Origin of the sequence: Aeromonas sp. S19(2024) (assembly GCF_041402625.1) — a bacterium.
GTDB lineage: Bacteria > Pseudomonadota > Gammaproteobacteria > Enterobacterales > Aeromonadaceae > Aeromonas > Aeromonas caviae.
This window is the reverse complement of sequence record NZ_JBGLQU010000004.1, coordinates 1-55,896: the sequence shown is the minus strand read 5'-3', so window position 1 is coordinate 55,896 and position 55,896 is coordinate 1. Positions and strand designations below refer to the sequence as shown.

Below are 55,896 nucleotides of genomic sequence, written 5' to 3'. Positions count from 1 at the left end.
GGCCACGGCGGGCATCATCGGTATCCCGGATGGCGAGCCGGACCAGGGCGCTGTCGATCCGCCGTACACCGCGGCCATAGGCCAGCATCAGGCACTTCTGCGCCAGTATGTTGATGAGGCGGGGAATGCCGCGGGATGCGCGCCACAGCCTGCGCAGGGCGCGGCCATCGAACAGGGCGGCCCCGCGATAGCCGGACACCTGCAGCCGGTACTCCAGATAGGCCCGGGTCTCGTCGAGCCGCAGCGGCCGCAGGCGGTAGGAAAAACCGATGCGCTGGCGCAACTGGCGAAGACGGGGCTGCCCGAGCCTGGCATCCAGCTCGGGCTGGCCGAACAACACGATTTGCAGCAGCTTGCTGGATTCGGTTTCCAGGTTGCCAAACAGCCGGATCGCCTCCAGGGTCTCGTCCGGCAGGGCTTGCGCCTCGTCGATCAGCACCACCACCCGACTCCCCTGCCGATGCAGGGAGATCAGATGGCGGTGAATGCGATCCGTGAGATCCAGTTCGCTCTCCCCCGCCAGCGTCAACCCCAGCTCCAGGGCCAGGGCCGTGCGCAGCTCCCCCGGAGTGAGATGGGGGTTGGGCAGCCAGGCCAGGCGCACCGGGCAGGCCTCGGAGCCGAGCTCGCTCAGCAGTTTGCGACAGAGCAGGGTCTTGCCGGTGCCGACCTCGCCGGTCACCTTGATGAACCCCTCCCCCTGGGAAAGCGCCCAGTTGAGTACCTGCATGGCCTCCTCGTGGGGGGGCAGGCCGTAATAGAAACCGGTGTTCGGGGTCAGGCCGAAGGGGGCCTCCCGCAGTCCGAAGTGGCTCAGATACATGCACCCTCCCGGCCAGAGCCCCGGGTGCGCAGCCGCAGACAGCCCCGGATCAGCGACATGGCGCCTCCGCCGTCGGGCAGGGCAGACTGGCGGCAGCCGGGAGGCGCCGCCACATGGGAGAAGGAGTGCTCAACAGGCGTGTCATCCCGGATCAGCCCTTGGGGGGATACCATTTGTCGAGCAGCTCGGAGGAGCGTTGCAGCTCTTTCTGCCAGGTATCCTTTTCCACCACGGTGGGCTTGAGCAGGATCACCAGCTCCACCTTGCGGTTGCTCTCCCGGCGGTTGGTGAAGGCCTCACCGACCCAGGGGATGTCACCCAGCAGGGGCACCTTGCTGACAATCTCCTGCCTGTCGGTCTTCATCAGACCACCGATGACGATGATGTCCCCATTGTTGGCCTGCACCACGGTATCGGACTCGCGGATGGAGCTCTTGGCCAGCGGCAACACCAGGGGATCGGCGGTGCCGACGCTGATGGTCTTGCTCTGCTCCTCGGTGTCGATGACGGAGGGGTGGATATGCAGCAATACCTTGCCCTGCTCGTCGATCTGGGGCGTCACGTCCAGGGCTATCCCCGAGAAGAAGGGGGTCAGCTCCACGTTCGGGGTGACGATGGGGGCCGAAGTCCCCGAGGTGGTGGTGGTGGTCGAGGCGTTGGTGACGAAGTATTCGTCCGTCCCCACCTTGATCACCGCTTTCTGGTTGTTGGTGGCCGTCACGCGCGGGCTGGAGAGGGTGTTCACGTCCCCCTGGGTCTTGAGCAGGCTGACCGCGACGTTGAAGTTGCCATCGGAGATGGTGAAACCGGCGCCGCCCCCCAGAGCCCGGAAGATCTGGTTGGGAGTCGAAGCGATGGGGCTGTCCATGAGGGAGCCGCCCCCCGTGATGCCCTTGCCGCCGTCCCAGCTTGCGGAGAGGCCGCTCCAGTCCACCCCCTGCTCGTAACCCTCGTTGAGGGACACTTCCAGGATCCGCGCTTCCAGCACCACCTGGCGCTTGAGGTGTTCGCCGGACTGGTCCAGGAACTCGCGCACCGCCTTGAGCTCCTTGGGATAGGCACGCACCGTGACCAGGCCCGCCTGGGGACTGGTGATGACGGCCCGCCCTTCCCCTGTGCCGATCAGGGTCTGCAGGGCATCCCGCAGATCGGTCCAGTAGTCGTTGTTGCTGTCCGTCTCGATGCGGGTGCCGTTGCTGTTGGTGTTGTTGTCACCGCTGGCGGTGTTGCCCTGGCTGTTGTTGTTGCCGCTGTTGTTCAGGCCGTTGTCGAAGTTGTTGTTATTGCCATTGTTGTTGTCGTTGGCCGTCACCCCGCCTGTGCTCACCGAGGTACGGGAGAGACCGCGCCGGGCCATCATCAGGTAGTTGACCGGAATGGTCTCGGTGCGCAGACCGGCGGGATAGACGTGGAACACGTTGCCCTTGCGCTGTACGTCGAAGCCGTACATGTCGCCGACGGTCGCCAGCGCCTCCTGCAGGGTCACGTCCTTGAGCTCTACCGAAATGACGCCCGCCACACCGGGATGGACCGCCACGCTGTAGCGGGAGCCCTTGAACAGGGATCCGAAGAACTCCACCGCGTCCACGTCATGGGCCGCGATGCGCATCCGCTTCTCGGGAATGGTCATCGGCTGCTGGGGACGATTGAGCTGCAACAGCTCGCTCTGCACCGAGGGCGGCAGGGAAGTCAGGGGGGCGGTCGGGCTCTGCTCGCTCATCGCCTGCTTGAGTGCATCTTTGGCCTGTACCGGCTCGGGGTGACGATAGGTAGTGCAACCCGCCACCGCCAGCGCGAGGGGAAGCAGACAAAAAGGGTGTTTTTTCATGTTATTCGTGCACCTGACTCGCTATGAAACTCGACAAACCTGGCCCGCACCATCCCGTGCGACACCCACTTCACATCCGGATCTTGCTGCCAAACAGGGTCAGTGTCTGGCGTTTGCCCGCTTTTTCCAGCACCACGCTGTCGGCGCTGATCCCCACCAGCCGGAATCCGTTGACCTGCTGGCCGACCCGGTAGCTTTGACCGTCGAGCACAGCCAGGGCGGGCCCGCTCCCCAGGATGACGCTCTGCAACCTGGGCAGACCGGCCTCCTTGGCGACACTCGCCGCCGAGCCGGATCCCGCCAGGGGCATGGTGGGATCCTGCAGCACCTCGGCCTGGGCCTGCAGCGCGAGCAGGCTCCCCCACAGGGCCAGCCAGCGCCAGGATGGGAAGGCAAAAATGCGGGATCCCGTCCCGCCGACATGCCGCTTAACCACGGATGAACTCCTTGCTGGTGCTGAGGGTGTAGATCTCCATCGCTACCGCCGCCTTGGGATGCTCGACCACCCGGTAGTCAAAGCCCTTCCAGTAGAAGTGCCGAGGCAGGGCTTCGAGCGCTTTCAGGTACTGGTAGACATCGAAATAGCCGCCCTCCAGCTGAAGCCGGATGCCGTGCCTGAACAGGTTCACCTTCTGCTCCCCGGCCATCAGCGGCTCGGGCTTGAGGGAGGTGAGCGCCAGCATATGCAGGTTGGCGGAGCGGGACAACAGGGCCTCCAGCACTGCGGGCATTTCGTGGGCGGGGATCAGATCCACCGTCTGAGCCAGCAACTCGGCATCCATCTGGCGCAGGGACGTCTCGACACCGGCGAGCTGATCGCGCACCTGGGCATCGGGATCCCGCCCCAGCCTGGCCTGCTTGCCCTGGTTTTCCAGGGTCAGGATCTCCAGATCCCGCTGCGCCGCAGCCAGGGCCTGCCGATCCTGGCCCAGCCGGGTGTCGGCGTCATCCAGCCAGCCATAGATGCCCATGGCCCCGAGCAGCACGACCCCGGTCAACAGAATGAGGATCCGCTCACGCAGGCTGAGGGCTGCGATCTGCTGCCCCCATCCCTGCCATTGTGCCTTCATGTCCATCAGGGAGTCTCCCGCGCTATGCCACTGAGCTGGAAGGCAAGCTGGCCCTCCTTGTCCCGACTCAGGGTGAGCTCGCCAAACTGCTTGCCCGCCAGGGAGGGGGTCTGCTTGAAGCGGTTCACCCAGGCGGGCACGTCCTGACTGCGTTCGGCCACGCCCGCGAGGTTGATGCGCCCGTCGCTTATTTCGATCCGTTGCAGGGAGAGGCGGGGATCCCGCAGGCGGGCCAGGTCCGCCATCACCCCCGCATAGCCCTGGGATTTTTGCAGGGAGAGGTGGCCAAGCTGCTGCATCAGCGCCTGTTTCGCCCCCAGCTCTTCCCGCTTGTCGGCCAGTTGCCGCTGCAAGTCTGCATTCGCCAGATGGCGCGCCAGCTCCGCATCGAGACGCCTGGCCTCGCCGCGCTGCACGTCGAGCTGTGCCCGCACGCCAGCCAATTCACGATCGAGGCCCTGCTGTTGCCAGCCATAGAAGAGGGTGGCCCCCAGCAGCAGCACCAGGACGCCACCCCAGACCAACGCCATCTGGGGCAGGCTGGCCCACAGGCGTCTTGGCCGGAATTCGGCGCCATAGAGGTTGATATGGTGTTTCATCAGTCGCTCCTGCCCAGGGCCGCGCCATAGGCACTGAGGTATTCGACTCCCGCCAGTACCGCCTTGTTTGCCATGGCCGACACCGGGAAACCGAATGTCTGTTCCAGGTGACGCACCAGTACCCCCATGGCGGAGGAGGCGATGGCCAGTTGCAACTGGCCGGGCTCGGGCAACTTGAGATGGCCGGCCAGATAATCGATGGATCGCTGGATCTCCAGCGCCAGCGCGTCGAGCTGGTCGGCATCTGGCTCATGGCTGCCGGTGAGGCTCGCAAATCCGCGCAACTGGCGGGAGAAACAGAGTCCGCCCCGATGGAAGACCAGCAGTTGCAGCTCCTGCCCCCGGGGTTGCCAGAGCAGCATGCGCACCATCTGGTCCGCCTCGTAGAGGGCCGTCATGGCCAGCTCGTCACTGACGATGGCCTCCAGGGTCGCCGCGCCGTTGACCGCATCCGCCACCTGCTGCACCCGGCTCTTGGGCATGCAGACAACGTTGATGCGCGGACGCCCGGCAGGGGGAGTCGGCAGGTCCACATAATCCATGGCGAGCTGCAACACCGGCTCGTTGACGAAATCCTTGATGGCCCAGGGCAGGGCCCCCGCCATCTCGGCATCGGGGACGGCAGGCTTGTCGATCTGGATCTGCTGATAAAGGCTGGCCGCGAGGGCCACCCGCACCTTAGACTTGGCCAGACCGTGCCGGGAAAACAGCTCGGCCAGGGCCTTGGACCAGTCGTGGGGGCCGTTGACAGGCTGGCTGGCAAACACGGGAACGGGGTCCACGCAGGCCAGCAGAATGCGATCGCTGGCCAGCAGGATCCCGACCTGATGGCTGGAGGGAGAACGTCTGAACAGTGACATCATCTGGATCTTCACCTGGCCGCGTAAAACGGACTAAACCTTAACATAAACAGGCTATTAGCCTCCAACTTTATGACAAACGACGCATCGACGGCCACGCTGGCACCCACGGGAGACGATCCCATGGCTCCCCTTCAGCTCCCCTCCCCCCTGCACCGGATCCGGCATCCTCTGCTGGCAGCCCATGACGTCACGCTCTGGTGCAAGCGGGACGATCTGATCCACCCGACCCTCTCCGGCAACAAGTGGCGAAAGCTCAAATACCATCTGCAACAGGCACAGATGCTGGGCAAGGGCCACATCCTCTCCTTTGGCGGCGCCTACTCCAATCACATCCACGCCCTGGCCGCAGCAGGACTCAGACTGGGACTGCGCACCACGGGCATCATACGCGGTGAAGGGGATACCGTCAGCAATCCCACCCTGAAAGCGGCCAAAGGCTGGGGCATGGATCTCGTTTTTGTCGACCGGCAGGACTATCGCCGGCGCCAGGATCCCGAATGGCTTGCCCGGTTCGAGGATGACGACACCCTGCTGGTACCGGAAGGAGGCAGCAGCCCGCTGGCCATCCCCGGGGTGGCCGAGCTGGTCGACGAGGTGCCCTTCTCGCCGGATCTCTGGGTGCTGCCCTGCGCCAGCGGCGGCACCCTGGCGGGGCTCATCGCGGGCAAGCGGGCGCAGGAGCAGATCCTGGCCATCGCGGTGCTCAAGGGGGCCGACTTCATCACCGGCGAGGTATGCCGGTTGCATCCGGCGGCGGCCACCATCCCGGGCTGGCGCATCGCGCTGGATCACCACGACGGCGGCTATGCCAGGTTCAGTCCGGCACTCTGGCAATGGGTGCAGGCATTCAGTGCCGAAACCGGCTTGCCGCTGGAACCCATCTACAGTGGCAAGGCGATGTGGGGGCTGTTTCGCGAACTGGCGGCAGGCCGCATTGCGCGCGGCAGCAAGATCATCTTCATCCACACCGGTGGCTTGCAGGGGCTGGCGGGCCTGCAGGAGCAGGGCCGCCTGTCACCCCGGCCGGGGCGCTAGTCAGGCAGGTTGAGGGGCTCGGGGTCGGCAAACCAGGGACCTTGACCGGCATGCACGCCCAGGTGTCGCAACATCTTCCACTCGTCGCCACTCTCCACCCCCACCGCGATGACCCGGGTCTGGGTATTGGCACAGCCCCCCACCAGACTGCGTACCGCCATCTGGTTGACCTGGCGCAGGTGGATCTCCCGCACCAGGCTGGGGTGCAGCTTGAGGAAGTGGATCTCGAACTCCTTGATGTACTGGGTGCTCACCACGTCCTGGCCCGCATGATCGATGGCCAGCCTGCACCCCAGCATGCGCATCGCCCGAAGCGGCCGCTTGAGGGCTTCGTAGTGGCGGGTCACCTGGGACTCCGACAACTGCAGGATCAACCCCTCGTTGGTACTGCGCGGCAACTGGAACAGCTCGAAGAAGAGCTCACGCTGGAACTCGCGGGTGAGCAGGTTCTGGGCGCACAGAGAGAGGCTGATAGGGCAGCTCGATGCCGGTCGCTGGCGCAGCAGTCGCAAGGCTCGGGCCACCACCAGTCTGTCCAGCGGCAGCAGCAGACCGGCCTTCTCCGCCATGGGCATGAAGACCCCCGCCTGCAGCTCCCGGCCCTGCTCGTCGTGAAGGCGGATGAGCAGCTCCTGCTGCAACACCACCTGCTCCCGCTCCTGTTGCACAGGCTGGACGTAGAAGTCGATGCCCTGCTCCTCGATGCGACGGCTGATCAGGGTGCGCCAGCGCACCGTTCCCTTGCTGCTCGCCTCCTCGTTGAGGGATTTCTCGAACAGGAACCAGCCGCTGTGTCCTTGCAGGCGTGCGCTCTTGAGCGCCAGCTCTGCCTCTTCCTGCACCTTGAGCAGGGAATCCTGTGCCTGGTAGCAGACCGCACCGAGATAGACGGCGGTGTCGGCATTGACCGCTTCGGGCCAGTGCAGCCGCTGCAGACTCTTGAGCAACTGGCTGGCACCGTCCACCATCTCGCTCTCTGACATGTTAGGCAGCAGCACGGCAAAGACCTGACCGGCATAGCGCGCCTGCAGGGCTCCGCTGTGCTTTCGCACGAAGGCGGCGATGGTGGCGCTCGCCTCCATCAGGAGTTCCTGGCTCGGGCGCCCGCTCAGCTCGGGATCCAGCTCCTCCAGACCGGCCAGCTCGATCAGCAGCACACCGCCGCTGATCACGCTTGCTTCCATGATGGCGCTCTCCAGCCGGTTGTCGAAGAAGAGGCGGTTGCCGATGCCCGTTGTCTTGTCAACGAAGGCGTTGCTGCGGATGAAGTTGTCGAAGCGGCTGCGCTCCTTGCGGGCGTCGGCCAGCTCGGTCAGCAGATGGGTGAGGGCCTGACTGGCCGAAACAGGCCACTCTTCGGCAGGGTCATGGGCCAGCTTGGTCAGCTTGCCATCCAGGATCAGCTGGGCACGCTCCGCCAGCAGCTCGGCACCGCGCAACTGCAGACGCAGCCAGCGGATGGAGTACCAGAGCCCGAACACCACGATGAAGATACCCAGAGAGATGCCGAACATCGCCTTCATGGAGTACTCGAACTCCTTGAACGGCCTGTCCAGCTTGAAGTCGGCCCGCATCCCGGCCTGATTGGGGATCGCCTCGCTGTAGGCGATCAGCAGGCTCTCGTCCGTCTGCTGCTGCACATCGCGAAACCAGTAGACCCGCTGCTTGTCCTGACGGATCTCCAGCTCCACCACATGGGAGGCCCGCAACAGGGAGGGCAGCCACCGGGCAAGGGCTTGCTGGTCATCGGTCACCCCCAGTTGCTTGTCGATGATCTCCACCAGGGAGTCGACCCGGTTCTGCTGCAGCTCCATTCCCATCTGGCGGAAACTGAAGACCCCGCCGAGCATCACCATGGCCATGGCCGAGATCACGCACAGCGTAATAAAAGAGACGAGTTGAGTGGTCAGTTTCATGTGCCTTTCCGTAGCCGACAGCATCCATAGGGCATCATGGTATCAGCCCAGACCAAACGCCGCCTATGGATGAAGATCCCGCTTCTGCAAATAAGCGGGCGGATGCGTCATGCGGCGCCGTTGTGCGGGCCGCAAAAGAGGCATCAAGGGAGAGAACGAGGGGACACAGGCTGAGGAGCGGACAGAAAAATGGTCCCACAACGGGGACCAAAAGAAACACTCATATCAAAACTAACACTCTGTGCTACTGACAAAAATAGATACAGGAGTATTGAACACACGGTGAGTCAAACCGCACCGCTACTTTAGCCACTTCAGATAAGCTGGACAATTGTCATTTATGACAGGTCAGCGATTGAATCTTGTTCAGGTGTGTAGTCATATCCTTTATTTATCAATTAATTATCGTTTTTGTTCCAAGTGTGACCAACTTGGCTCAAATCGATGCAGCTAATGCTATGATGCTTGAGTCTCAATCGGGTTGTTTCATTTCAGGGAAGAAGGGGGCCCACCATGTCTGCACGATCTCCGTTATGGATTCCTCTGGGCCTCTTCTGTTTGCCCCCGCTGCTGATGCTGTTGCTCACCCCCCTGTTGAGCGACAAGCTGGCTCACCACCTGTTGCAGACAAAGGAAAGGGCTCTGCTCGACTACCAGCAGGAGCGCAACCAGCTCCTGGATCAAGATGTCCCCGCTCAACTCGCCCACTTTGCCTTCGATTGCGGCCCCAAAGACATGGCGCTGCTGCGCTCACCTCAGTATTACAACCGCCATATTCGCCTGGCCGGCCTGCAGCTTGCCAACGGGAGCGGCTGCTCCACCCTGGGCCCCGCCCTGCCCCAGCTTGCCGACGCCGGCATACCGGTCTCCCCCGACTTTCATATTTCCAGCACGGCCCCCATGTTCGATACCGAACGCGAAACCCTGGTCTATGCGAGACGCAACGGCAATCTGGCCTATTGGGTGCTCGACAGCAGCTGGAGCCATGAGCTGCTGCGCACCCCCTGCAACGACTGTTTCTACCTGGAGTTCAACCACAAGCACCCGACCCAGTCCGGGCTCTTTTTCCCCCGTGGCAACAAGCACATTCGAGAAGAGGCAAACCCGATGCGGCTGCTCAGTTTCGACCCCCAGCATCAGGTGGAACAGACCCTCTGGGCTGGCGAGGCACTGAAACGCTACGCCCGCTCACAGATACACCGTGATGGCCTCTGGTCGGCCGGGGCGCTGGGGGCGCTGCTGGCGGCCCTCTACTGGAGCCTTAGAAACTACCGGCGCTCCCTCAAAGGATTGTTGCAAAGAGGGCTGGCTCGGCGGGAGTTCATCCCCTTCTATCAGCCCATAGTGGACAGCAGAAACCGAAGGGTGGTGGGATTCGAGGCATTGCTGCGCTGGCAGCGAGGACGGGATTTGGTGTCGCCAGGCACCTTCATCGCCTATGCGGAGGAGCAGGGGCTGATCCTGCCGATGACGGATCAACTGCTGGAGCGCATCCTGGCGGATCTCCCCGTCCTGGCCCCGCACCAGTGGGTCAGCGTCAATCTGGTGGCGGGCCATATCGAGCAACCTCGTCTGCGCACCCAGTTGCAGCGCCATGGCTGGCCCTCGCCGGCCCGCCTCACCTTCGAACTCACCGAGCGGGATCCCATCAAGCACATCCAGGGGGCCATGGCGGAGATCGCAGCTCTGCAGGAGAGGGGCTATCACTTCAAGCTGGATGACTTCGGCACCGGCTATGGCGGCTTTGCCTACCTGCAACGGCTCGGCATTCGCCAGATCAAGATCGACAAGATGTTCGTGGATACCATAGGCACGGACGACCTCAAGCGCAGCGTGCTGGATGCCACCATCGCTTTCGGCCTCAAATCGGGCATGGAGATGATCGCCGAAGGGGTCGAAACCCAGGAGCAGGTGGATTATCTGCATCGCCACGGAGTCCACCTGATCCAGGGCTACGTCTATGCCAAGCCCATGCCCCTGAGCAAACTGAAGATCTGGCTGATGGCATGGCAAGAGGGCGAGACAACCAGCCCCTCCGACCCGCACTGAGGCGGTATCTACCCCGCCTCTCACCCTCTGCAACAAAATGATGCTCCGCATGAGGAGCATCTCCCCTTATCATGGGTCTGTGCACCTTGGGTGCACCAAGTCGCTCCATACCCCGTCGGCCGAGGCCGCCCCGAGATGAGAACCACTGCCTATGAAGTCTTTTATCCGACAAGAGATTGCTCTGCCTGCCGGTCTGCTGACCCTGCTCTTCTTCAAAACCCTGGGGAGCGACCTGCTGGCAGAGACAACCCCCCTTGCAGTCTACCTGCCGGTGTCGCTGGCCCTGCTTGCCATCGTGACCTGGGCCATCTTCTCCGTCGTGCGTCACTCTGACGCCCTCGCCATCAAGCTCGGGGAACCCTTCGGTACCCTGATCCTGACCCTCTCGGTCATCTCCCTGGAAGTGGTGATGATCTCCTCCGTCATGCTGACCGGCGATCCCAATCCCACCATGGCCCGTGACACCATGTTCGCGGTGGTGATGCTGGTCACCAACGGTCTGGTGGGCTTCACCCTGCTGTTTGGCGGCTGGCGCTATCACACCCAGAACTTCAATCTGGACGGGGTCAAATCCTATCTGGTGGCCATCATTCCCCTGGCTCTGCTCTGTCTGGTCCTGCCGAACTTCACCCAGGGCGGCACTCTGGGCAGCCTCTCCAAGGCCATGTCATGGATGCTGATCATCATCTCCATCCTGCTCTATGGTGTCTTCCTGCTGATCCAGACCCGCAGCCACAGCCACTTTTTCGTCGACAGCGATCACGAGGATCTCGAGGATCACCACGGCCCGCTGCAGAGCAACGTCTATCACACCCTCTTGCTGCTCGCCTACCTGGTGGTGGTGATCCTGCTGGCCAAGACCCTGGCCATCCCCATCAACTACGGGGTGCACGTGATGGAAGCCCCGATGGCGCTGGGTGGTTTCATCGTCGCCTGTATCGTACTGGCCCCCGAAGCGGTCGGCGCCATCAAGGCGGCCTTCAACAACCAGTTGCAGCGGGCCATGAATCTCTACTTCGGCTCCGTGCTGGCCACCATCGCCCTCACGGTACCCTCCGTACTTTTCATCGGCTCCCTGATGGGGCAGGAAGTGCGCCTGGGCCTCTCCCCTGCCGACATGGTGCTGCTCATCACCACCCTCATGGTCTGTAAAGTGACCTTCAGCAGCGGCCGTACCCACGCCCTGCACGGCGCCACCCATCTTGTGCTGTTTGTCGTTTACCTGTTCCTGATGTTTGAACACGGATAAGGCTGCCAGCACTCACCCCAGTGTTGTTCGTGGTTTATCTGTTCCGGATGTTTGAACACGGATAAGGCCGCCACCACCTGCCTGCTGCCACTCTGCGCAGCGCGCTTCCGATGGCCCCGACGCGAGGCGCGGGAGACGGAAATGAAAAGACCGCCCCATGGGCGGTCTTATTTATGGTTACTCAGGCTCCAATTCAGAGGCTGGGCAGAGTCCCGGCCGGGATCAGGTCGTTGTAGCTGGCACGGCCCAGCAGGGCGGCCGCCGCCTCGATGTCCGGTGCAAAGTACCTGTCCTTGTCATAGAAGCTGACCTCTTCCCGCAGACGGCCCTTGGCCAGCTCGATGAGCTCGGTGGAGCGCAGGGGAGCGCGGAAGTCGAGCCCCTGGGCCGCTGCCAGCAGTTCCACCGCCAGGATGCCACGGGTGTTCTCGGCCATGTCCGCCAGCCGGCGACCGGCGAAGGTGGCCATGGAGACGTGGTCCTCCTGGTTGGCCGAGGTGGGCAGGCTGTCCACCGAGGCCGGGTGGGCCAGGGTCTTGTTCTCGGAGGCCAGGGCCGCCGAAGTGACCTGGGCGATCATGAAACCGGAGTTCACCCCGCCGTTGTTCACCAGGAAGGCCGGCAGGCCGGACATGCGCGAGTCGATGAGCAGCGCCATGCGCCGCTCGGACAGCGACCCGATCTCGGCGATGGCCAGGGCCAGGTTGTCGGCGGCAAAGGCCACGGGTTCTGCGTGGAAGTTGCCGCCGGAGATGATCTCCTCATCCTCGGCAAACACCAGCGGATTGTCGGAGACCGCGTTGGCCTCGCACACCAGCACCTCGGCGGCCTGACGGATCTGGGTCAGGCAGGCACCCATCACCTGGGGCTGACAGCGCAGGGAGTAAGGATCCTGCACCTTCTCGCAGTTGTGGTGGGACATGCCGATCTCGCTGCCATCCACCAGCAGGTGGCGGTAGCAGGCGGCCGCGTCAATCTGGCCACGCTGACCGCGCACTGCATGGATGCGGGCATCGAACGGCCGGCGGCTGCCAAGGGCGGCCTCCACGCTCATGGCGCCGATGGTGATGGCGCCGGCGTAGAGATCCTCGGCATGGAACAGCCCTTCCAGCGCGAAGGCGGTGCTCGCCTGGGTGCCGTTGAGCAGGGCCAGCCCCTCTTTCGGCGCCAGCGCGATGGGCTCCAGCCCGGCAATCTTGAGGGCAGTGGCGGCGTCGATCAGCTCGCCCTTGTGACGGGCCTTGCCTTCACCGATCAGCAGGCAACTCATGTGGGCCAGCGGCGCCAGATCGCCGGAGGCGCCGACGGAGCCCTTCTTCGGCACCACCGGATAGACTTCGGCGTTGATGAGCCGCATCAGAGCCTCCAGCACCACCAGCCGGATGCCGGAGAAGCCGCGCGCCAGCGAGTTGAGCTTGAGCACCATCATCAGCCGCACGGTGGCATCATCCATGTACTCGCCAATCCCCGCCGCATGAGAGAGCACGATGGAGCGCTGCAGCTCGTCCAGCTGCTCCACCGGAATGCGGGTGTTGGCCAGCAGGCCAAAGCCGGTGTTGATGCCGTACACCACCCGGTTTTGCTCGATCACCTTGGTGACCACGGCGGCGGAGGCGTGGATCCCCGCCAGGGCAGCCGGATCCAGGCTAACGTGTACCGGCTCACGGCTGACACGGCGCAGGGTGGCGAGGCAGAGTTTGCCCGGTTGCAGATTGAGTTCGAACATCTTATTTCACCCCTTTGCCGGTGGCGTCGATCATCGGCAGATCCAGTTTCGCCTCATGGGCACAGTTGATGGCAATCTCGTAGCCGGCGTCGGCGTGACGCATCACCCCGGTGGCCGGGTCGTTGCGCAGCACGCGGCCGACCCGCTTGGCGGCATCGTCGGTGCCGTCACAGACGATCACCACGCCGGAGTGCTGGGAGAAGCCCATGCCGACCCCGCCACCGTGGTGCAGAGAGACCCAGGTCGCGCCGCCGGCGGTGTTGAGCAGGGCGTTGAGCAGCGGCCAGTCGGAAACGGCGTCGGAGCCATCTATCATGGATTCGGTCTCGCGGTTCGGGCTCGCCACCGAGCCGGAGTCCAGGTGGTCACGGCCGATGACGACCGGTGCCTTCAGCTCGCCGTTCTTCACCATCTCGTTGAAGGCCAGGCCCAGGCGCACCCGATCCTTGACGCCAACCCAGCAGATCCGCGCCGGCAGGCCCTGGAAGGCGATGCGCTCGCGGGCCATGTCGAGCCAGTTGTGCAGGTGGGGATCGTCCGGGATCAGCTCTTTTACCTTCTGGTCGGTCTTGTAGATGTCTTCCGGGTCGCCGGAGAGCGCCACCCAGCGGAACGGGCCAATGCCCTCGCAGAACAGCGGGCGGATGTAGGCCGGCACGAAGCCCGGGAAGTCGAAGGCATTCTTGACCCCCTCTTCCAGCGCCATCTGGCGGATGTTGTTGCCGTAATCGAGCGTGGCGGCGCCGCGGGATTGCAGGGTCAGCATGGCTTCGACCTGACGGGCCATGGAGCGGCGAGCCGCCACGTTGACCTCGTCCGGTGCGCTCTTTTGCAGATCGCGCCATTGGGCCACGCTCCAGCCCTGGGGCAGGTAGCCGTGTACCGGGTCATGGGCGGAGGTCTGGTCGGTCACCACGTCCGGCGTGATGCCGCGAGCCACCAGCTCGGCGAAGACGTCGGCGGCGTTGCCGAGCAGGCCGACGGAGACGGCGGTACCGCTGCGTTTGGCCTCCTCGACCATGGCCAGCGCCTCATCCAGGCTGTGGGCCTTCTTGTCGACGTAGCGGGTACGCAGACGGAAATCGATACGGGTCTCGTCGCACTCCACGGCGATCATGGAGAAACCGGCCATGGTGGCGGCAAGGGGCTGGGCACCGCCCATGCCACCCAGGCCCCCGGTCAGGATCCAGCGGCCTTTTGGTTCACCGTTGAAGTGCTGGTTGGCCACCGCGAAGAAGGTCTCGTAGGTGCCCTGCACGATGCCCTGGGTGCCGATGTAGATCCAGGAGCCGGCGGTCATCTGGCCGTACATCATCAGACCCTTCTTGTCGAGCTCGTTGAAGTGCTCCCAGTTGGCCCAGTGGGGCACCAGGTTGGAGTTGGCGATGAGCACCCGCGGCGCATCCTTGTGGGTCTGGAACACCCCGACCGGCTTGCCGGATTGCACCAGCAGGGTCTGATCGTCCTCGAGCCGGGTCAGCACCTCGACGATCTTGTCATAGCAGGCCCAGTTGCGGGCGGCGCGGCCGATGCCGCCGTACACCACCAGGGACTGGGGATGCTCGGCAACATCCGGATCCAGGTTGTTCATCAGCATCCGCAGTGGCGCTTCGGTGAGCCAGCTCTTGGCGGTCAGCTGGGTGCCGTGGGGAGCACGGATCACGCGGCTCGGATCGTGGCGGGGATCCTGGTGTTGTACAGACATAGACACTCCTTGTTTAGCGATGTAGTCAGGCGACGCGGTGCGCCACTACTTGGTCAACTGGTGAACCAGGCGCGCGGCCACGCGGGCACTGCGGTTGTCCTGATCCAGGTTCGGGTTGTACTCGGCCAGATCGGCTAGCCTGAGCTTGCCGCTGGCCCGGATATGGGCGATGAGCGGTTCGATGACCGCCAGCTCCACGCCGCGAGCGGCGGGAGCGCTGACTCCCGGCATCACCGCCGCCGGCAGCACGTCGAGATCGATGGTGAGATAGAGGTGGTCGCAACGGGCGATGAAGGCATCCAGCCCGCTGAGCAAGGCTGGCAGCTCGGTCTGCGTCATCGCCTCGTCCAGCACGTGCCAGACTCCCAGCGCCTCGGCGCGGGCAAAGAGCGCCGCGGTATTGGCGGTTTCGGCCACCCCGAGACAGGCATAGTGAAAGGGGGTGCCCTGGGCAGCGCACTGCTCGGCAATCTGGAAGAAGGGGGTGCCCGAGCTCGCCTGCTCCTGTTTCATGCGCAGATCGAAGTGGGCGTCGAAATTGATGATCCCGACCCGTCCTTCGCCGCCAAGATGACGGTTCAGGCCGCTCCAGCTGCCAAACGCCACCTCGTGGCCTCCTCCCAGCACCAGGGGGAAGTGCCCCTGATCCAGCGCACTCGCGACCCGCTCGGCCAAGCGCCCGTGGGCGGCATCGAGATCGCCGTCCTCACAGGCCAGATCCCCGCCGTCATAGACGGGGGCGCCCAGATGCCAGGCCGTGTTGGCCAGCAGCTTGCGCACCGCCAGCGGTGCACCGGCCGCGCCTACTCGTCCCTTGTTGCGGCGAACCCCTTCGTCACAGGCAAAGCCGAGCAGCACCACGCCGGGTTCGCGATTCTCCTGCCAGGGTTGCACCCTATCGTGCCAGCGCAGAGCCAGCTCGCCGTCTTCGGGATCCTGACGCCCATGCCAGACCGACATGTCGATCCCGTTGAACTTATCCATGAAGGGTCTCCTCCCCGTTGACCACACGGCTCACCAGCTGATCGACGCCGATGAGGTAGCTGAGCTCGGCCGGATGGCCGCAGTTCCAGACAAGGAAATCCGCCAGCATGCCGACCTTGAGCTGCCCCAGCCGTTCCTGCTCGCCAAGCGCCCTGGCGGCGTGGCGGGTCACCCCGGCCATGGCCTCCACCGGGGTCAGGCCAAACAGGGTGCAAGCCATGTTCATAGCCATGCGCAGGGAGACGATGGGGGCCGTGCCCGGGTTGATGTCGGAAGAGACAGCCATGGGTACCCCCGCCTTGCGCAAGGCGGCGACCGGGGGCAGCTTGGTCTCCTTGAGGAAATAGAAAGCGGTGGGCAGCAGGGTGGCGACCACGCCACGGTGGGCCAGCGCCTGGATCCCGTCCTGATCCAGGTACTCCAGGTGATCCACAGAGAGGGCGCCGAAGTGGGCGGCGAGCGTGCTGCCCCCCAAGTTGGAGAGCTGATCCATGTGCCCTTTCATCGCGAGGTTGTACTGATCCGCCGCCAGATAGACCTGCTCGGTCTGGGCAAGGGAGAAGCCGATGTGCTCGCAGAAGACATCCACCGCATCCGCGAGACCTGCCTCGGCCGCCGCCGGGATGATCTCCTGGCAGATGGTCTCGACCCAGGAGTCGGGATCGTCGCGATACTCCGGCGGCACCGCATGGGCCGCCAGCAGCGTGGTCTTGACCCGGATGGGTTGCGTCTCTCCCAGACGACGGGCCACCCGCAACATCTTGAGCTCGTCTTCCAGGGTGAGGCCGTAGCCGGACTTGATTTCGACTGTGGTGACCCCTTCCCGGATCAGGGACTTGATCCGCGGCAACGCCAGCTCATAGAGCCGCTCCTCGCTGGCTGCCCGGGTGGCGCGCACCGTGCTGATGATACCGCCCCCCTTGCGGGCGATCTCCGCATAGGGGACTCCCTTCTGGCGCAGCTCGAACTCTTCGGCGCGGCTGCCGGCGAAGATGAGGTGGGTGTGGCAATCGATGAGACCGGGGGTGACCAGCTTCCCCTTCATGTCCTGCCAGGAGGCGGCATAGGGGCCCTTGAGATCCTGCATGGGGACCAGAGCGTGGATCTTGCCATCCCGCACGCCAAGGGCATGGGGCTCCAGCAGGCCGTAGTCCGCCAGATCGGGGCGTAGGGTGGCGGGTGTCACGTTGAGCCAGACCCGCTCGCAGTTCAACAGTTCCTTGTTCATACCGACCTCTAAATGTATATACAATAATTTATAGCCGATCTCTGCAAAGAAAGGAAGGATCAAGTTCACATCTTGATAACAGCGGCTTTATTAGAGTGTAGGCACAAAAAAGCCCACCGAGAGGTGGGCTTTTAAATGCTTAATTTGTATATACAATTATGCGAGACGCGTCTTGGAGCTCAGCTTGTAGCGGGAACCCGGCGACAACAATCTGGCATAGGAGACCAGACAGCCGTCTGACCAGGTGCGCCGGTGCAGCAGCAGGCAGGGGGTGTCGACCCTCACTTGCAGCAGTCCGGCTTCACCAGCACTCGGCAACACGGCTTCTACCACGTGCTCCATCTCGGAGAGGGGGCAGATCTCCATCAGATAGCTGTTTGGCGTCTGCTGGGTGAAATCCTGCTCGCCATAGCCGGGCAGTCGCTCGGCATCGACGAAGCGCTCCTCCAGTTGCAGCGGCTCCCCATCGGCCTGATGGACGATGAGGCTGTGAAAGGTGGGCGCCCCGACCCGCAGGCCCAGACGCACCGCTACTTTCTCGTCGGCGGCCTGACGTTGCAGCCGGATCACCCGCGCGCTGTACTCGCTGCCCCGCTCGGCGATCTCGTCTGCAATATTGCGAATCGCCAGGAGCGGCGACTCGGTACGCCTATCGGCCACGAAACTGCCGGATCCGGCGGTGCGCACCAGCCAGCCTTCGGCCACCAGCTCACGCAGCGCCTTGTTCACCGTCATGCGGCTCACGGCAAACTGCTCGCACAGGGCGGCCTCGGTCGGGATCCGGTCGCCCGCCTGATAGTGGCGTTCGCGGATCCCGTCCAGGATGTGCTGCTTTATCTGAAGGTAGAGCGCAGGAGCCACCGGATGGTCCTCAGCGGCGACGGTGGGGCGGACGCATGTCCGGCCAGGCGCGATAGACGTCCGGGATCTGGTCAGGGCCGCTGATGCAGAGATCGAGATCGTGCAGCAGGCCATCCTTGATGCCGTAGATCCAGCCGTGCACCGCCAGCTCCTGCCCCTTGCGCCAAGCATTCTGGATGATGGTGGTGTGGCAGACGTTGGCGACCTGCTCGGCCACGTTCAGCTCGCACAGGTAGTCGAAGCGCTCGTGCTCATCCTCGATGGCTTCGAGCTGTTCGCCGTATTTGAAGTAGACGTCCTTGATGTTGCGCAGCCAGTTGTCGATGAGACCCAGCTCCTGGTTCTGCATCGCAGCCTTGACGCCACCGCAGCCATAGTGGCCGCAGACGATGATGTGCTTCACCTTGAGCACCTCCACCGCGTATTGCAGCACCGAGAGGCAGTTGAAGTCGGTGTGCACCACCAGGTTGGCGACGTTGCGGTGGACAAAGACGTCCCCCGGCAAGAGCCCCATCAGCTGGTTGGCGGGAACCCGGCTGTCGGAACAGCCGATCCAGAGGTACTCGGGTGCCTGCTGGGCGGACAGGGTAGCGAAGAAATTGGGATCCTCGGCCTTGATCCGTTCCGCCCACTCGCGGTTGTTGGTAAACAAGTCGTTCAACAGTTTCACTTCTGCTCTCCCTACTGTGGCAGTGGCGGCAACATACCATACACAAGGGTAACCAAGGCAAGGCCGACCAGATCCCCGCAAAACAAAAACAGGGCCATCAGGCCCTGCTTCTTACCGGAGGAGGCCGTCAGGCATCCATGGCATCTTTCAGCTTCTTCAGCGCGTTTTTCTCAAGCTGGCGCACCCGCTCGGCCGAGACACCGTAAGTATCGGCCAGCTCCTGCAGGGTGGTCTTGCTCTCGTCATCGAGCCAGCGGGCACGAATGATGTGCTGGCTGCGCTCGTCCAGGGTCGCCATGGCCGCACTCAGACGACGGGTGGCATGGCTGTCCCAGTTGTCGTTCTCGATGTTCGCGGCGAGATCGGAAGATTTGTCTTCCAGATAGTGCACCGGCGCGAAGCCACCCTCGTCTTCATCGTCACCGACCAGGTCGAAGGCCTGATCGTAATTGCTCATGCGCGCTTCCATCTCGGTGACGTCGGCAGCGGATACCCCGAGGTCGGCAGCCACGGCCTGTACCTCTTCGTGGTTCAGCCAGCCCAGACGCTTCTTGGACTTGCGCAGGTTGAAGAACAGCTTGCGCTGGGCCTTGGTGGTCGCCACCTTGACCATGCGCCAGTTGCGCAACACATATTCGTGGATTTCGGCCTTGATCCAGTGTACGGCGAAGGAGACCAGACGCACGCCCACGCTCGGGTCGAAGCGTTTGACGGCTTTCATCAGGCCGATGTTGCCTTCCTGCACCAGATCGGCCTGAGGCAGGCCATAGCCGGAGTAGCTCTTGGCCACGTGAACGACAAAACGCAGGTGCGACATAACGAGCTGGCGTGCAGCTTCGAGATCGCCATCCTGCTGCAGACGCATCGCCAGTTCGCGCTCTTCCTCTGCGCTCAGCACAGGGATCGAGTTGACGGCCTGGATATAGCCTTCCAGACTACCTTGCGGAATCAGAGCCATAGTGCGTTGCAATGAAGTTCCCATGTTCTACCTCTTACTTTTCAATCGAATCAGTCTAACACCCTGAGAAGACGTGTCTACCGACCAGGTATCATTCTGCGTGCTGCATCATACATCACCCCAGCATGAACCCGGCCTATCTTAGGCTGACGGCATGAATCATAAATGAACAGTCAAAAAAAAGGGGTCACAGTAAAGGACCCCTGAAAAGTAGCATGCTAAGTCCATTGTTGCGGAGCTCGCAACCTTCACATGCTTGCCAAGTCAGACGAGCAAGGCATAGGGGCCATACCCGTATTCATTCTGTTGCAGTCAATAGACCATTGATAAATCAAAAGGTTCAGAGGATCCACATATGATCCTCGGCGCAGACACCATTCAGATTACTCTGAGAAAGTGGCCCGTGCCAGAAACGGGCCACTCTTTTACTTGATCCAGTTCGCAAAATCCAGCGCTTTAAAATGCTGACAAATTAATCAGGACGGTTCTATGTCGCGAATGTGCCTGTGCACCGAGAACCAGGAGGCGATCAGCCCCAGCAGGGCGCCCAGCAGTATAAGATTGAAGCCGTCGAACGCCCCCATCCCCACCAGACGGAAGTTGCTGTTGTAGAGCCCCGCCAGCTCCTTCACCACCCCCTCGCTCCAGATCACCATCACCTCGGTCAGCCACCAGGCCAGCATGCCGCCGATGACCCCGAACCAGATGCCCGTATAGAGGAAGGGACGGTGGATGAAGGCATCGGTCGCTCCCACCAGCTTGAGCACTTCAATCTCGGAGCGCTGGTTCAGGATATTCAGGCGCAGGGTGTTGCCCACGATCAGCAACACGGCGGAGAGCAGCAACACCGCGATACCTGTAATGGTGTGGCGCAGCAGGTTCATGATCCCCTGCAACCGGGTCAACCACTGCAGATCCAGCTTGCCCTGCTCGATACCGGGCTCGTTCTCCAGCTTGACGAGCAGCTCGGCGGCCCCTTCCGGATTCTGCCACCGAGGATCCGGGATCACGCTCAGCACCGGCGGCAGCGGGTTGCTGTCCAGATAATCCAGGGCATCACCGAAACCGGAGATCTCCCGAAATTCCCTGAGCGCCTCGTCACGGTTCATATAAGTGACGGACTCCACCTCCGGATAGAGCAGGATCCGCTGCTTCATGTCGAGGATGCTCTGCTCCGGCAGATCCTTGCGCAGATAGAGAGAGATCTGGGAGCTGGTCTGCCAGCTCCCCTCTACCACTTCGGCATTCTTCAGCAATACGTGGAAACAGGAAGGCAGCGCCAGACTCACGCCAAGCACCGCCAGGGTCATCAGGGAGGCGAGCGGGTTGCGCCACAGCTCACCCAGGCTGGCAAAGGCCTGACGCACATGATCCACACCATACATCATCAAACGACGCAACGGCGGCTGTTTATGACGAACAATAGCCATCAGCGATCCTCCCCGGACGAATACATGCGACCCGCCTTGAGGGTCAGGGTGCGGTAGCGCATCCGGGCGATCAGCCCCAGATCGTGCGTGGCAATCAGCACGGAGACGCCGAAGCGGTTGAACTCCTCGAACAGACGCATGATGTCCATGGAAAGCTGGGGATCCAGGTTGCCGGTCGGCTCGTCCGCCAGCAGCAGGGGTGGTTTGTTGACGATGGCGCGGGCGATGCCGACCCGTTGCTGCTCACCACCGGAGAGCATGCGAGGCTGGTAACGCTCCTTGCCGAGCAGCCCGACCTTGTCCAGCGCCGCCGCCACCCGCTTGTTGATGTCCCCATGGCTGTAGCCATCGATCACCAGGGGCAGGGCGACGTTGTCGAACACGGTACGATCCATCAACAGGCGGTGATCCTGGAAGATCATGCCGATCTGGCGGCGCACGTAGGGGATCTGACTGCGCTGGATGTGGCTGACGTCATCGCCGTGGAAGAAGACGCGGCCGTCGGTCGGTCGTTCCATCACGCTGATGAGCTTGAGGAGGGTACTCTTGCCCGCCCCCGAATGGCCGGTCAGGAAGGCCATTTCCCCCTTGCGCAGGTGAAAACTGACCTTTTGCAGCGCTTGATGACCGCCACTGTAGACCTTGCTGACCTTGTCAAAACGAATCATAACGGTTCCCTGAGATTGACAAACCCCGACCGGGATAAAGCATGGGGCGCTCACTCCCCCGTACCGGCACAACACCTGGAGACAACACCGGTCGCAACCATGCCACATGTCATCCTTGTCCGGATGAGCCATGTCTGCGCCCTCATAGTGACATACCCCGACCGGAGTCGGGGTATGGAACACATGCTTGTCACGGCCGGGCCGGCTCATGTCAGCCGGATTTATTCTTCGCGGCTGAAGAGCGCCTCGATAAAGTCGTTGGCGACGAACGGGCGCAGATCGTCGATCCCCTCGCCCACCCCGATGTAGCGGATCGGGATCTGGAACTTGTCGGCCACCGCGAAGATGACGCCACCCTTGGCGGTACCGTCCAGCTTGGTGAGGGTGATGCCGGTCAGGCCCACCGCCTCGCTGAACAGCTTGGCCTGGCTCAATGCGTTCTGGCCGGTGCCTGCGTCCAGGGTAAGCATGATCTCGTGGGGCGCCGCATCGTCCAGCTTCTTCATCACCCGCACCACCTTCTTGAGCTCCTCCATCAGGTTGCTCTTGTTCTGCAGGCGGCCGGCGGTATCGGCGATCAGCACGTCAGCCCCGCGGGAGCGGGCAGCCTCGATGGCGTCATAGATAACGGAAGCGGAGTCAGCACCGGTGTGCTGGGCAATCACCGGAATGTTGTTGCGCTGACCCCACACCTGCAGCTGCTCGACGGCGGCAGCACGGAAGGTATCGCCAGCGGCCAGCATCACGCTCTTGCCCTCGGCCTGGAACTGTTTGGCCAGCTTGCCGATGGTGGTGGTCTTGCCGACGCCGTTCACACCGACCATCAGGATGACGTAAGGCTTCTTGCTGGTGTCGATCACCAGGGGCTGCTCGACCTTGGCCAGCATCTCGCCCATATCCTGTTTGAGCAGACCGTAGAGCGCTTCGGCGTCCTTGAGCTGCTTGCGGTCCGCGTGCTGTACCAGCCCCTCGATGATGCGGGTGGTGGTGTCGACGCCAAGATCGGCGGTCAGCAGCTGGGTCTCCAGCTCTTCGAACAGATCGTCATCGATCTTCTTGCCGCTGAACAGGCCGAAGAAACCGGAACCGATATTCTCCCTGGTACGCACCAGGCTGCGCTTGAGGCGGGCAAAGAAGCCCTCCCGCTGCGGCTTCTCCTGAGTGTCGTCGTCCACCTTGGCGGCCAGTGGCAGAGCGGCCAGAGCGGCGGCCTCAGCCTCCATCGCGGCGACCAGACGCAAATCTTCCGCTCGCTGGGCCTCTTTGGCGACACGGGCTTCCTCGGCAGCCTGAGCTTCGGCGGCAACACGAGCTTCTTGCGCGGCACGGGCTTCGGCAGCGATGCGAGCCTCTTCCGCGGCGCGAGCCTCGGCAGCAATACGGGCTTCTTCCGCGGCACGGGCTTCGGCAGCGATGCGAGCCTCTTCCGCAGCGCGTGCCTCGGCAGCAATACGAGCTTCTTCCGCGACGCGAGCCTCGGCGGCAATACGAGCTTCTTCCGCGACGCGAGCCTCGGCGGCAACACGGGCCTCTTCTGCGGCGCGGGCCTCGGCAGCGATGCGGGCCTCTTCTGCAGCGCGTGCCTCGGCAGCAATACGAGCTTCTTCCGCGACGCGAGCCTCGGCGGCAACACGGGCCTCTTCCGCAGCGCGGGCCTCGGCGGCAATACGGGTCTCTTCTGCAGCGCGAGCTTCGGCGGCAACACGAGCCTCTTCCGCAGCGCGGGCCTCGGCGGCAACACGGGTCTCTTCTGCGGCGCGTGCCTCGGCGGCAATACGGGCTTCTTCCGCGGTGCGAGCTTCAGCGGCAATGCGAGTCTCTTCCGCAGCGCGGGCTTCGGCGGCAACAATGGCTTCGTCTGCTACCTGAGCTTCGGTTGAGATCAAGGCCTCATTGACGATGACGGGCTCAAGCTCGCCCTCCGGCTCTTCCACAACCAGGGGGCCTTCGTCAGGGCCGCTCAGCGGCGCTTCGGGCTTGGCGGCGCGGGCATCAGCCGGGGCAACATCGGCGACAGGCGCGGGAACAGCGGCGGCCTCCGACTCGACTACCGCCGGGGTAGCGTCGGGCGCCTGCGATGGAACGGCCTCAGCCTCTTCTTTCTTGCGGCCGAAACCCAGCCAGGAAAACAAACCTTTTGCCATCTAAAAATACTCACATCAAAGGCTGACTGCTAAGATAGCCGTCCCTCGGCGGGTCGGCATAAAAATGAACCGCCTTATACTATCACTTTATTTTCTGACGACGAAACGCGATGCCCAGAGTGAAATCCAGCCGTAACAGCCCGAGCAAGAACCCGGCCCCCCAGGGGCGAGCGGGCGTGGTACGAATCATCAGCGGTCAATGGAAGGGGCGCAAACTCCCCGTCAGGGATGTGGAAGGGCTCAGACCCACCACGGATCGCGTCAAGGAGACCATCTTCAACTGGCTGGCTCCCCACGTGCGCGGTACCCGCTGCCTGGATCTGTTCGCCGGCAGCGGCGGGCTGGGGCTGGAAGCCTTGTCCCGCTATGCCCAACAGGTCACCCTGATCGAGATGGACAGAGGCGCCGCCGACCAGCTCAAGAAGAACCTGACGACCCTGGGCAGCAGCCAGGGGCAGGTGATCCAGGCTGATGCCGTGAGCTGGCTGCAAGGCACGGCCACCCCCTTCGATCTGGTCTTTCTGGACCCACCGTTTCGTCGCGAGCTGCTGCCCCAAGTGTGCGAGCTGCTCGAGCAGCGCGGCTGGCTGGCATCCGATGCCCTCATCTATCTGGAGCGGGAAAAAGAGATGGCCGATCTGGCTCTGCCCGCCAACTGGAAACTACTCAAGGACAAGCAAGCTGGTCAGGTCTGCTATCAGCTCTATCTGCGGGACACCAAGCATGACGCTGCTGTTTAAAGGGGAGATGGGTACAGTCCCCTTCTCCGTCAATTTGGACAACGGCTCAAGGACAAGCAGGTCGATCACATCAGGTCTGCTATCAACTCTATGTACGGGAGGTAAACGATGAAGCGGGTGTTTAATCTGTTGGCGATGGGGGTGCTGCTGTTCTTCTGGTTCGGTGTGGCACTCGCCCTGCTGGGCACCCTGCCGGGCAAACTGAACGGCTTTCTGCCTGTGTGCGGCGTCATCGTGATATTGATGCACTGGGTACAGGCCAGCATGATCAAGGCGGCTTGCAAACCCTACTTCGCGGTCACTCGTCTCGAATTCACCCAGGTGCTGATCTTCGGGGTGTTCGGCATGATGGATATCCGCACCAAGCTGCAGGCCATCATAGACGCTAGGAAGAAGGGAGAGACCCCCCCCAGGGCCGACTAGGCCACCCCCGGCCCGACCAGAAGGAGTGATTCGTCACTCCTTCTGCGTTTTTCCGAGGCTGATTCCCAGCTTGATGGAGAGGGCGGCGAGCAGCAGCAGCATGGCAATGAGGGAGAAGAAGTTGCTGCCAAGCTCGGGGTACTGCACCTTGACCAGGGCAGAATGGCCGAACACGCCGATAAAGAAGCAGAGCAGGATGCAGCTGGGTGTGTTGCCCACCATGGGCTCATGGCGATAGTGCTGATAGAGCTGGCTGGCCGCCAGCAACAGGGCGATGAGGGGGTAGAAGGAGAAGGGGACGACCGACTCCATCAAGGCCGACAGGAAGGCATCGCCACAGATACCGATCAGCAGGGCCAGCACCAGGGGCTTCTTCGGAATCGCGTTCGGTTCATGCATGAGGCTGTCCATCCTTGCGTTATGTGAGAGATTCGTGGCGCTTGCGGTTCTGCACCTCGGCGCCCATGGCGATCATCCGCAGCTGGCTGATGGTCCGCTCCGACAGTGCCTTGCACTCTTCCGGGGTCATGTCGAGGGCGTCTGCACCGGCGCTGAAGACGATGGTCACCATGGCCTCCGCCTGGATATAGGCCTCTTCCCGTGGCGCCTGCGTGGTGGCTTCCAGATAATCGGTCAGCTCGGCGATGAAGTGCTGGATCTCCCGAGCCACCGCCTGACGGAATGCAGCCGAGGTGCCGGAGCGCTCGCGCAGCAGTAGCCGGAAGATGTTCGGGTTGTTTTCGACGAATTCCATGAAGGTCTGCACCGAGGTGCTGATGACGCTGCCACCACCGGCAATGCGCTGGCGCGCCTGGCGCATCAGTTGGCGCAGGGTCAGCCCTCCCTCGTCCACCAGCGTCAGCCCCAGCTCTTCCATGTCCCGAAAGTGGCGATAGAAGGAGGTCGGCGCTATGCCCGCCTCTCTGGCCACTTCCCGCAGGCTGAGGTTGGAGAAACTGCGGTTGGCGCAGAGTTGACTGAACGCCGCCTCGATCAGCGTACGCCGGGTTTTTTCTTTTTGTTGCGCGCGAATACCCACGAAAACAGTCACCTTGAGATTAGCGAGGCCAGATGATAACCCGAAGGCGGGGCCGGGATCAGGTTTGTCTCCGACTTTTTTACCATTGACCCGCATTCCGGCTCAATGGAGAATAGTGAACAGCTGTTCGCTGAAAGGAGCCGAGTGAAATGGACCGCCCCCCGATCATCATGACCAACACCCTGCTGTTCGCCCTCTCCGGGCTGACGGCACTGATAGCGGTCCCCTGGTATGGACTGAGCCAGGGCTACGACCTCTGGCAGTGGCTCTGCTTCCTGCTGCTGTTCTGCTATTGCGGCATCTCCATCACCGCCGGCTACCACAGGCTCTGGTCCCACAAGGCCTACAAGGCGCACCCGGCCCTGCAATGGCTCTTCGCCATCGGAGGCGCGCTCGCCCTGCAGAACTCGGCGCTGCACTGGTCCTCGGATCATCGCCGCCACCACCGCCACGTGGATGACAACCAGAAGGATCCCTACAGTGCGGGTCGCGGCTTCTGGTACTCCCACATCGGCTGGATGCTGCGGGAATACCAGCGCGACACCTACCACGACTACAGCAATGTGCGCGACCTGCAAAACAACCCCGTGGTCGCCTTCCAGCACAGGCACTATCTCGCCCTGGCTCTGGTCACCAACATCGGCATTCCGCTGCTGCTCGGCCTCCTGCACGGGGATTTGCTCGGCATGATGCTGCTGGCCGGGGTGCTGCGCATGGTGATGACCCATCACACCACCTTCTTCATCAACTCCCTGGCCCACATCTGGGGCAGCCAGCCGTTCACGGATCGCAACAGCGCCCGGGACAACGGCATCCTGGCCTTCTTCACCTTTGGCGAGGGCTATCACAACTTCCATCACCTGTTCGAGAACGACTACCGCAACGGCATCCAGTGGTGGCAGTTCGATCCCACCAAGTGGCTGATCCGCACCGCCGCCTGGTGCGGGCTCGCCAAAGACCTGAGATCCTGCCCGGAGGAACGCATTGAACAGGCCAGGCTGGAGATGCAACTCAAGCGCGCCCAGGCCAGAGTGCACAAGCAGGATGACAGGGAACGCTGGCAGGCCCTGCTGCAGGAGGAGTACGACAAGCTGAGCCTGCAGATCCAGCACTACTATGCCAGCCGCAAGTCACTGCTGGAGCAGCGCAAGCGCACAGCCCTCGCACGCTACGACAGGCTCAGGCTGCAACTGGAGTACCGCACATTGCGAGACGGTTTCCTCGTTGCCAAGCGCAACTGGAGTCGTCTGCTGGCGGGCCTCGCCTGATCGCCGAGACATCACGCAAAAGACCGCCAGCAGGCGGTCTTTTTGATTGGGCAAACGGACGGCAGGCATAAAAAAATGGGGCAACATTCGCATGTCACCCCCTCGCAAATAGCATGTTCCATATTGGGCTCCCGCAACCACGGGGTCTGTCTGGCATCACGGGTTTCCGCTCCCGATCCGCCTCGCCTGCCGGAGCAATCCGGTTGGCCCATTTCCCCTGTTGCCGTCACCCACACGGCAGACCAGCCGCCGTGTTTGTCCTTGCACTCGAGATACTACGCAGTTAAATAAAATAAAAAACCGTTCTACACGCACCTCTATGCAGTCGAGGCCCCTGGCTTGTTACTGCGTTCTTAATATAAATCGATTAAAAACAATACGATGCAATCCAGTCCCGTCTTTGGATGGCAAACGTTATCCTCGAAGGCGCACAAGGCTTTGCGAGATCTCGCACAAGGCGGATCCCACTCACAACCAACGGTGCAAAGGTAACCAATCGCTCAATTGCGCCAGCAGACGCCGCCATGCAGAGGGGGACGCCGCCACCGGGTGCACGGCCTGCTGCAACCAGCCATCGATGAGTTGCTGCAACTCGTCGCACAGCGTCGGGCTATGGAGGTGCAGCATCAACTCGGTGTTGAGCATCAGGGAGCGGGGATCCAGGTTGAAACTGCCGAGCAGCGCCTCCTCCTTCCCCATCAGGATCAGCTTGGCATGCAGACTGAACGCCTCCGTCGTCAGCTCGAACAGGGTGACCCCCTGACGCTCGAGCCAGGGGCGGTGACGTCGATAGGCGCCATAGACCAGGGGCACGTCCGTGCTGGCTAGGGAGTTGGTCAGGATCTCGATGTCGACCCCCTGCCGTCGCTGCCCCTTGAGCCGGCGACGCAGCCCCCGTGTCAGGATCAGGTAAGGGCTCACCAACCTCAGGGCCCCCTGATTGCTCGCCAGCATGCGTCCCAGCAGGGGCGCCGTGGTCGGCCGGGCGACCAGCCCCTTGCCGGGGCGATCGAACCAGCACTGCCCTCGCCCGGGATGCCAGCAAAGGGGAACGGGGCACTCATCAAACAGAGTGGCCGGCAGATCATAGGCGGCCGCCATGGCGGGGTCGGTCAGGGTCAGCAGGAAATCGTTCAGGGCCCGGGTTTCGGCTGGCAGCAAGGGGCGTCTCAACAGGCGACGGACCGGGTGGCTCCAGCGACTGTGCCAGAACAGCGCGAACCCCTGCTCGGCCTGCTGACAGAGGGGGCCGCGGCAGACCAGATCCAGGTCGATGAAGTGAGGCGGCATCCCCAGCCCGAAGTAACGATCACCAATATTGCGCCCGCCGATCACCGCCTGGCTGCCATCCACCAGCAGCAGCTTGTTGTGCATCCGGTGATTGATGCGGCGAAAGCTCAGCACCCCTTCCAGCAGCAAGGTAAGGGGACGCCAGCCCCGCAGCCAGAAGGGGTTGAACAGGCGCACCTCGATGCCCGGTTCCGCCGCCACCGCCTCCAGAAAGCGGTTCTCCCCGCCGTAGAGATCGTCGATGAGCAGTTGCACTACCACTCCGCGCCTGGCCGCCCGCACCAGCTCCGCCAGCAGCAGCTTGCCGCTGCCGTCCTCTTCCCAGCTGTAATACTGGGCGAGGATCCGGTGGCGAGCCTGGCGGATCAACTGGCATCGGGCCTTCAGGGCGGCGCCGGGATCGGCGAGCAAGGCAAAGTCGGCGGGGATCAAGGGTCATCTCCCTGTCATCTGGTGGTGGCATAACCCAGACAACCGCCCCGATAGCCCAGTGTCAAGGAGCCGATGATGGAACTGCGCGACCACCCTTCCCTCAGTCAGAGACCTCATGCCAGCCAACCGGATCCCACCCCGGCCAGGCTGTTGATGCCTTGGTACCAGCAGCACCGGGATCTGGGCTGGGAGCCCTTTGCGCAGCATCACGAGGATCCCCTCCCCGGCCAGCATTGACAGGCTCAGGGCTGCACCGCCTCGATGGCCTCTGACTTGCCCTCCAGCTGGGGCAGGCTGAAACGGTAGGCCACGTAGTATTTGTAGATGGTGCCAACGTAGTTGATGGGCCCCTGGCCCACATCGTTGGCCACCAGCTGCTCCACATTGCCGAACCAGACGTTCGGATCCAGCCCCTTGTCGGCCGCCTTGGCCTGCAATGCCTGGACACGGTTCGGACCCGCATTGTAGGCGGCCAGGGCGAACAGATGGCGATTGAGCCTGTCCATCCCGGGATCATTGAAGTAGGTGTCCAGGATGAGCCGCATGTAGCGACAGGCAGCTTCCACATTGCCCTCCAGACTGGTGAGTCTGGCGCCTCGGATCCCCACCTCCTTGCCGGTGCTCGGCAGCAGTTGCATGATGCCGACGGCCCCCCGGTGAGAGCCGACATTGGGATTGAGCCCCGACTCCTTGTAAGCCAGCGCGGCCAGCATCAGCCAGTCCAGCTGATACTTGTCCGCCTGGGCCTCCAGTACCTTGCGAATGGTCGACAGTCGCCCCAGCGGGTCCGGCGCCAGTATGTTGCTCATGCGGTCGCTCTGCGCCAGCAGGCGGCGCAATGTCATGTCACTGTAGAGGGTCCGCTTGCTCGACTCCGAGATGTAGGCGTTCACCGCCTTGAGCAGCTCCGGGCTGTTGTTGCGCAGGGCCCAGGCGCTGCGCCCCTTGTCCCGCAGCGGAATCAGCCTGTGGGCCTTGAGGCCGCCAATCATGTCGAGCCAGATCCGCCCCTTGAAGCTGTCGGTGACCGTCAGCGGAATGATCCCGGCTGACACCATCTCCAGCAGGTCCCCGTCCTGCAGGTATTCGGGAACCGTCTCGATGTAGACCGGGGGCAACCCCAGCTCCCGAAACAGCCAGTTGAGCTGGTGCAGGCTCTCGAAATAACTGGAGCTGGCTCGCACCCAGATCCGCCGGCCGGACAGCTGGGTGATGCGATTGAAGGCAGGGAGCTCCCGCTGGCTCACCACCCACTCCTCGATGGGGGCGATCAGCGGCTGGGAGAAGGTCACCTGCTCGCGCCGGGTGGGGGTGACCGTCAGGTTGGCGGCCACCAGATCCCCGCGCCCCTCGGCCAGATAGTCCAGCAGCTTGTCCTGGCGCACCGGGATATAAATGATCTTGAGCTTGAGCTTCTCCTTGGCCAGGTAGGTCTGGTTCAACCAGCGCTCGAATCCCTGAAGCTGATTGACCAGGATGCCGTACTGGGCTCCCTTGTCGAAAAAGAAAAACCCCCGCTCATAGACCACCAGGGCCCTGAGCTCTTTTTTTTGCAGGATGTGTTCGAGATCACCGGCCTGGGGCAGCAACTGCGGCTTGGGATCCGCCGCCAGCAGAGGGAGAGAGCAGAGAGCCAGCAGGGCCCAGATCCATCGCCGCATCATGATTTAACCACCTCGCTGTGGGCCGGTGCGCACCGTCGGGTCTGTCAGAGAAGGCGCCTGCGCCAAGTCATGGGGCGTCGCGGGATCTTCTGCCGATCGGCGCATGCCGGACGGAAAACGGATCGTCCGTGGGATAACTCACTATACAACGCAAAGGGAGGGAAAAAGCGAGGGGCAGAGCAAGACGGCAGGCAAGCCTGCCGTGTCATCACGATCTCAGAGGGAGCGGGCGCGCATCTCGAAGATCAGCTTCTCGGCGGTGCAGGTGAATTGCAGGCGGGCCTTCAGGATCACGCCATCCGGGCCCCGGCTCAGCTCGCTGCTGCTTTTGGCTTCGGCAGTGACCTGCTTGGCCAGCGCCTCGTAAGCTGCAAATTTCTCGCGGGCGTCGGCTTCTGCAGCGGCCTCGATCACCAGCTCCATGACGTCGTCACCTTCGCCGATGATGGTGCCAATTTCGGCGAAACAGCCGCAACTGTCACAGGTCTCGTTCAGTTCCACTTTCTCGTCTACAGACATACGTTCACTCCTACTTATTCCGGATATTGTCATCGTCGCGCAAGGCGTTGCGAAAATCCCTGATGGCAGTGCCCAGATCCTCACCGGCGCCAGCCAGGCGTTTGCTGCCAAACACCACGACGACGACCACGAGCAGGATCAGCAGATGCCAGATATGAATGCCACCCAGTCCCATAGGGAGACTCCTGACTGTTAGATACCTGGAGGTTGTATCAAAAGAAAGCGTATCGATTGTTGGGCAAAATCAAGGCCGGTGCAAGTTGGCGAAAAAATCGCGCACAAAACGGCGACGAGGCGCAAAAAAATACGGCGACCATGGGCCGCCGTATGAGTCGGTGCTACTTGTCCCCCTCAACCGCTACATCCTGTACCAGCCGCCACCAGGGCGAGAGACCCGTCGAGCATAGGATCGCCAAGATATGAAAACAAATGGTATATATTCATCTAGGAATTGAAGAGGATTCATATCATGTTGCTGGAACAGCTTGCACGCATAGACCTTAATCTGTTGATAATCCTGCAAGTCTTGCTGGAAGAGCGCAACGGCAGCCGGGCTGCACGCCGTTTGCACCTGAGCCAGTCCGCCGTCAGCAAGGCCCTCGGACGGTTGCGGGAGACCTTTGACGATCCCCTGTTCGTGCGCTCGGCCTACGGGATGGATCCCACTCCCCGCGCCCTGGATCTCCAGCAGCAACTGCAGCCCATACTGCTCTCCCTGGACAACCTGATCCAGCCGCCGGACTTCGATCCCGCCAGCACGGAGCGGGAGTTCGTCATCGCCAGCATGGACAGCGCCTTCACCCTGTTTGCCCCCCTCTACCTGAGCGAACTGAAGCGTCAGGCCCCTGGCATCCGCCTGCGCTACGAGGAGTGGACCGAACACAGCCTGACCGAGATGAGCCAGGGCCAGGTGGATATCGCCTTCACGGTGCGGGAGAACTGCATCAATTCGGATTTTCGCCTCGACACCCTGCCCAACGCCATCTGCCAGCGGTTGCTCACCATCGACGATCTCACCTGCCTGGTGCAGCGGGATCACCCTGCCTTGCAGGAGCCCGAGTGGGATCTCGCCCATTACCTCGCCTACCCCCATGTGCAGACCTACTGCGAGGGGCGGGATCGCTGGATGCTGGATCACAAGCTGGCGGAGCAGGATCTCTATCGCCGGATCGAGGCGACCGTGCCCTCCTTCGAGGCGGCCCTGCGCATGGGCATGCACTCGGACATGATAGTGACCCTCTCCCGCCTCTACGCCCGCCACGCCACCCAGGTCTACCCCCTGGTGCCGCTGCCGCTGCCCATCGCCCTGGACAGCATCTCCCACCTGCTCATCTGGCATCAGCGCCACGAGGAGGATCCGGGCCATCGCTGGCTGCGGGAGACCCTGCTCGCCCTCATCATGGGCAAGCTGGAAACCTCGGCGGACGGCCCGGCCGCTGCCGCCTGACGCGCAAAAAAAACGGGGCTCAAGAAGCCCCGTTTCACGTTGACATCAGCATTCGCCCCGTCAGTTCTGACCCGTCACCGCCAGATAGTGGTGTACCCCGTCCAGCAGCATCTGCACCGAGATCATCACCAGCAGCATGCCCATCAGCCGCTCCACCGCGGTGAGTCCTCGCTCACCCAGCAGCTTGTTGAACAGCTCGTAGAACATCAGGATCACGGCGCTGGCCCCCCAGGCCATCAGCAGGGCCAATGACCAGTCCACCATCCGGGTCGGCTCCTGGTTGGCCAGAAGCAGCAGGGAAGCCAGGATGGAGGGGCCCGCAATCATGGGGATGGCCATGGGCACCAGGAAGGGCTCCTCCCCCGCCGCCAGCCCGGTCACGCCACCGGGGCTCGGGAAGATCATCTTGATGGCGATGAGGAAGAGGATGATGCCCCCCGCGATGCTGACCGCCTCCTGACGCAGGTTGAGGAAGCTCAGGATCTGCTGACCGGCGAACAGGAAGCCCATCATGATCACCAGTGAAAACAACAGCTCCCGCAGCATCACCTTGCGTCGACGCTTGGGGTCGACATGGCGCAGGATGGAGAGGAAGACCGGCAGGTTGCCCAGCGGATCCATGATCAGAAACAGCATGACGGCAGCGGAGAATGTGTCCATAGAGCGCCCGGGCAGAACCTTTCAACAAGAGGGGAAGGAGGGCGAAATATAACAAAGGTGGCGGGATTCGGCGAGCGCCCCACCGCGCTCGCCGCTGGCGATCATCCGTGGTTGCAGATCTTGTCGGCGCGGGTCTGGAACCCTGACTCCGAGTCGATGAACTTGCCGCGCCTGGCCAGGAAGTCGATCAGGGCGTCAGCGTCCATCTCGCTGGCGCTGCAGGTGTGGAACCGGGCCTCGGCACCGAAGCGCGAGGCGATCGCCGCCCTGAGGCTGGCCCGGGTAAACGGACTCTCCTGCTCCAGCATCATCTCCATCACTTCGTGACCGTGTATCGATTGGGACATCTCGAACCTCTTTAATCATCATGTCAGATGACAATTAAAGCCCGAAGCCCGGAGAGGGTTCTTGATATAGGCCAACAAAACGCCTTTTTTAACGCCAGCGGGCTGGTCGTGAGCGCCGCTTTGTCGATAATGTGGCAACCTGACGGGGGGATGGCTACACTGTCGCCCCTTTTTGCCACCGCAGACAGAAAATAAGGACATTGGCGTCATGCTGTTCCATGGATTGGTCTTCAAACCCTGGCGGATCTGGACCCGTCGCCCGCTCTGGTTGAAGACTCTGCTCGGCATGCTGACCGGGATAGGTCTGGGACTCTGCTTCAGCGAGCAGGCCCTGCTGCTCAAGCCCATCGGCGTCCTGTTCGTCAACACCATCCAGATGCTGATGGTGCCCCTCATCTTCTGTTCCGTCCTGGCAGGCCTCACCGCCCTGCTCAAGGGCAAGCGGCTCGACCGCATCGCCGGCAAGGCCATCGGCTTCTATCTCTGCTCCACCGCCGTCGCCATCTGCATCGGCCTGATGATGGGCTGGCTGCTGGAACCGGGCATGGGCGCCAACATGGGTCCTTATGAACGGGGCGCCATGGCGCAGCAACCTACCCTGGCCAGCGTGCTGAGCCACCTGGTGCCGCGCAACCCGGTGCAGGCCATGGGCGATGGCAAGATATTGCAGGTGATCGTGTTCGCCGTGGCCCTCGCTCTCGCCCTCAACGCCACCGGACGACGCGGCCGCCCCGCCATCCTGTTCTTTACCTCCCTGGCAGAGGGAATGTTCAAGCTGACCCAGATGGTGATGGCCCTGGCCCCCTATGGCGTCTGCGCCCTGATGGCCTGGATGACCGGCAAGTACGGCGTCAGCCTGCTGTTGCCGCTGCTCAAGGTGATCGGCGCCGTCTACCTCGGCTGCCTGCTCCACGTGCTCGGCGTCTACAGCGGCCTGCTGCTCCTGATGGCGCGCCTCAACCCGTTGCACTACTTCAAGAGCATCGTCGATGCCCAGGCGGTGGCCTTCACCAGCAGTTCAAGCAGCAGCACCCTGCCCATCAGCCTGGCCTGCGCCGAACGCAGGCTCGGGGTCTCCCCCGCCATCACCGCCAAGGTGCTGCCCATCGGCGCCACCATCAACATGGATGGCACCGCCCTCTATCAGGGGGTCACTGCCCTGTTCGTGGCCCAGGCCTTCGGGGTGGATCTGCATCTGGTGGATTACCTGACCCTCATCAGCATCGTCACACTGGCCAGCATCGGCACGGCAGGCACACCCGGTACCGGGCTGATGCTACTGACCCTGACCCTCACTGCCGTGGGACTGCCGCTGGAAGGGGTGGCGCTCATCGCCGGCATAGACCGGATCCTCGACATGGCGCGCACCACGGTCAACGTCTCCGGCGACATCCTGGTCTCCGTGCTCATCGCCCGCAGCGAGAAGGAGCTGGATCTCGCCACCTACCACGATGCCCATGCGGGGGATGACATCGACTTCACCCTGCGCTGAGGGCGCGAGGGGCGTTCAATGATCCTGGGGATCGTGATGGCAGCGCCAGCAGATATCGAAGTTGGCGCCGTTCTCCTCCCCGCACTGGCCGCACAGCCAGCCATTGCCCTGGCGCTGCTGGTAGCGCTCGATGATCCGGCCCGCCCGCAGACGATCCCGCTCGTTCACCATCAGGGTCACTTGCAGCAGATCCACCGGCAGCTCCCCGAGCGCGCCGGAGAGCCCTTCGCCGCTGAGGCGCACCCTGACTCCCTCTACTTCCAAGGCCCCTTTCAGGGCATGCGCCTCCAGGGAGTGAGAGGCGCGATACAAGTTAATCCACTGATCCATACGTTGTCCTCGAAACCCTTGCCAGTGCCGTCATCACCAGCACTACCATCATTCCAGGGCGAGCATCTTCCGGGAGCGAGATGCCCGATACAGATTCATCCACCGCTCCATACGTTGTCCTCGAAACCCTTGCCAGAGCCGTCATCACCAGCACTACCATCATTCCAGGGCGAGCATCTTCCGGGAGCGAGATGCCCGATACAGATTCATCCACCGCGCCATACGTTGTCCTCGAAACCCTTGCCAGTGCCGTCATCACCAGCACTACCATCATTCCAGGGCGAGCATCTTCCGGGAGTGAGATGCCCGATACAGATTCATCCACCGCTCCATACGTTGTCCTCGAAACCCTTGCCAGTGCCGTCATCACCAGCACTACCATCATTCCAGGGCGAGCATCTTCCGGGAGTGCGATGCCCGATACAGATTCATCCACCGCTCCATACGTTGTCCTCGAAACCCTTACAGCAGCTTGTCGATGCCGTAAGCCGGGCCGTTGGCCACCAGAAAATCGATGAATGCCCTCAGCTTGCGCGGCATCAGGCGCCGCTCGGGAAACAGCAGGTAGATGGGTACCCTGGGTTGCTGCCACTCCGGCAGCAAGGAGACCAGCGTCCCGTTCGCCAGCTCATCATGGCACAGCATGGCGGGCAGGGAAGCCAGCCCCAGCCCCGCCTTCGCCGCCTCCCTGGCACAGGTGATGTTGTTGACCTGGAAGCGGGACGGGGGATCCACCAGCACTTCGCGATCATCCAGCTCGAAACACCAGTGCGAGGCGAGGAACCCCGTGCTGACCGCGATCCGCTCGTGATGCACCAGATCGGCGGGCCTCTGGATCACCGGGTGGCGCGCCAGATAGTCCGGGCTGGCGCACAGCAGCCGCTCGGTGCTCCAGAGACGCCGCGCCGCCAGGTTGGAGTCGCTCATGTCGCCGACCCGCACGATGGCATCCAGCCCTTCGCTGATGGGATCCACGATGCGGTTGGTCAGCTCCAGCTCCACCTTCATGCCCGGATAGGCTTGCAGGAAGTTCGCCACCAGCCTGCCCACCACCAGCTGTCCCGTCTCGATGGGCACCGCCAGCTTGAGGGTCCCTGTCACCTCCTGCTGGCTGGCACTGAGCATCAGTTCGGCCTGGGCCAGCTCCTCCACCGCCTTGCTGCAGCGTAGATAATATTGTTCACCGGCTTCCGTCAGGGTGAGCTGCCGGGTGGATCGATAGAGCAACCGCGCGCCGAGACGCTGCTCCAGCTCGGCGATGCGGCGACTCACCGTCGCCTTGGTCATGCCCAGCTCCTGGGCAGCGGCGGTAAAGGAGCCCTTGTCGACGATACGAACGAGGATTAAGGCAGCATTCAGGTCCATTGTTTCACCAGTGAAACTGTATATCTCATGAATGGATACTAATCGAAACAGTTGCACGATGTTAGCCTGCCCGCCACAGTTCAGGAAAACCAATATCATGAGTCAACACAAGAAGATCCCCCTGCTGGCCGCCCTGGTGCTGGCCCTGCTCGGCCTGCTGTTTGCCGGTTACTGGTATCTGCATGGCCGCTACTTCGAGAGCACCGACAACGCCTACCTGCAAAGCGAGGTGACCGGCATCGGTTCCAAGCTCTCCGGCTACATCAGCGAAGTACTGGTGACCGACAACCAGGCGGTGAAGGCCGGCCAGCTCATCGCCCGGCTCGACGACCGCGAGTACAGGACCAAGGTGGCGGAGGCCGAGGCCGATCTGCACCTCAACCAGGCGACGGCGGATAACCTCGCCGCCACCCGTATCCAGCAGCTGAGCCTCATCCGCCAGGCCGAGGCTAAAGTCAGCTCGGCCAATGCCGAACAGGTCCGGGCCCAGCAGCAGGTGCGCCGGGTCAGCCAGCTCAATGAGCGTCACTACAGCTCCCAGGACAGCCTGGACGAGGTGCGCGCCGGCTTGCAGGTCAACCAGGCCCAGGCACTGGAGGCCAAAGCCGCCCTGCAGGCCGCCCGCGAGCGGCTGCTGGTGCTGGATGCCGAAGCCAAGCAGAACCAGGCCAGGCTGGCATTGAGCGAAGCCCAGCTTGAACAAGCCAGGCTGGAACTCGGCTACACCGAGCTGCGAGCCCCCGCTGATGGCATCATCGGCAAGCGCAGCCTGCGGGAAGGGCTCTACGTCCAGTCCGGTATGCAGGTGGCCAGCCTGGTGCCACTGAGCCAGGTGTGGGTCGAGGCCAACTTCAAGGAGACCCAGTTGCAGCACATGCAGCCGGGCCAGAAGGTGGAGGTGATCCTGGATGCCTATCCGGATCAACCGGTCGAGGGGATCATCGACAGCCTCTCTCCGGCCACCGGCGCCAAGTTCGCCCTGCTGCCGCCGGAGAACGCCACCGGCAACTTCACCAAAATCGTGCAGCGGGTGCCGGTCAAGATCCGTATCCCGGATCCGGGCGCCCTGGCGGGCAAGCTGCTGCCCGGCCTCTCCACCGAGGTGATCGTCGACACCCGCACCCCTGATCCCGTGGTGGCCGCTCACTGATGGACGCCATACCACGCCGCAACTGGATCGCGGTCATGGGGGGCCTCATCGGTGCCTTCATGGCCATCCTCGACATCCAGATCACCAACGCCTCCCTGAAAGACATTCAGGGGGCGCTCTCGGCCACCCTGAGCGAGAGCTCCTGGATCTCCACCTCCTATCTGGTGGCGGAGATGATCGCCATTCCGCTGAGCGGCTGGCTGAGCCGGGGACTGAGCGTGCGGCGCTACCTGCTGTGGACCACGGGCGCCTTCATCGTCGCCTCCGTGCTCTGCTCGTTCAGCTGGAACCTCACCAGCATGATCGTCTTTCGGGCGCTGCAGGGCTTTACCGGCGGGGCCCTGATCCCCATGGCCTTCTCCCTCATCGTCAGCCTGCTGCCGCTGCACAAGCGAGCCACCGGCATGGCGCTGTTCGGCCTGTGCGCCACCTTCGCCCCCGCCATCGGCCCGACCCTGGGGGGCTGGCTGACGGAGCAGATGTCCTGGCACTACATCTTCTATCTGAACGTGCCGCCCGGCCTGCTGGTGATGGCCATGCTGGCCCACGGGCTGGACAGGAAGCCGGTGGACTGGGAGGTGATCAAGCGGGTGGATCTCATCGGCATCCTCACCATGGCGGTGGGGCTCGGCCTCCTGGAGGTGGTGCTGGAAGAGGGCAACCGGGAGGACTGGTTCGGCTCGAGCTTCATCGTGCGGCTCACCGTCATCTCGGTGGTGGCCCTGGTGTTCTTCGTCATCAGCCAGTTGCTGCGCCGCCACCCCCTGGTCAACCTGCGGCTGCTGCACAACCCGCGCTTCGCCCTGGCCTGCTTCGCCTACCTGGTGCTCGGCATGGGGTTGATGGGCTCCATCTATGTGCTGCCCCTCTACATGACCCAGATCCACAATTACAACGCCCTGGAAATCGGTGAGGTGCTGATGTGGATGGGGTTGCCCCAGTTGCTGGTGCTCCCCCTGGTGCCCAAGCTGACCCACAAGATAGATCCGCGCTATCTGGTGAGCTTCGGCTTTCTGGTCTTCGCCATCAGCTGCTTCATGAACGTGAACATGAACGCCGACTACGCCGGGCCCCAGCTGATCCAGTCCCTCATCGTGCGGGCCCTGGGGCAGCCCTTCATCATGGTGCCCCTCTCCCTGGTGGCGACCGCCAGCCTGACGCCGGACGAGATCCCCTCTTCCTCGACCCTGCTCAACGTGCTGCGCAACCTGGGGGGCGCCTTCGGCATCGCCATCATCGCCACCCTGATCGACAACGACACCCGGACTCATGTCAGCCAGATCGGCAGCACCCTTGCCGCCACCAGCATCGAGGGGCAGGCCTATCTGATGCAGCTGGCCCAGAACATGATGGCCCAGGGAGCCGGGCCGGAGCAGGCCCAGTTGCAGGCCCGGGCCATGCTGTCGAACACCATCAGCCGCGAGGCGGCCATCATGGCCTACAACCAGGTGTTCTACGTGATGGGTATCTTCCTGCTGATCGCCAGCGCCCTGATGCTGCTGCTCAAGCAGCCGGCCCCGAGGGCCCCTGACGCAGAACCGGTCGAGGCGTGAAAGGTGGGGATCACATAGCAAAACGGGCCAGAAGGCCCGTTTTTCATAGCTGCCCGCCGGTCAGCCCGCCAGGGAGGCGGCGATCAGGAACTGTGCCGCGAAGTAGCTGCTCATGATCCAGGCCGTGGCATGGGGGAAGGGGCGGCGGAATCTGTCCAGCGCCAGCATGCTGTCGGAGAAGAGGAACATCAGCGCCCCCACCAGGGCAGCGGCGCTGCCGGCAGTGAGAGAAGCATGCCAGGCACCGGCGGCCACCCAGGCCATGGCGATGATCACCAGCATGTAGCAGAAGACGGGGATCCTCATCTCGCCGAGCTGGCCCCACAGGAGCCCGAACACCATGCCGGCCACCAGCAACAGCAGCAGGCCGTCCACCAGCTTGAGCACCAGGGGCCCCTGGGCGAAACCGACGATGTAGCAGAGGTGAGCGACAAAAAATGCCGCCAGCCCCTGGATGAAGCGATCCCGTGGCAGCATCAGCAGCACGTCCCCCGCCAGCGACAGGCAGAGACCGAGCAGGATCCAGGCGTGGGAGCCGTTGTGATCGTCGCTCTGGTAGCCAAACGCCAGGGCGATGATGAACAGCATGGTCAGGGGTTTGCTGATGTAGAACTGACGGGAGTCTGAGCCGTAAGCCGCGCGGATGTGCCACCAGCCCGATGCGATGATCAAGAAACTCAATAACATGCCCTGCTCCTCACCGGCTGCTCACCCTGGGGCGGCAACCTCTTTAGTGCCCGCAAGAGTAGCAAATTCCCCCGGCCAGTGGCAGAGGCTGAAGCAGATGGCACCCTACACCTAAAGTCTAATTGCCCCCATCCCCGCCCTCGGGCATAAGAGACAGTTCTGGAGGATCACCATGGAAGACGCTATGACCAACTACCTGCCCGCTATCGACATCATGATGTGCCATCTTGGCATCAGCTTTGAACAGGCCTGCGAGCAGCTTGGCCTCAGCCCGCAGGAGCAGCAGACCCTCGACCAACTGCAAAAACAGAAGCAGACCCAGTCCAACTGATGCCCTGGACTGATGGCCCGAAGCGGCCGGCATCACAGCCCAGCATAAAAAACGGCGCCCGAAGGCGCCGTTTTTTATTGGGTGATGATCAGGGTCGAGCGACCCGGCGGCGTTGCAGCCAGACCACGGCCCCGAACAGCAGGAAGCCCGGCAGCCACATCAGCTCCTTGGGCCAGCGCTCGGTGGGCGCCTTGACGCTCAGGATCTGCTGATCCATCTCCAGCCCCAGATCGGCGGCCTGGCTGCCGAAGGTGATGGTGTCGATCAGGATCTTGCCGTCCTGCTCATAGGTCTGGATCCCCAGCTTGGCCAGACGGTCCTCACCACTGACGCCCGAAGGCACCGGCAGCAGCACGGTGAAGCGGCGCAACTTGCCCACCGCATCTTCCCCTTCCATGCGCAGGCGCAGGGTGCTTTCGGCCTCCACCTGCCCCATGGTCTGGACCAGCTCGGCCGGGGCGGTGTCGCGATACGGGTCGTGCAGCAGATCCATCCAGAAGCCAGGACGGAACAGGGTGAAAGCCACCAGCAGCAGCAGCACGCTCTCGTACCAACGGCTCTTCACCAGGAAGAAGCCCTGGGTGGCGGCAGCGAAGATCAGCATGGCGATGGTGGCCACGATGAAGATCAGTACGCCGTGGGCGAAGTCCACGTTGATGAGCAGCAGATCGGTGTTGAAGATGAACAGGAACGGCAGCGCCGCGGTACGCAGGCTGTAGTAGAACGCCGTGATCCCGGTCTTGATGGGATCGCCCTTGGAGACGGCGGCCGCGGCGAACGAGGCCAGCCCCACCGGCGGGGTCACGTCCGCCATGATGCCGAAGTAGAAGACGAACAGGTGCACCGCGATGAGCGGCACGATGAGGCCGTTCTGCTGACCCAGGGTGACGATCACCGGCGCCAGCAGGCTCGATACCACGATGTAGTTGGCAGTGGTCGGCAGCCCCATGCCGAGGATGAGGCTCAGCAGCGCGGTGAGGATCAGCATGAGCAGCAGGTTGCCCATGGAGAGGAACTCCACCAGATCCGCCAGTACCAGGCCGACGCCGGTCTGGGAGACGGCCCCGACGATGATGCCGGCAGTGGCGGTGGCAATGCCGATACCGATCATGTTGCGGGCACCGGCAATCAGCCCCTCGCGCAGGTCCACCACGCCATCGGTGAAGGAGCCGTAGTCATGCTTGCCGTCGGTGCGCAGCCAGTTCAGCAGCGGTCGCTGGGTCAGCAGGATGATGATCAGCATCACCGAACCCCAGAAGGCCGACAGGCCGGGGGAGAGGCGCTCCACCATCAGACACCACACCAGCACCACCACGGGCAGCAGGAAGTGCAGGCCGGAGAGCAGCACGGCGCGGGTCTCGGGCAGCTCGTCCAGCGGCTTGTCCGGGTCTTCCGCCGGCAGCGGCGCGTTGCTCGCGGCGATCTTCAGCAGTCCGAGATAGGCGACGGCCAGCAGCACGCTGATCCCCGGCAGGGCATAGTCACCCAGTACCGGCTTGAGCCAGCCCAGACCGTAGTAGACCGCCATGGAGAGGCCGCTGATGAGGGCGGCACCGAAGGCGAAGCCGGTCAGGCGACGCAGCCAGGGGCGCGGCTGACGGTTGCCGATGGGCTGCATCCCGAGCTTGAGCGCTTCGAGGTGCACGATGTAGAGCAGGGCGATGTAGGAGATGGCCGCCGGCAGGAAGGCGTGCTTGATGATCTCCACATAGGGAATGCCCACGTATTCCACCATCAGGAAGGCCGCAGCCCCCATGACCGGCGGCATGATCTGGCCGTTGACCGAAGAGGCCACTTCCACCGCGCCGGCCTTCTCCTTGGAGAAACCGACCCGTTTCATCATGGGGATGGTGAAGGTGCCCGTGGTCACCACGTTGGCGATGGAGGAGCCGGAGATGACGCCGGTCAGGGCCGAGGCGACCACGGCCGCCTTGGCCGGGCCGCCGCGCAGGTGACCCAGCAGGCTGAAGGCGAGCTGGATGAAGTAATGGCCCGCACCGGCGCGCTCGAGCAGGGCGCCAAACAGCACGAACAGGAAGACGAAGCTGGTGGAGACCCCAAGGGCGATGCCGAACACCCCTTCGGTGGTGATCCACTGGTGGTTGGCCAGCGCATGCAGGCTCACCCCGCGGTGGGCCAGCAGGGGAGGCATCCAGGGACCGGCCAGGCTGTAGGCCAGGAAGACGATGGCGATGACCGCCAGGGCCGGGCCCAGGGCACGGCGGGCCGCTTCCAGCAGAAGCGGAATGCCGACGCAGGCCACCGCGAAGTCCATGGTGGTCAGGTTGCCGGGACGCTGGGCAAGCTCCTGGTACATCACGAACAGATAGCTGGCGACGGCGGCACCGACGAGGCCGAGGGCGATGTCGGCAAGGGGAACCCTGTCTCGCGGCGAGCTGCGCATGGCGGGGAACACCAGGTAGGCGAGCAGGATGGCGAAGGCCAGGTGAATCGAGCGTGTTTCAGTGTCGTTGAGGACGCCGATGCCAAGGGAGAAGGGCAGCGGCGAGGCAATCCAGAGCTGGAACAGGGACCAGATCAGCGCAAGACCCGCGATGATCCAGCTCATGGGGCCGACGGGCAGCCTGGCGCCGACGTCCTGGGCGATCAGCTCCTCGGCCGAGAACGCCTCTTGTTGTTGTGTTTGCTGCATAGTGTGACTCTGTAGGTACTGCAATAAATGAGACTCGCTCCCCCGAAGGAGGAGCGAGTCCGGGGCACATCCGAAGACGCAGCCGGATTACATCCAGCCACGTTCCTTGTAGTAACGCACAGCGCCTTCATGCAGCGGAGCGGAGAGACCCACCTTGATCATGTCGGCTTCCTTCAGATCCGCGAAGGCCGGGTGCAGGCGCTTGAAACGGTCCAGGTTGTCGAACACGGACTTGACCAGCTGGTAGACCACTTCCGGGTCAGCCTTGGCGCTGGTGGAGAGCACCGCCTTGCCACCGATGGACGGAGTCGGGTTCGGGCTGCCCTTGTAGAGACCACCCGGGATCTCGGCCTTGCTGTAGTAGCTCTTCTCGGCCAGCAGCTTGTCGATCTCGGGGCCGGTGACCGGTACCAGCACGGTGTCCGTGGTGGTGGAGGCTTCCTGGATGGCGCCGTTCGGGTGGCCGACGAAGTAGCTCATGGCGTCGATGTTGTTGTCACCCAGGGCAGAGGCCTGCTCGGCGGGTTTCAGTTCGGAGACCAGGCTGAAGGCGGATTTGTCCCAGCCCTTCACGGTCATGATCTCTTCAAAGGTGTCACGCTGACCGGAACCCGGGTTGCCGATGTTGACGCGCTTGCCCTTCAGGTCGTCGAAGCTGGCTACCTTGGCGTCCTTGCGGGCCAGGATGGTGAACACTTCGCTCTGCAGGGAGAAGACGGCGCGGATGTCATCCATCGGACCTTCGGCCTTGAACGGCTCGACGCCCTTCATCGCCTTGTACTGGTGGTCCGACTGCATGATGCCGAAGTTGAATTCGCCGGAGCGGATGCCGTTGACGTTGGCAACACCGCCGCCACTGGCCGGGGCGTTGCACTTGATCTGGTGATCGGCGGCGCCGCGGTTGAGGAAGCGGCAGATGGACTGGCCCGCCACGTAGTAGACGCCGGTCTGACCGCCGGTGCCTATGGTCACGAAGCGCTCCTGCGCTTGCACCGGACCACCAAACGACACACCGACCAGAGCCGCCGACAAGGCGCACGCCAAGGATAATCCTTTCATGTTCTTCATCCTTTTCATTGATTTATTTCACCCGTTTCCCGGGAGAATATGAGACAGACCCGCATCAAGACTGGGTTCGCCTATACGACCTCGTACGAGGAAATGGTCGAGCGGCACGCGCCCTTCCAAAAGCCACCATCATCCTGCGGTGAGATAATCAGCGTCATGCCGATCGGAGGTGATCTGACCAGAAACGGGTCAGTTCAAAAGCATTAACGCTCCGATTAAGCACATAACACCAACATAAATCAAACAAAACAGCAAAATGGCGGATTTAAATAGCGAGAAGTTTGAAGCGGATCATTCATTTCTCAAGGGCAGATTAATTACATGAACTATCAAAGGGAAGCAATAAAAAGCACGCCCAGATTCTTTCGCAACCCTTGACTGGCAAGGATTAGATACCTGGTCCGTTATATCGCGAAATGCATACTGAACAGCATAAACACGACGTTAATGACGCTTTTGTCGCCAAGATGCAAAAACCCCGATCCGGGGCTGCCGGAACGGGGTTTGGTAACAAGCTGGTTTCATTTGGGCTCGGCCATCACGCCTTGCTGCCAGCCAGCTCCAGAATGAAGGCGAACTCCAGGGCGATGTCCTCATAGGCCTTGAAACGGCCCGACTTGCCGCCATGACCGGCCTCCATGTCGGTGCTGAGCAGCAACTGGTTGTCGTCCGTCTTCAGCTCACGCAGCTTGGCCACCCACTTGGCCGGCTCCCAGTACTGCACCTGGGAGTCGTGCAGCCCCGTGGTCACCAGCAGATTCGGGTAGGCCTGGGCCTTGACCTGATCGTAGGGGCTGTAGGCCTTCATGTAGTCGTAGTAGCGCTTCTTGTTCGGGTTGCCCCACTCGTCATACTCCCCTGTGGTGAGGGGAATGGACTCGTCCAGCATGGTGGTGACCACGTCGACGAAGGGCACCTGGGCCACCACGCCGCGATAGAGCTGGGGCGCCTGGTTGATGACGGCCCCCATCAGCAGGCCGCCGGCGCTGCCTCCCATGGCATAGACCTGATCCCTGGCGCCGTAGCCTTGCGCCACCAACGCCTCGGTCACGTCGATGAAGTCGTTGAAGGTGTTCTGCTTCTTGAGCAGCTTGCCCTCTTCATACCAGGTGCGGCCCAGCTCCTCGCCACCCCGGATATGGGCGATGGCGTAGACGAAGCCCCGGTCCAGCAGGCTCAGGCGTGAGCTGCTGAAGTCCGGGTCCATGCTGGCGCCGTAGGAGCCATAGCCGTAGACCAGCAGGGGATTGGTGCCTGCACCACCCCCTGCCTTCTTGAACTTGTCCTTGCGATAGACCAGCGACACCGGCACGGCTACGCCGTCACGGGCGGTGATCCAGAGCCGCTCGCTGGCATATTGCGCAGGCACGAAGCCCGCCACCGGCTGCTGCTTGAGCAGGGTCCGCTTGCCGCTGTCCATGTCGAGCTCATAGGTGGAGGACGGCGTGGTCATGGAGGAGTAGCCATAGCGCAGGGCGCTGGTGTCCGGCTCCGGGTTGTAGGCAAGCCAGGTGACATAGGCGGGATCGTCGAAGGCGATCTCCTTCTGTTCGCCGCTCTGCCAGTTGACCTGACGCAACCGGGTCAACCCCTGGCTGCGCTCCTCCAGCACCAGCCAGTCCCTGAACAGGGCATAGCTCTCCAGCAGCACGTCCGGATTGGGGGCGATCACCGCCTTCCAGCGATCCACCGGGCTCTCCTTGGTCTCATAGAGGCCGAAGTTCTTGCCGTCCTTGTTGGAGCGCACATAGAAGCGGCCGCGGTAGTGATCCAGGCTGTACTCGTGATCCACCTGACGGGGCAGGAACAGGCGTGGCGTCTGGCCCGGCACATTGGCATCGATGAGGCGCGCCTCGCTGGTGGTGGTGCTGGAGAGGGAGATGACGATGAAATCTTCCGAGGTGGTGGCGTAGAGGCTCACATAGAAGGAGTCGTCCTTCTCCTCGTAGACCAGGGTGTCCTTCGCGGGATCCGTGCCCAGCTCGTGGCGATAGACCTGGTAGGGCAGCAGGGTCTTGGGGTGCTTGCGCACGTAGAAGACCGTCTTGCTGTCGTTGGCCCACACCAGGTTGCCGGAGGTGTTCTCGAGGGTGTCGGCGGCCCAGGCGCCGCTCTCCAGATCGAGGAACTGGATCCTGTATTGACGGCGGGAGAGATAATCTTCCGCCACCGCCAGCCAGCGGTTGTTGCGGCTCACCTCGAGCGCCCCCAGGGCATAGAACTCGTGGCCTTCGGCGCGCTGGTTGCCATCCAGCAGCAGGGCGGGCGCCCCATCCCCTTCCACCTTGCTGCGGGAGTAGATGGCGTACTCCTTGCCCGGCTCGTAACGGGTCTGATAGCGGTAGCCGTTCTTCACATAGGGGACAGACTCGTCCTGCTGGGGAATACGGGCCACCATCTCCTTGTAGAGCTGCTCGCGCAGCGGCTTGATCGGTGCGAGCATGGCCTCGGTGTAGGCATTCTCGGCCTTGAGATAGTCAAGCACCTCGGGCTTCTGCCGCTCGTCGTCACGCAGCCAGTAGTAGTTGTCGACTCGTGTGTCCCCGTGTTTTTTCAGGGTATGGGGGTGCTTGGCAGCCACCGGGGGGACAATGACAGGCTGGGTGGAAGTATCGCTTGTAGGCATGGCGGACTCTTCGTTGGCATGGGAACAGGGCGCAGCAAGCAGGCAAGCCAGCAGCACCCCCCGGGAAAAGGTGAACATGTCGCATCCTTTGCGCTGTCACAGGGCCGCCCCTCCCGCTGGTGCTGCACGCATCCAGACGGCACACCGGCAGGCAGCGGGAAAAGCGTCCCTGAGAAAATAAAAATTGGCGATCAATCTGCCCCTTGTCGCCCGGGGTTGCAAGGGCTCCCCGGACATTCCCCCCCAAATCGACGAAAAAGGGCCGCCATCTCGCGATGGCGGCCCTCCTCCCTGACCGTGAGCGACACGGGTTCGCTCAGGTGTGCCTCACATGATGGAAGTGTGTCTGCTCACGGTCAGCATCCATCAGCCGGGGTAGCTCGACCAGACTTTGGTCGCGCCCTCGTCACTGATGCTCAGCACCCGATAGGGCTGACCCGGAATATCCATGCCCGGCGCACTCTGGGGCATCCCCGGAATGGTCAGACCGCGGATCGCCGGTTTTTCCTTGAGCAGCTTCTGCACGTCGGCAGCGGGCACATGCCCCTCCACCACATAGCCGTTCACCACCCCGGTGTGGCAGGAGGCCAGCTGCGGGGTGATGCCATGCTGCTGCTTGATCGGGTCAAGCTGCTCGGTTTCCACGACCTTGACCTCAAAGCCGTTCTCTTCCATGTGCTTGATCCAGGTCTTGCAGCAACCGCAATACTGGGACTTGTAGACGGTCATCTGCCCGGTTGCCAGAGCAGAAACACTGACGGTACCGGCCAGCACGGCCAGTAACAGGGACTTGTACATATCTCACCTCGGTTAAGAAGAAATGCCCGGAAAGGGAAACTCGACTCAGCCGTGGTGACGGGGCGGACGCTCGAGACGCTTCAGGGGCGCCTCCGGCATGAACAGAGAGGGAGAGAGGTATGTCGGCCTGTCGGGCTCAAGCCGGGCAACCGTCAGGCTGTCGTTGGTGAGCACCGTCATGGCGAGCGCCGAGGTGAAGCTGCCGCAGGGCATGGCTTTTTCCAGGGTACGCTCGCTCTGGCTGCAATGGGGCGTCAGGGTACAGAGATCGGTGGCCGCACGGCTGCCAAACGACATCAGCACCAGCACCAGACTCCACAGGGGGAGCCAGCGGCGGGCGCGAGCGAGTTGGCGACGGGTCAGGACCATGAGACGACTCAATGACGAAAGAGGGCCTATGGTAACCCTTGGCCCAGGGGGAGGGTCAACCCCTCCCCCGTTTGCATCAGGGTTGCTGACGGGTGGCTGCCAGCACGATCTCCCGCACGCAGACGTTGGCCGGCTGGTGCCAGGCGTAGAGCACGGCGTCGGCGATCACCTCGGGTGCAATGACGCCTCCCATCTGATCCTTCCAGTCGTGGTAGCCCGCCTTGATGCTCTCGTCCGTGGTGTGGCTGAGCAGCTCGGTCTCCACCGCGCCCGGAGCGATGGTCACCATCCGCACGCCGACATCGGCCACCTCTTCCCGGATATTTTCGGTCAGGGCGTGAACGGCGAACTTGGTGGCGCAGTAAGCGGCATGGTTCGGGAAGGTCTTGCGACCGGCGATGGAGCTGATGTTGATGATGGTGCCGCTGCGGCGGGCCTTCATGCCGGCCAGTACCGTATGCACGCCATTCAGAACCCCCATCACGTTGATGTTGAGCATCTGCTGCCACTCGGCGGGATCCTGCACGTCGGCCTGTCCCAGCAGCATGACGCCGGCATTGTTGACCAGACATCCCACCGGGCCGAATTGCGCCTCCGCCTGCGTCACGGCGGCCTTCATGGCGGTGGTGTCGGTGACATCGACCCCGATGCAGAGGGTATCGGGCAGGTTCAGCGCCTGCATGGGCTCGACCCGGCGGGCCAGCAACAGCAGCGGATGGCCGGCGGCGGAGAAGGCGCGGGCAATGGCGGCACCGATCCCGGCGGACGCGCCGGTGATCACCACGAGGGACTTGGACATGGAGTTTTCCTTCTGATGCGTTGAAATGGGCGTCAAACAAGGGCTGGCCAGCACGGGACCCAGTCACTATAGTCGCTACATCCATCGGCGATAAATATAGTTTTCCGCTGGTTATCATCTGAATTAACTATGGTATCCCCATGCTGGACCTGAGATTGCTGCGCTTCTTCATCGCCATCTATGAAGAGAAGAACATCACGGCGGCGGCAGCCCGCTGCCACGTGAGCCAACCCTCCCTCTCCGCCGGCCTTCGCCAGCTCGAAGAGAGCCTGGGGGACAGCCTCTTCATCCGGGGCAAGAAGGGGGTAGAAGCGAAGGATCCGGCCCACTATCTCTATCCCCACGCCGTCAAGCTGGTGGAAGAGGCGCGTCGCCTGCCAACCCTGTTTCGCCAGAAGGCGACGCGTGCGAGACTCAACATGGCCATCATGCCCGACCTCAGCCGCCGTCGGCTGGCGGGATTGCTTCGGCGGGTGCAGGGGGTACTGCCCGAGCTGGATCTCACCCTCTCCGATTACGGCACTCCGGCCGACTGCCGACTGACCCTGGATGCCCTGCGCCGGGAGGACGAGATCTTCCTGCCGCTCTGGGAAGAGGAGTACGTGCTGTGCGTTCCCAGGGGACACCCTCTTGCGGGCAGGGCGCGTATCGAGCTGGCTGAGTTGCAACACCATGATTTCATTGAGTGTCCCCCCTGCGAAGCCCATCAGCAAACCATAGGCCTGCTGGCCTGTGACCGGCTCACCCTCAATCTGGTGGCCAAGGCCGAGAGCAAGGGGCTGGTGATGGCGCTGGTGCTGGCCGGAGTGGGCATCAGCTTCCTGCCCGACGGGCTGGTGGAGGACGAAGCGGGCCTGTGCACCCTGCCCGTGAGCGGCCCCCGGATGTTCCGCCGCATCGGCCTCTGCTACCCCGCCCACCAGACCCTGAATCCGGCGCTGCGCGCACTGATCCCGGAACTGGCGGGCCAGGGAGCTTCTTGATAACGTTTCAGCTCACAGTCTGTCGCATGTGCCGGCAGCAGACCCTCTTCAGGAATCCCATGAAACGCATTCTGGTCATCTTTTCACACCCGGCGCTGCAGAGTTCCCGGGCCAACAAACAACTGCTGCACGCCATCGAGGGGCTGGAGGGGATCACCCTGCACGATCTCTGCCAGCGCTATCCGGACATGTTCATCAACGTGAAACGGGAACAGGCCCTGCTGGCGGAGCACGACATCATCGTCTTCCAGCACCCCTTCTACTGGTACTCCTGCCCGGCCATCATGAAAGAGTGGATGGACCTGGTGCTGGAGTACGGCTATGCCTACGGCCCCGAGGCCCATGCCCTCAACGGCAAGCAGTGGCTCAGCGCCATCACCACGGGGGGCGGCCCCGAATCCTACTGCCGCGCCGGCTACAACCAGCGCCCGCTGCTCGACTTCCTGCTCCCCTTCCAGCAGACCGCACAGCTGTGCGGCATGCGCTGGCTGCCCCCTTTCGTGCTGCACTCTTTCCACAAGCTCGAGGATCCTGAGGCGCTGCGCCGCTGCGGCCAGGACTATCGCCAACTGCTGTGCGCCCTGCGTGACGAACAGCTGACCCCGGCCCAGCTGGCCGAGAGCCCCTATCTGCGCGATCTGCTGGGGGTACTCCCATGACACACACTCGATCCGGGCGCAGGCCCGGCCAGCCCTCACCGGCATTCATCATGTTAAGGAGGAGCCGCTGATGGGACATGGATTGCTGTTTGACGCCCTGATCTACCTCTCGGCGGCGGTGATCGCCGTCCCGCTGGCCAAGCGGTGGGGGCTGGGCTCCGTCCTTGGCTACCTGCTGGCGGGGATCATCATAGGTCCCTTCCTGCTTGGTCTGGTGGGCGAGCAGAAAGACGTGATGCACTTCGCCGAGTTCGGGGTGGTGCTGATGCTGTTTCTGGTCGGTCTGGAGCTGCGCCCGGCCCTGTTGTGGCAACTGAAAGGGCCCATCCTCGGCACCGGTGGCCTGCAGGTGCTGCTCACCAGTGTCGCCCTGACCGGGGTGGGTTATCTTTTGGGTCTGCCCTGGCAGCAGGGGCTCGCCATCGGTCTCATTCTTGCGCTCTCCTCCACCGCCATCGTGCTGCAGAGCCTGCAGGAGCGCAAACTGATGCAGAGCGAGAGCGGCCGCTCCGCTTTCGCCGTGCTGCTGTTCCAGGACATCGCCGTCATCCCCATCCTGGCGATCCTGCCGCTGCTGGCCATCGCACCTGTCGCCAGCAGCGGCAGCTCAGAGCTGGCAGGCTGGCAGCACGGCCTGCTGGTGGTGGCCGCCATCGCCGGCATCGTGCTGGGTGGTCATTACCTGATGCGGCCGGTGTTTCGCGCCATCGCCCAGTCCCACATGCGGGAGATCTTCGTCGCTGCCGCCCTGCTGCTGGTGATCGCCATCGCCGTGCTGATGGAATCCGTCGGTCTCTCCCCCGCCCTCGGCTCCTTCCTCGCCGGCGTGGTGCTGGCGGACAGCGAATACCGCCACGAGCTGGAAGCAGACATAGAGCCGTTCAAGGGGCTGCTGCTCGGCCTCTTCTTCATGTCGGTGGGTGCCGGCATCGACTTCAGCCTCTTTGCCGCCCATCCCCTGTTGATCCCCGCACTGGTGATCGGTCTGATGGTGCTCAAGTGGCTGGTGCTGATGGGGCTCGGCTTTGTCATTCGCCTCTCCCCGAACCAGCGCTGGACCTTCGCCCTGGCCCTGGCCCAGGGCGGGGAGTTCGCCTTCGTGCTGTTCTCGTTCGCCGCCCAGAACAAGGTACTGCCGGGCAGCACCATCTCACTGCTGACTCTGGTCGTCGCCCTCTCCATGGCGCTGACACCGCTGCTGCTTATCCTCAACGATCGGGTGATCCAGCCCTGGTTCGACTACCGCAACCAGAGCGACACCCCCGAACACGAACAGCCCGAGCTGGTGGAACACCCGGTCATCATCGCCGGCTTCGGTCGCTTCGGTCAGATAGTGGGGCGTCTGCTCCACGGCCATGGTATTGGCACCACCATCCTGGAGCAGGATGCCAGCCAGATAGAGATGCTGAGAAAGTACGGCTACCAGGTGTTTTATGGGGATGCCAGCCGACTCGACCTGCTGCACGCGGCCGGCGCCCACAAGGCCAAACTGCTGGTGCTCTCCCTCAATGATCCGGCCACCTCCCTCGAAGTGATCGAGATGGTGAAAAAGCACTTCCCGCACCTCAGAATACTGGCCCGTGCCCAGGACAGACCCCATGCCCACGAGATCCTGCGCCACGGGATAGACAGCGTGCACCGCGAAACCCTGGGGTCGGCCGTGGATCTTGGGGTAGAAGCACTCACCCTCTTGGGATTCAGGGCCAATCAGGCCTGGCGTGCGGGGCAGATGTTCAAGCAGTATGACAACCGGCTGCTGCGGGAACAGGTCAACTACCTGGACGACGAGCACACCTATATCAACAAGAGCCTGCAATACCGCGACATCCTCTCCGACCTGCTGCAAGACGATCAGGAAGGACAGGAGCGTACCCACGCCCATCAATGGAACAGCGGTCTGCCCGACAACGACAAGGAAGCAACATGATTGCCTATTACCCCATACTCAAACACCTTCACATGACCCTGGCCCTGGTCAGCCTGCTGCTCTTCCTCTACCGCTGGAGCCTGGCGCTGGCGGGCAGCGGGCGGCTGCAACAGAAATGGTTGAAGGTGCTGCCCCACATCAACGACACCTTCCTGCTGTTGTTTGGCGTGCTGCTGGCGGTGACCCTGCAGATGAGCCCTGGCCAGCAGCCCTGGTTGATGGCCAAGCTGATTGCCCTGGTGATCTACATCGGCCTGGGCGTCATGGCGCTCAAGCGCCCTGCCCGCGGTCAGAAGCTGGTGGCCGGAGTAGCCGCTCTCGCAGTATTCGGCTACATGGTGGGCGCAGCCATCACCAAATCAGCCTGGTCCTGGCTGGCATAACGACGTATCGAGGTGGGGGCCCGTCCCTCACCTCCTTCCCACTTCCCCCTCCTTACTGCTTCCATTTCCTTCCAGTCACCCTGGTCGCGAGCATCCTCGCAAGGCTTGTTTTCAATAAAAAAAGGGCTCAAACAACCCCTTTCACTTGTTATTTTGTTTTATTTATCAATGCCTTGGCTCTTCATGTATGAAAATGGCGACAGTTGTCGCAGCAAAACTTGCGACATAGACTGTCGCGGGCCATGGCTAGGATACACTCAACGCTAAACCAGTGAAGGCATGCACCATGAGTAAGAAGCTGTTACGACAACTGACCTTGGCGCGTTGCATCCCGCACCGCCCTTACAAGCTGACCGCCAGCCAACTCCAGGTAAAACTGGAAGAGGAAGGCATTCACGTCAGTCTCCGTACCGTGCAACGGGACCTGGAAGAGATGTCCGGCATGGGACTGTTCGACCTCACCTCCGATGAGCGCAGCAAGCCTCATGGCTGGTGCTTCGAGCGCCATGGTCTCAATGACTTTGCCAACATCATGCCGCTCTCGCTGGCAGTGGCCCTGAAAACCTGGAGCGACCAGGCGAGCCAACTGTTGCCGGCAAGCGTGCTGACCGAATTGAACCCGCTGATCGACAAGGCTGGCCAGGTGATCCGCGACAGCCAGAGCGAACTGGCCGAGCGCTGGCTGGAGAGCGTGCACCAGTCACCTCGCCCCTTCGCTGGCAATCCGGAGATCCGCCGCAGCACCCTGATCCGCGACGCCCTCTGGCGTGGCCGCAAATTCAGCGCCGAGATCCAGCGTGTCATCAAGGAGCGTACTGTCTGGCTCTGCTATGACCGAATCAATCCCCTCGGCATCCTGAACCAGCCCGATGGCCCCATCCTGCTCTGTACCCTCTCCGAGCTGGATCCCAAGGTCTACGGCATTCCGTTCGATCACATCAAGAACGTGGAGTTGACCAACTTCAGCGCGACCCAGCCGAAGGACTTCAATATCCAGAAGCTGATCCGCGACCAGGGTTATCAGGACGTCAGCGGTCCGATCCGCTTCGTCGGGCGCATCGATGCCAACTGCCCGACCCTGATCGATGGACAAATCCCGGGACATAACCCGCGTATGACCCGTTACGACAAGCGCAGCGTGGTGGTGGAGACCGAAGTGCAGGATACGCCCGAGTTCCGCTCCTGGCTGAACAACATGAGCGGCAACCTGGAGGTGCTTGCACCCGAATCACTGCGCAAGGCCTACCCGACTCCTGGGACAAGGGTCAGCTAAAGAAACCAGCAGACAATACAAAGCCGAGATTTATCTCGGCTTTTGTCTACTTTTAAAGCATAAGTATTCAATTAATTTTGAACTCTTACACCCCTGATTGAAGCGGCTGTACCATCGTTTTCCTACCGATTTCTGCTTGTAAGAGATCTGCCATTCCCCCTGTAAGACCCCTCAGTGTTGAACCGTACGTGAAGCCATCCCGCACTGGGTATGCTTTCCACGGAAACTATCTAACTAACTGATAAAAATAGATAATATTCAACATCAGCCCATTTCTGTACCACATGTCACGGAGCTCAATCCGATTGCACACCTTGTTCGAGCCTGCAATTGCCTTAGTATGGGTCTCACAAGGACGAGCTGATTCGGCAGGATGCAGAAACAGCGCATAAACAAGGAATAGCCTGCAGGATGTGGGCAAGGAACACCTCGGGATGGGGTTGATAGCCAGGATGGTTATCACAAGGAACGACAGGACAACCGCAGGATGCGGTAGTTGGATACCTCGGGATGAGGTTGAGTGGCACGGATTGTCGCTCATCAAGGATGAAAGGACACCGCAAGACGCGGTCAGGAACAGCTTCAAGATGAAGCGTGATAGCCAGGATGGTTATCAGTCAGGATGACGCAGGAACACCACGGGATGTGGTAATGGACACCTCCAGGAAGGAGAGGGTGAAGCAATCAGGACAGATTGCCAGGCTAGGAAGGCCACAGGACACCCCAACGGATTGGGAAGGGGAATTTCCAAAGGAAAGGATAGCGTCAAGGATTGCAGGGAGCATGGCAGTTCAGGGAATGGACGAAATGACTTGAGGGGACAGCATCTGCTGTCCCCTTTTCTTTTGTGCACCCCTTGCTCGCCACACAACAGAAAATGGGCTCAGCCTGAGCGGTCCTACAACATCACGCTTTTACCAGATATCGTCTGCATCCTGGATAACCTCATCAGATTCAGCCACAGTAGCGCACCTTACCTTTCCTGCGCCCTCCCTCGTCAATGCTCGGCGACATCCACTGGGCCCTCAGAACGCAGCAGATCAGCCGCAACCAACCAGCCAGGATATATTTCCTGGTGACTAACTCCAGGTAACGATGGCCACTGACTTCTGCTCAGCCAGGCAGATTGTTGAGTCATCCCTGAACTGTCTATGTGTGTGACCACGAATGAAGCATGAATGCCATTCTACAGGGCGGAGATTGCCGTAGGGAGGGGTGATAACCCAACCAAGCTACCTGCTACTGAGGATGAGAGACTGGGTAAATGTCAGATAGCAAAAAGGCCTTCCCGGTAGGGAAGGCCTTTCAATTTAGTGGCGGAGCGGACGGGACTCGAACCCGCGACCCCCGGCGTGACAGGCCGGTATTCTAACCGACTGAACTACCGCTCCGCATTCGGTTAGCTTTCGCTAAATCTTTTGCTGCTTGTTGTGAGGTGTCATCCTCGCAGCCGGTCATGTGATTCTTCACATCACCGTTTAATTGGGTGCCTGGCAGTGTCCTACTCTCGCATGGCGAATGCCACACTACCATCGGCGCTACAGCGTTTCACTTCTGAGTTCGGCATGGGGTCAGGTGGTTCCACTGCGCTATTGCCGCCAGGCAAAATCTTAATCCAGAAAGCTGACGTGAATAACGATGTTGCTCGTGGCTTGTCGTTATCACTGAATTAGTAGTTCGCTTGGTATTTGCTACAAGCCTTCGAACACTTCTTGGGTGTTGTATGGTTAAGCCTCACGGGTAATTAGTATGGGTTAGCTCAACGTATCGCTACGCTTACACACCCCACCTATCAACGTTGTGGTCTCCAACGGC

The 55,896-nt window shown here is 62.3% G+C and carries 52 protein-coding genes, 1 tRNA gene and 2 rRNA genes (1 of these 55 only partly in view); 17 read left to right on the top strand and 38 right to left on the bottom strand.

Translation table 11 applies throughout. The features are described from left to right. From ACB037_RS09760 to ACB037_RS09735, 6 genes are all read right to left on the bottom strand, one after another. Positions 1-823, bottom strand: partial view of an ExeA family protein gene (locus ACB037_RS09760; protein ID WP_010672622.1) — the 5' portion only. 68 nt of this gene lie to the left of the window's left edge; only the first 823 of its 891 coding nucleotides appear in the window; it begins with the start codon at positions 821-823; its stop codon lies off the left edge, out of view. 151 nt (positions 824-974) lie between these two features. Continuing rightward, positions 975-2,651: a pilus (MSHA type) biogenesis protein MshL gene (gene mshL, locus ACB037_RS09755; RefSeq protein ID WP_041212205.1), complete on the bottom strand. Its 1,677-nt coding sequence runs from the start codon at positions 2,649-2,651 to the stop codon at positions 975-977. A gap of 70 nt (positions 2,652-2,721) precedes the next feature. After that, entirely contained in the window at positions 2,722-3,051 is a 330-nt protein-coding gene (locus ACB037_RS09750; protein ID WP_048209253.1) for an MSHA biogenesis protein MshK, read from the bottom strand. Between the two features lie 28 nt (positions 3,052-3,079). Then, positions 3,080-3,727: a type II secretion system protein M gene (locus ACB037_RS09745; protein WP_139736761.1), complete on the bottom strand. Its 648-nt coding sequence runs from the start codon at positions 3,725-3,727 to the stop codon at positions 3,080-3,082. Beyond that, positions 3,727-4,320, bottom strand: a complete 594-nt coding sequence (locus tag ACB037_RS09740; RefSeq protein WP_010672617.1) for a PilN domain-containing protein — start codon at positions 4,318-4,320, stop codon at positions 3,727-3,729. The genes ACB037_RS09745 and ACB037_RS09740 overlap by 1 nt, the downstream gene beginning before the upstream one ends. After that, positions 4,320-5,183: an MSHA biogenesis protein MshI gene (locus tag ACB037_RS09735; RefSeq protein ID WP_151027551.1), complete on the bottom strand. Its 864-nt coding sequence runs from the start codon at positions 5,181-5,183 to the stop codon at positions 4,320-4,322. Before ACB037_RS09735 ends, ACB037_RS09740 begins: the two co-directional genes overlap by 1 nt. A 120-nt stretch (positions 5,184-5,303) precedes the next feature. Here ACB037_RS09735 and ACB037_RS09730 point away from each other — a divergent pair, with 120 nt between their 5' ends. Next, positions 5,304-6,218, top strand: coding sequence for a 1-aminocyclopropane-1-carboxylate deaminase/D-cysteine desulfhydrase (locus tag ACB037_RS09730; protein WP_161469768.1), 915 nt, complete (start codon positions 5,304-5,306; stop codon positions 6,216-6,218). Here the strand turns inward: ACB037_RS09730 and ACB037_RS09725 are convergent. Then, the gene (locus ACB037_RS09725) at positions 6,215-8,134 is read right to left on the bottom strand and encodes an EAL domain-containing protein (protein WP_371175269.1); all 1,920 of its coding nucleotides are present in this window, start codon (positions 8,132-8,134) and stop codon (positions 6,215-6,217) included. The two genes, ACB037_RS09730 and ACB037_RS09725, sit on opposite strands and share 4 nt — an antisense overlap. A 513-nt stretch (positions 8,135-8,647) precedes the next feature. Here ACB037_RS09725 and ACB037_RS09720 point away from each other — a divergent pair. After that, positions 8,648-10,183, top strand: coding sequence for an EAL domain-containing protein (locus tag ACB037_RS09720; protein ID WP_371175268.1), 1,536 nt, complete (start codon positions 8,648-8,650; stop codon positions 10,181-10,183). Positions 10,184-10,334: 151 nt separating this feature from the next. Beyond that, entirely contained in the window at positions 10,335-11,432 is a 1,098-nt protein-coding gene (locus ACB037_RS09715) for a calcium:proton antiporter (RefSeq protein ID WP_010672612.1), read from the top strand. A gap of 193 nt (positions 11,433-11,625) precedes the next feature. Here the strand turns inward: ACB037_RS09715 and hutH are convergent, their stop codons facing one another. The 10 genes from hutH to ftsY all read right to left on the bottom strand — a co-directional run bounded on the left by hutH (position 11,626) and on the right by ftsY (position 23,806). Next, on the bottom strand, positions 11,626-13,158 hold the full coding sequence (hutH, locus tag ACB037_RS09710) for a histidine ammonia-lyase (RefSeq protein WP_201890422.1): 1,533 nt from the start codon (positions 13,156-13,158) through the stop codon (positions 11,626-11,628). A gap of 1 nt (position 13,159) precedes the next feature. Continuing rightward, positions 13,160-14,863 (bottom strand): urocanate hydratase, encoded by a 1,704-nt coding sequence (gene hutU, locus ACB037_RS09705; RefSeq protein WP_371175267.1) that lies wholly within the window; start codon positions 14,861-14,863, stop codon positions 13,160-13,162. Between the two features lie 45 nt (positions 14,864-14,908). Beyond that, on the bottom strand, positions 14,909-15,847 hold the full coding sequence (gene hutG / locus ACB037_RS09700; RefSeq protein ID WP_319907172.1) for a formimidoylglutamase: 939 nt from the start codon (positions 15,845-15,847) through the stop codon (positions 14,909-14,911). Next, positions 15,840-17,075, bottom strand: coding sequence for an imidazolonepropionase (hutI, locus tag ACB037_RS09695; RefSeq protein ID WP_319907171.1), 1,236 nt, complete (start codon positions 17,073-17,075; stop codon positions 15,840-15,842). The genes hutG and hutI overlap by 8 nt, the downstream gene beginning before the upstream one ends. 156 nt (positions 17,076-17,231) lie before the next feature. After that, positions 17,232-17,936 carry a histidine utilization repressor gene (gene hutC, locus ACB037_RS09690; RefSeq protein ID WP_041212197.1) on the bottom strand — a complete coding sequence of 235 codons (705 nt, stop codon included), beginning with the start codon at positions 17,934-17,936 and terminating at the stop codon, positions 17,232-17,234. Between the two features lie 10 nt (positions 17,937-17,946). Further along, the gene (can, locus tag ACB037_RS09685; protein ID WP_010672606.1) at positions 17,947-18,606 is read right to left on the bottom strand and encodes a carbonate dehydratase; all 660 of its coding nucleotides are present in this window, start codon (positions 18,604-18,606) and stop codon (positions 17,947-17,949) included. Between the two features lie 127 nt (positions 18,607-18,733). After that, positions 18,734-19,588, bottom strand: a complete 855-nt coding sequence (rpoH, locus tag ACB037_RS09680; RefSeq protein WP_029313526.1) for an RNA polymerase sigma factor RpoH — start codon at positions 19,586-19,588, stop codon at positions 18,734-18,736. Positions 19,589-20,040: 452 nt separating this feature from the next. Then, positions 20,041-20,994 carry a permease-like cell division protein FtsX gene (gene ftsX, locus ACB037_RS09675; RefSeq protein ID WP_069785479.1) on the bottom strand — a complete coding sequence of 318 codons (954 nt, stop codon included), beginning with the start codon at positions 20,992-20,994 and terminating at the stop codon, positions 20,041-20,043. After that, positions 20,994-21,662, bottom strand: a complete 669-nt coding sequence (ftsE, locus tag ACB037_RS09670) for a cell division ATP-binding protein FtsE (RefSeq protein ID WP_010672603.1) — start codon at positions 21,660-21,662, stop codon at positions 20,994-20,996. Before ftsE ends, ftsX begins: the two co-directional genes overlap by 1 nt. A gap of 221 nt (positions 21,663-21,883) precedes the next feature. Next, positions 21,884-23,806, bottom strand: a complete 1,923-nt coding sequence (gene ftsY / locus ACB037_RS09665; protein WP_371175266.1) for a signal recognition particle-docking protein FtsY — start codon at positions 23,804-23,806, stop codon at positions 21,884-21,886. 110 nt (positions 23,807-23,916) lie between these two features. Here ftsY and rsmD point away from each other — a divergent pair, with 110 nt between their 5' ends. Both rsmD and ACB037_RS09655 read left to right on the top strand, forming a co-directional pair. Next, a complete protein-coding gene (gene rsmD / locus ACB037_RS09660) occupies positions 23,917-24,546 on the top strand; it encodes a 16S rRNA (guanine(966)-N(2))-methyltransferase RsmD (protein ID WP_319896237.1) in 630 nt (209 codons plus the stop codon). 108 nt (positions 24,547-24,654) lie between these two features. Next, the gene (locus ACB037_RS09655) at positions 24,655-24,969 is read left to right on the top strand and encodes a DUF1145 domain-containing protein (RefSeq protein ID WP_010672600.1); all 315 of its coding nucleotides are present in this window, start codon (positions 24,655-24,657) and stop codon (positions 24,967-24,969) included. A 33-nt stretch (positions 24,970-25,002) separates the two neighbouring features. On the opposite strand, the gene ACB037_RS09650 is transcribed toward ACB037_RS09655, so the two are convergent. Together ACB037_RS09650 and fabR are read right to left on the bottom strand one after the other, a co-directional pair. Then, positions 25,003-25,368, bottom strand: a complete 366-nt coding sequence (locus ACB037_RS09650; protein ID WP_041212194.1) for a YijD family membrane protein — start codon at positions 25,366-25,368, stop codon at positions 25,003-25,005. A 19-nt stretch (positions 25,369-25,387) separates the two neighbouring features. After that, positions 25,388-26,008, bottom strand: a complete 621-nt coding sequence (gene fabR / locus ACB037_RS09645; RefSeq protein ID WP_010672598.1) for an HTH-type transcriptional repressor FabR — start codon at positions 26,006-26,008, stop codon at positions 25,388-25,390. Positions 26,009-26,157: 149 nt separating this feature from the next. On the opposite strand from fabR, the gene ACB037_RS09640 reads away from it, so the two are divergent. Then, positions 26,158-27,276 carry a fatty acid desaturase gene (locus ACB037_RS09640; protein WP_223956081.1) on the top strand — a complete coding sequence of 373 codons (1,119 nt, stop codon included), beginning with the start codon at positions 26,158-26,160 and terminating at the stop codon, positions 27,274-27,276. 468 nt (positions 27,277-27,744) lie between these two features. Here the strand turns inward: ACB037_RS09640 and ACB037_RS09635 are convergent, their stop codons facing one another. Beyond that, positions 27,745-28,998, bottom strand: a complete 1,254-nt coding sequence (locus ACB037_RS09635) for a phosphatidylserine/phosphatidylglycerophosphate/cardiolipin synthase family protein (protein WP_128313463.1) — start codon at positions 28,996-28,998, stop codon at positions 27,745-27,747. A gap of 75 nt (positions 28,999-29,073) precedes the next feature. Between ACB037_RS09635 and ACB037_RS09630 the strand changes: the two genes are divergently transcribed. Beyond that, complete coding sequence (locus ACB037_RS09630) at positions 29,074-29,235, top strand: hypothetical protein (protein ID WP_203763855.1); 162 nt, start codon at positions 29,074-29,076, stop codon at positions 29,233-29,235. A 5-nt stretch (positions 29,236-29,240) separates the two neighbouring features. On the opposite strand, the gene ACB037_RS09625 is transcribed toward ACB037_RS09630, so the two are convergent. The 3 genes from ACB037_RS09625 to tatA form a co-directional block, all read right to left on the bottom strand. Continuing rightward, complete coding sequence (locus tag ACB037_RS09625; protein WP_371175265.1) at positions 29,241-30,662, bottom strand: transglycosylase SLT domain-containing protein; 1,422 nt, start codon at positions 30,660-30,662, stop codon at positions 29,241-29,243. A 216-nt stretch (positions 30,663-30,878) separates the two neighbouring features. After that, positions 30,879-31,181: a YfcZ/YiiS family protein gene (locus ACB037_RS09620; protein WP_010672593.1), complete on the bottom strand. Its 303-nt coding sequence runs from the start codon at positions 31,179-31,181 to the stop codon at positions 30,879-30,881. A gap of 10 nt (positions 31,182-31,191) precedes the next feature. After that, positions 31,192-31,356 (bottom strand): twin-arginine translocase TatA/TatE family subunit, encoded by a 165-nt coding sequence (tatA, locus tag ACB037_RS09615; protein ID WP_010672592.1) that lies wholly within the window; start codon positions 31,354-31,356, stop codon positions 31,192-31,194. Between the two features lie 294 nt (positions 31,357-31,650). Between tatA and ACB037_RS09610 the strand changes: the two genes are divergently transcribed. Then, a complete protein-coding gene (locus ACB037_RS09610) occupies positions 31,651-32,628 on the top strand; it encodes a LysR substrate-binding domain-containing protein (RefSeq protein ID WP_371175264.1) in 978 nt (325 codons plus the stop codon). A 60-nt stretch (positions 32,629-32,688) separates the two neighbouring features. Here ACB037_RS09610 and ACB037_RS09605 read toward each other — a convergent pair whose 3' ends face one another. Together ACB037_RS09605 and ACB037_RS09600 are read right to left on the bottom strand one after the other, a co-directional pair. After that, positions 32,689-33,288, bottom strand: a complete 600-nt coding sequence (locus tag ACB037_RS09605) for a YhgN family NAAT transporter (RefSeq protein WP_010672590.1) — start codon at positions 33,286-33,288, stop codon at positions 32,689-32,691. Positions 33,289-33,389: 101 nt separating this feature from the next. Then, positions 33,390-33,635 (bottom strand): YecH family metal-binding protein, encoded by a 246-nt coding sequence (locus ACB037_RS09600; RefSeq protein WP_039040405.1) that lies wholly within the window; start codon positions 33,633-33,635, stop codon positions 33,390-33,392. Between the two features lie 208 nt (positions 33,636-33,843). On the opposite strand from ACB037_RS09600, the gene ACB037_RS09595 reads away from it, so the two are divergent. Further along, positions 33,844-35,127, top strand: a complete 1,284-nt coding sequence (locus ACB037_RS09595) for a dicarboxylate/amino acid:cation symporter (RefSeq protein ID WP_010672588.1) — start codon at positions 33,844-33,846, stop codon at positions 35,125-35,127. Positions 35,128-35,142: 15 nt separating this feature from the next. Here ACB037_RS09595 and ACB037_RS09590 read toward each other — a convergent pair whose 3' ends face one another. The 3 genes from ACB037_RS09590 to ACB037_RS09580 form a co-directional block, all read right to left on the bottom strand. Next, positions 35,143-35,457 carry a DUF2007 domain-containing protein gene (locus ACB037_RS09590; protein WP_301481637.1) on the bottom strand — a complete coding sequence of 105 codons (315 nt, stop codon included), beginning with the start codon at positions 35,455-35,457 and terminating at the stop codon, positions 35,143-35,145. After that, positions 35,441-35,842: a hypothetical protein gene (locus tag ACB037_RS09585; protein WP_371175263.1), complete on the bottom strand. Its 402-nt coding sequence runs from the start codon at positions 35,840-35,842 to the stop codon at positions 35,441-35,443. Before ACB037_RS09585 ends, ACB037_RS09590 begins: the two co-directional genes overlap by 17 nt. A gap of 77 nt (positions 35,843-35,919) precedes the next feature. Next, positions 35,920-36,822, bottom strand: coding sequence for a LysR family transcriptional regulator (locus ACB037_RS09580; RefSeq protein WP_010672586.1), 903 nt, complete (start codon positions 36,820-36,822; stop codon positions 35,920-35,922). A 97-nt stretch (positions 36,823-36,919) separates the two neighbouring features. Here ACB037_RS09580 and ACB037_RS09575 point away from each other — a divergent pair, with 97 nt between their 5' ends. Beyond that, complete coding sequence (locus ACB037_RS09575) at positions 36,920-37,972, top strand: HlyD family secretion protein (RefSeq protein WP_039040403.1); 1,053 nt, start codon at positions 36,920-36,922, stop codon at positions 37,970-37,972. Next, positions 37,972-39,525: a DHA2 family efflux MFS transporter permease subunit gene (locus ACB037_RS09570; RefSeq protein WP_010672584.1), complete on the top strand. Its 1,554-nt coding sequence runs from the start codon at positions 37,972-37,974 to the stop codon at positions 39,523-39,525. Before ACB037_RS09575 ends, ACB037_RS09570 begins: the two co-directional genes overlap by 1 nt. Before the next feature lie 60 nt (positions 39,526-39,585). On the opposite strand, the gene ACB037_RS09565 is transcribed toward ACB037_RS09570, so the two are convergent. Next, the gene (locus ACB037_RS09565; RefSeq protein WP_010672583.1) at positions 39,586-40,212 is read right to left on the bottom strand and encodes a lysoplasmalogenase; all 627 of its coding nucleotides are present in this window, start codon (positions 40,210-40,212) and stop codon (positions 39,586-39,588) included. Positions 40,213-40,384: 172 nt separating this feature from the next. Here ACB037_RS09565 and ACB037_RS09560 point away from each other — a divergent pair, with 172 nt between their 5' ends. Further along, a complete protein-coding gene (locus ACB037_RS09560) occupies positions 40,385-40,543 on the top strand; it encodes a hypothetical protein (RefSeq protein WP_005332188.1) in 159 nt (52 codons plus the stop codon). Positions 40,544-40,631: 88 nt separating this feature from the next. On the opposite strand, the gene ACB037_RS09555 is transcribed toward ACB037_RS09560, so the two are convergent. The 6 genes from ACB037_RS09555 to ACB037_RS09530 form a co-directional block, all read right to left on the bottom strand. Further along, on the bottom strand, positions 40,632-43,196 hold the full coding sequence (locus tag ACB037_RS09555; RefSeq protein ID WP_371175262.1) for a TRAP transporter permease: 2,565 nt from the start codon (positions 43,194-43,196) through the stop codon (positions 40,632-40,634). Positions 43,197-43,283: 87 nt separating this feature from the next. Then, the gene (locus ACB037_RS09550) at positions 43,284-44,255 is read right to left on the bottom strand and encodes a TAXI family TRAP transporter solute-binding subunit (RefSeq protein ID WP_029313514.1); all 972 of its coding nucleotides are present in this window, start codon (positions 44,253-44,255) and stop codon (positions 43,284-43,286) included. Positions 44,256-44,802: 547 nt separating this feature from the next. After that, positions 44,803-46,968, bottom strand: coding sequence for a S9 family peptidase (locus ACB037_RS09545; protein ID WP_371175261.1), 2,166 nt, complete (start codon positions 46,966-46,968; stop codon positions 44,803-44,805). 288 nt (positions 46,969-47,256) lie between these two features. Further along, entirely contained in the window at positions 47,257-47,688 is a 432-nt protein-coding gene (locus ACB037_RS09540; protein ID WP_319907164.1) for a DUF411 domain-containing protein, read from the bottom strand. 45 nt (positions 47,689-47,733) lie between these two features. After that, on the bottom strand, positions 47,734-48,057 hold the full coding sequence (locus ACB037_RS09535; protein ID WP_069652338.1) for a hypothetical protein: 324 nt from the start codon (positions 48,055-48,057) through the stop codon (positions 47,734-47,736). A gap of 76 nt (positions 48,058-48,133) precedes the next feature. Next, positions 48,134-48,856 carry an SDR family oxidoreductase gene (locus tag ACB037_RS09530; protein ID WP_371175260.1) on the bottom strand — a complete coding sequence of 241 codons (723 nt, stop codon included), beginning with the start codon at positions 48,854-48,856 and terminating at the stop codon, positions 48,134-48,136. Positions 48,857-48,996: 140 nt separating this feature from the next. Between ACB037_RS09530 and ACB037_RS09525 the strand changes: the two genes are divergently transcribed. The 5 genes from ACB037_RS09525 to ACB037_RS09505 all read left to right on the top strand — a co-directional run bounded on the left by ACB037_RS09525 (position 48,997) and on the right by ACB037_RS09505 (position 54,081). Further along, positions 48,997-49,839: a LysR family transcriptional regulator gene (locus ACB037_RS09525; RefSeq protein ID WP_041212185.1), complete on the top strand. Its 843-nt coding sequence runs from the start codon at positions 48,997-48,999 to the stop codon at positions 49,837-49,839. Between the two features lie 59 nt (positions 49,840-49,898). After that, positions 49,899-50,498: an NAD(P)H-dependent oxidoreductase gene (locus ACB037_RS09520; RefSeq protein ID WP_041212184.1), complete on the top strand. Its 600-nt coding sequence runs from the start codon at positions 49,899-49,901 to the stop codon at positions 50,496-50,498. Positions 50,499-50,568: 70 nt separating this feature from the next. After that, positions 50,569-52,425: a monovalent cation:proton antiporter-2 (CPA2) family protein gene (locus tag ACB037_RS09515; protein ID WP_010672573.1), complete on the top strand. Its 1,857-nt coding sequence runs from the start codon at positions 50,569-50,571 to the stop codon at positions 52,423-52,425. Then, complete coding sequence (locus ACB037_RS09510; RefSeq protein ID WP_371175259.1) at positions 52,422-52,808, top strand: SirB2 family protein; 387 nt, start codon at positions 52,422-52,424, stop codon at positions 52,806-52,808. The genes ACB037_RS09515 and ACB037_RS09510 overlap by 4 nt, the downstream gene beginning before the upstream one ends. Positions 52,809-53,094: 286 nt before the next feature. Continuing rightward, the gene (locus ACB037_RS09505; RefSeq protein WP_029313511.1) at positions 53,095-54,081 is read left to right on the top strand and encodes a YafY family protein; all 987 of its coding nucleotides are present in this window, start codon (positions 53,095-53,097) and stop codon (positions 54,079-54,081) included. Between the two features lie 1,314 nt (positions 54,082-55,395). Here ACB037_RS09505 and ACB037_RS09500 read toward each other — a convergent pair. From ACB037_RS09500 to ACB037_RS09490, 3 genes are all read right to left on the bottom strand, one after another. Beyond that, positions 55,396-55,472, bottom strand: a tRNA-Asp gene (locus tag ACB037_RS09500). 97 nt (positions 55,473-55,569) lie between these two features. After that, positions 55,570-55,684, bottom strand: a 5S ribosomal RNA gene (gene rrf / locus ACB037_RS09495). 120 nt (positions 55,685-55,804) lie between these two features. Further along, positions 55,805-55,896, bottom strand: a 23S ribosomal RNA gene (locus ACB037_RS09490); the annotation flags it as partial.

What these genes read in the sequence shown, in the direction of transcription:
- mshL (WP_041212205.1), bottom strand. Translation starts at nt 2,651, where the DNA reads ATGAAAAAACACCCTTTTTGTCTGCTTCCCCTCGCGCTGGCGGTGGCG.
- ACB037_RS09745 (WP_139736761.1), bottom strand. Translation starts at nt 3,727, where the DNA reads ATGGACATGAAGGCACAATGGCAGGGATGGGGGCAGCAGATCGCAGCC.
- ACB037_RS09740 (WP_010672617.1), bottom strand. Translation starts at nt 4,320, where the DNA reads ATGAAACACCATATCAACCTCTATGGCGCCGAATTCCGGCCAAGACGC.
- ACB037_RS09735 (WP_151027551.1), bottom strand. Translation starts at nt 5,183, where the DNA reads ATGATGTCACTGTTCAGACGTTCTCCCTCCAGCCATCAGGTCGGGATC.
- ACB037_RS09730 (WP_161469768.1), top strand. Translation starts at nt 5,304, where the DNA reads ATGGCTCCCCTTCAGCTCCCCTCCCCCCTGCACCGGATCCGGCATCCT.
- ACB037_RS09725 (WP_371175269.1), bottom strand. Translation starts at nt 8,134, where the DNA reads ATGAAACTGACCACTCAACTCGTCTCTTTTATTACGCTGTGCGTGATC.
- ACB037_RS09720 (WP_371175268.1), top strand. Translation starts at nt 8,648, where the DNA reads ATGTCTGCACGATCTCCGTTATGGATTCCTCTGGGCCTCTTCTGTTTG.
- ACB037_RS09715 (WP_010672612.1), top strand. Translation starts at nt 10,335, where the DNA reads ATGAAGTCTTTTATCCGACAAGAGATTGCTCTGCCTGCCGGTCTGCTG.
- hutH (WP_201890422.1), bottom strand. Translation starts at nt 13,158, where the DNA reads ATGTTCGAACTCAATCTGCAACCGGGCAAACTCTGCCTCGCCACCCTG.
- hutU (WP_371175267.1), bottom strand. Translation starts at nt 14,863, where the DNA reads ATGTCTGTACAACACCAGGATCCCCGCCACGATCCGAGCCGCGTGATC.
- hutG (WP_319907172.1), bottom strand. Translation starts at nt 15,847, where the DNA reads ATGGATAAGTTCAACGGGATCGACATGTCGGTCTGGCATGGGCGTCAG.
- hutI (WP_319907171.1), bottom strand. Translation starts at nt 17,075, where the DNA reads ATGAACAAGGAACTGTTGAACTGCGAGCGGGTCTGGCTCAACGTGACA.
- rpoH (WP_029313526.1), bottom strand. Translation starts at nt 19,588, where the DNA reads ATGGGAACTTCATTGCAACGCACTATGGCTCTGATTCCGCAAGGTAGT.
- ftsX (WP_069785479.1), bottom strand. Translation starts at nt 20,994, where the DNA reads ATGGCTATTGTTCGTCATAAACAGCCGCCGTTGCGTCGTTTGATGATG.
- ftsE (WP_010672603.1), bottom strand. Translation starts at nt 21,662, where the DNA reads ATGATTCGTTTTGACAAGGTCAGCAAGGTCTACAGTGGCGGTCATCAA.
- ftsY (WP_371175266.1), bottom strand. Translation starts at nt 23,806, where the DNA reads ATGGCAAAAGGTTTGTTTTCCTGGCTGGGTTTCGGCCGCAAGAAAGAA.
- rsmD (WP_319896237.1), top strand. Translation starts at nt 23,917, where the DNA reads ATGCCCAGAGTGAAATCCAGCCGTAACAGCCCGAGCAAGAACCCGGCC.
- ACB037_RS09655 (WP_010672600.1), top strand. Translation starts at nt 24,655, where the DNA reads ATGAAGCGGGTGTTTAATCTGTTGGCGATGGGGGTGCTGCTGTTCTTC.
- ACB037_RS09650 (WP_041212194.1), bottom strand. Translation starts at nt 25,368, where the DNA reads ATGCATGAACCGAACGCGATTCCGAAGAAGCCCCTGGTGCTGGCCCTG.
- ACB037_RS09640 (WP_223956081.1), top strand. Translation starts at nt 26,158, where the DNA reads ATGGACCGCCCCCCGATCATCATGACCAACACCCTGCTGTTCGCCCTC.
- ACB037_RS09630 (WP_203763855.1), top strand. Translation starts at nt 29,074, where the DNA reads ATGGAACTGCGCGACCACCCTTCCCTCAGTCAGAGACCTCATGCCAGC.
- ACB037_RS09625 (WP_371175265.1), bottom strand. Translation starts at nt 30,662, where the DNA reads ATGATGCGGCGATGGATCTGGGCCCTGCTGGCTCTCTGCTCTCTCCCT.
- ACB037_RS09620 (WP_010672593.1), bottom strand. Translation starts at nt 31,181, where the DNA reads ATGTCTGTAGACGAGAAAGTGGAACTGAACGAGACCTGTGACAGTTGC.
- tatA (WP_010672592.1), bottom strand. Translation starts at nt 31,356, where the DNA reads ATGGGACTGGGTGGCATTCATATCTGGCATCTGCTGATCCTGCTCGTG.
- ACB037_RS09610 (WP_371175264.1), top strand. Translation starts at nt 31,651, where the DNA reads ATGTTGCTGGAACAGCTTGCACGCATAGACCTTAATCTGTTGATAATC.
- ACB037_RS09605 (WP_010672590.1), bottom strand. Translation starts at nt 33,288, where the DNA reads ATGGACACATTCTCCGCTGCCGTCATGCTGTTTCTGATCATGGATCCG.
- ACB037_RS09600 (WP_039040405.1), bottom strand. Translation starts at nt 33,635, where the DNA reads ATGTCCCAATCGATACACGGTCACGAAGTGATGGAGATGATGCTGGAG.
- ACB037_RS09595 (WP_010672588.1), top strand. Translation starts at nt 33,844, where the DNA reads ATGCTGTTCCATGGATTGGTCTTCAAACCCTGGCGGATCTGGACCCGT.
- ACB037_RS09590 (WP_301481637.1), bottom strand. Translation starts at nt 35,457, where the DNA reads ATGGATCAGTGGATTAACTTGTATCGCGCCTCTCACTCCCTGGAGGCG.
- ACB037_RS09585 (WP_371175263.1), bottom strand. Translation starts at nt 35,842, where the DNA reads ATGATGGTAGTGCTGGTGATGACGGCACTGGCAAGGGTTTCGAGGACA.
- ACB037_RS09580 (WP_010672586.1), bottom strand. Translation starts at nt 36,822, where the DNA reads ATGGACCTGAATGCTGCCTTAATCCTCGTTCGTATCGTCGACAAGGGC.
- ACB037_RS09575 (WP_039040403.1), top strand. Translation starts at nt 36,920, where the DNA reads ATGAGTCAACACAAGAAGATCCCCCTGCTGGCCGCCCTGGTGCTGGCC.
- ACB037_RS09570 (WP_010672584.1), top strand. Translation starts at nt 37,972, where the DNA reads ATGGACGCCATACCACGCCGCAACTGGATCGCGGTCATGGGGGGCCTC.
- ACB037_RS09565 (WP_010672583.1), bottom strand. Translation starts at nt 40,212, where the DNA reads ATGTTATTGAGTTTCTTGATCATCGCATCGGGCTGGTGGCACATCCGC.
- ACB037_RS09560 (WP_005332188.1), top strand. Translation starts at nt 40,385, where the DNA reads ATGGAAGACGCTATGACCAACTACCTGCCCGCTATCGACATCATGATG.
- ACB037_RS09555 (WP_371175262.1), bottom strand. Translation starts at nt 43,196, where the DNA reads ATGCAGCAAACACAACAACAAGAGGCGTTCTCGGCCGAGGAGCTGATC.
- ACB037_RS09550 (WP_029313514.1), bottom strand. Translation starts at nt 44,255, where the DNA reads ATGAAAGGATTATCCTTGGCGTGCGCCTTGTCGGCGGCTCTGGTCGGT.
- ACB037_RS09545 (WP_371175261.1), bottom strand. Translation starts at nt 46,968, where the DNA reads ATGTTCACCTTTTCCCGGGGGGTGCTGCTGGCTTGCCTGCTTGCTGCG.
- ACB037_RS09540 (WP_319907164.1), bottom strand. Translation starts at nt 47,688, where the DNA reads ATGTACAAGTCCCTGTTACTGGCCGTGCTGGCCGGTACCGTCAGTGTT.
- ACB037_RS09535 (WP_069652338.1), bottom strand. Translation starts at nt 48,057, where the DNA reads ATGGTCCTGACCCGTCGCCAACTCGCTCGCGCCCGCCGCTGGCTCCCC.
- ACB037_RS09530 (WP_371175260.1), bottom strand. Translation starts at nt 48,856, where the DNA reads ATGTCCAAGTCCCTCGTGGTGATCACCGGCGCGTCCGCCGGGATCGGT.
- ACB037_RS09525 (WP_041212185.1), top strand. Translation starts at nt 48,997, where the DNA reads ATGCTGGACCTGAGATTGCTGCGCTTCTTCATCGCCATCTATGAAGAG.
- ACB037_RS09520 (WP_041212184.1), top strand. Translation starts at nt 49,899, where the DNA reads ATGAAACGCATTCTGGTCATCTTTTCACACCCGGCGCTGCAGAGTTCC.
- ACB037_RS09515 (WP_010672573.1), top strand. Translation starts at nt 50,569, where the DNA reads ATGGGACATGGATTGCTGTTTGACGCCCTGATCTACCTCTCGGCGGCG.
- ACB037_RS09510 (WP_371175259.1), top strand. Translation starts at nt 52,422, where the DNA reads ATGATTGCCTATTACCCCATACTCAAACACCTTCACATGACCCTGGCC.
- ACB037_RS09505 (WP_029313511.1), top strand. Translation starts at nt 53,095, where the DNA reads ATGAGTAAGAAGCTGTTACGACAACTGACCTTGGCGCGTTGCATCCCG.